Origin of the sequence: Moraxella tarda (genome assembly GCF_035181405.1) — a bacterium.
GTDB lineage: Bacteria > Pseudomonadota > Gammaproteobacteria > Pseudomonadales > Moraxellaceae > Moraxella.
Genome location: NZ_JAYGGV010000004.1, coordinates 1 through 57,671, shown reverse-complemented (window position 1 = coordinate 57,671; position 57,671 = coordinate 1). Strand labels below are relative to the sequence as shown.

At 40.8% G+C, this 57,671-nt stretch carries 45 protein-coding genes; 23 read left to right on the top strand and 22 right to left on the bottom strand.

The window, feature by feature from the left end; genetic code table 11:
• Positions 1–122 precede the first annotated feature (122 nt).
• Positions 123–2,156 carry a TonB-dependent receptor domain-containing protein gene (locus U9670_RS06335; protein WP_323841996.1) on the top strand — a complete coding sequence of 678 codons (2,034 nt, stop codon included), beginning with the start codon at positions 123–125 and terminating at the stop codon, positions 2,154–2,156.
• Between the two features lie 510 nt (positions 2,157–2,666).
• Here U9670_RS06335 and U9670_RS06330 read toward each other — a convergent pair.
• From U9670_RS06330 to lptM, 4 genes are all read right to left on the bottom strand, one after another.
• Positions 2,667–3,686: a tyrosine recombinase XerC gene (locus U9670_RS06330; protein ID WP_323841997.1), complete on the bottom strand. Its 1,020-nt coding sequence runs from the start codon at positions 3,684–3,686 to the stop codon at positions 2,667–2,669.
• A gap of 73 nt (positions 3,687–3,759) precedes the next feature.
• Positions 3,760–4,662 (bottom strand): diaminopimelate epimerase, encoded by a 903-nt coding sequence (gene dapF, locus U9670_RS06325; RefSeq protein ID WP_323841998.1) that lies wholly within the window; start codon positions 4,660–4,662, stop codon positions 3,760–3,762.
• A gap of 250 nt (positions 4,663–4,912) precedes the next feature.
• A complete protein-coding gene (gene lysA, locus U9670_RS06320; protein ID WP_323842114.1) occupies positions 4,913–6,253 on the bottom strand; it encodes a diaminopimelate decarboxylase in 1,341 nt (446 codons plus the stop codon).
• 169 nt (positions 6,254–6,422) lie between these two features.
• Positions 6,423–6,587, bottom strand: a complete 165-nt coding sequence (gene lptM / locus U9670_RS06315; protein WP_323841999.1) for an LPS translocon maturation chaperone LptM — start codon at positions 6,585–6,587, stop codon at positions 6,423–6,425.
• 241 nt (positions 6,588–6,828) lie between these two features.
• Between lptM and U9670_RS06310 the strand changes: the two genes are divergently transcribed.
• Both U9670_RS06310 and pta read left to right on the top strand, forming a co-directional pair.
• Positions 6,829–8,016 carry an acetate/propionate family kinase gene (locus tag U9670_RS06310; RefSeq protein ID WP_323842000.1) on the top strand — a complete coding sequence of 396 codons (1,188 nt, stop codon included), beginning with the start codon at positions 6,829–6,831 and terminating at the stop codon, positions 8,014–8,016.
• Between the two features lie 214 nt (positions 8,017–8,230).
• Complete coding sequence (gene pta / locus U9670_RS06305; protein WP_416381508.1) at positions 8,231–9,700, top strand: phosphate acetyltransferase; 1,470 nt, start codon at positions 8,231–8,233, stop codon at positions 9,698–9,700.
• Positions 9,701–9,810: 110 nt separating this feature from the next.
• Here the strand turns inward: pta and U9670_RS06300 are convergent, their stop codons facing one another.
• The 8 genes from U9670_RS06300 to U9670_RS06265 all read right to left on the bottom strand — a co-directional run bounded on the left by U9670_RS06300 (position 9,811) and on the right by U9670_RS06265 (position 22,031).
• Complete coding sequence (locus tag U9670_RS06300) at positions 9,811–12,228, bottom strand: penicillin-binding protein 1A (RefSeq protein WP_323842001.1); 2,418 nt, start codon at positions 12,226–12,228, stop codon at positions 9,811–9,813.
• A gap of 217 nt (positions 12,229–12,445) precedes the next feature.
• Positions 12,446–13,612 (bottom strand): 2-methylaconitate cis-trans isomerase PrpF, encoded by a 1,167-nt coding sequence (gene prpF, locus U9670_RS06295; RefSeq protein WP_323842002.1) that lies wholly within the window; start codon positions 13,610–13,612, stop codon positions 12,446–12,448.
• A gap of 51 nt (positions 13,613–13,663) precedes the next feature.
• Positions 13,664–14,980 (bottom strand): PIN-like domain-containing protein, encoded by a 1,317-nt coding sequence (locus U9670_RS06290; RefSeq protein WP_323842003.1) that lies wholly within the window; start codon positions 14,978–14,980, stop codon positions 13,664–13,666.
• Between the two features lie 83 nt (positions 14,981–15,063).
• Positions 15,064–17,643, bottom strand: a complete 2,580-nt coding sequence (acnD, locus tag U9670_RS06285; protein WP_323842004.1) for a Fe/S-dependent 2-methylisocitrate dehydratase AcnD — start codon at positions 17,641–17,643, stop codon at positions 15,064–15,066.
• A 127-nt stretch (positions 17,644–17,770) separates the two neighbouring features.
• Positions 17,771–18,505, bottom strand: a complete 735-nt coding sequence (locus U9670_RS06280) for a YidX family protein (protein ID WP_323842005.1) — start codon at positions 18,503–18,505, stop codon at positions 17,771–17,773.
• A gap of 76 nt (positions 18,506–18,581) precedes the next feature.
• Positions 18,582–19,742, bottom strand: a complete 1,161-nt coding sequence (prpC, locus tag U9670_RS06275) for a bifunctional 2-methylcitrate synthase/citrate synthase (RefSeq protein WP_323842006.1) — start codon at positions 19,740–19,742, stop codon at positions 18,582–18,584.
• Between the two features lie 210 nt (positions 19,743–19,952).
• Positions 19,953–20,831, bottom strand: a complete 879-nt coding sequence (gene prpB, locus U9670_RS06270) for a methylisocitrate lyase (protein ID WP_323842007.1) — start codon at positions 20,829–20,831, stop codon at positions 19,953–19,955.
• Positions 20,832–21,095: 264 nt separating this feature from the next.
• Complete coding sequence (locus U9670_RS06265) at positions 21,096–22,031, bottom strand: LysR family transcriptional regulator (protein WP_323842008.1); 936 nt, start codon at positions 22,029–22,031, stop codon at positions 21,096–21,098.
• Between the two features lie 353 nt (positions 22,032–22,384).
• Here U9670_RS06265 and U9670_RS06260 point away from each other — a divergent pair, with 353 nt between their 5' ends.
• The 7 genes from U9670_RS06260 (at position 22,385) to U9670_RS06230 (ending at position 31,377) form a co-directional block, all read left to right on the top strand.
• Entirely contained in the window at positions 22,385–22,651 is a 267-nt protein-coding gene (locus tag U9670_RS06260) for a DUF4212 domain-containing protein (protein WP_323842009.1), read from the top strand.
• Positions 22,652–22,654: 3 nt separating this feature from the next.
• The gene (locus tag U9670_RS06255) at positions 22,655–24,430 is read left to right on the top strand and encodes a sodium:solute symporter family protein (RefSeq protein ID WP_323842010.1); all 1,776 of its coding nucleotides are present in this window, start codon (positions 22,655–22,657) and stop codon (positions 24,428–24,430) included.
• A 239-nt stretch (positions 24,431–24,669) separates the two neighbouring features.
• On the top strand, positions 24,670–25,140 hold the full coding sequence (locus tag U9670_RS06250) for a hypothetical protein (RefSeq protein ID WP_323842011.1): 471 nt from the start codon (positions 24,670–24,672) through the stop codon (positions 25,138–25,140).
• A 146-nt stretch (positions 25,141–25,286) separates the two neighbouring features.
• The gene (tsaD, locus tag U9670_RS06245; protein WP_323842012.1) at positions 25,287–26,336 is read left to right on the top strand and encodes a tRNA (adenosine(37)-N6)-threonylcarbamoyltransferase complex transferase subunit TsaD; all 1,050 of its coding nucleotides are present in this window, start codon (positions 25,287–25,289) and stop codon (positions 26,334–26,336) included.
• A gap of 300 nt (positions 26,337–26,636) precedes the next feature.
• Positions 26,637–28,082: a C13 family peptidase gene (locus U9670_RS06240; RefSeq protein ID WP_416381509.1), complete on the top strand. Its 1,446-nt coding sequence runs from the start codon at positions 26,637–26,639 to the stop codon at positions 28,080–28,082.
• Between the two features lie 282 nt (positions 28,083–28,364).
• Complete coding sequence (gdhA, locus tag U9670_RS06235; protein ID WP_323842013.1) at positions 28,365–29,705, top strand: NADP-specific glutamate dehydrogenase; 1,341 nt, start codon at positions 28,365–28,367, stop codon at positions 29,703–29,705.
• 277 nt (positions 29,706–29,982) lie between these two features.
• Complete coding sequence (locus tag U9670_RS06230; protein WP_323842014.1) at positions 29,983–31,377, top strand: D-2-hydroxyglutarate dehydrogenase; 1,395 nt, start codon at positions 29,983–29,985, stop codon at positions 31,375–31,377.
• A 61-nt stretch (positions 31,378–31,438) separates the two neighbouring features.
• Here the strand turns inward: U9670_RS06230 and U9670_RS06225 are convergent, their stop codons facing one another.
• Positions 31,439–32,254, bottom strand: a complete 816-nt coding sequence (locus tag U9670_RS06225; protein WP_323842015.1) for a sulfite exporter TauE/SafE family protein — start codon at positions 32,252–32,254, stop codon at positions 31,439–31,441.
• 43 nt (positions 32,255–32,297) lie between these two features.
• Complete coding sequence (gene ccoS, locus U9670_RS06220; RefSeq protein ID WP_323842016.1) at positions 32,298–32,471, bottom strand: cbb3-type cytochrome oxidase assembly protein CcoS; 174 nt, start codon at positions 32,469–32,471, stop codon at positions 32,298–32,300.
• A gap of 305 nt (positions 32,472–32,776) precedes the next feature.
• Between ccoS and U9670_RS06215 the strand changes: the two genes are divergently transcribed.
• A complete protein-coding gene (locus U9670_RS06215) occupies positions 32,777–33,292 on the top strand; it encodes an META domain-containing protein (protein WP_323842017.1) in 516 nt (171 codons plus the stop codon).
• Between the two features lie 137 nt (positions 33,293–33,429).
• Here U9670_RS06215 and U9670_RS06210 read toward each other — a convergent pair whose 3' ends face one another.
• On the bottom strand, positions 33,430–34,896 hold the full coding sequence (locus U9670_RS06210) for a protein adenylyltransferase SelO family protein (RefSeq protein ID WP_323842018.1): 1,467 nt from the start codon (positions 34,894–34,896) through the stop codon (positions 33,430–33,432).
• A 141-nt stretch (positions 34,897–35,037) separates the two neighbouring features.
• On the bottom strand, positions 35,038–36,219 hold the full coding sequence (locus U9670_RS06205; protein ID WP_323842019.1) for an acyl-CoA desaturase: 1,182 nt from the start codon (positions 36,217–36,219) through the stop codon (positions 35,038–35,040).
• Between the two features lie 360 nt (positions 36,220–36,579).
• Here U9670_RS06205 and U9670_RS06200 point away from each other — a divergent pair, with 360 nt between their 5' ends.
• A complete protein-coding gene (locus U9670_RS06200; protein ID WP_323842020.1) occupies positions 36,580–37,179 on the top strand; it encodes a TetR/AcrR family transcriptional regulator in 600 nt (199 codons plus the stop codon).
• Positions 37,180–37,255: 76 nt separating this feature from the next.
• On the opposite strand, the gene nhaA is transcribed toward U9670_RS06200, so the two are convergent.
• Entirely contained in the window at positions 37,256–38,485 is a 1,230-nt protein-coding gene (nhaA, locus tag U9670_RS06195; RefSeq protein ID WP_323842021.1) for a Na+/H+ antiporter NhaA, read from the bottom strand.
• Between the two features lie 549 nt (positions 38,486–39,034).
• On the opposite strand from nhaA, the gene U9670_RS06190 reads away from it, so the two are divergent.
• From U9670_RS06190 to U9670_RS06170, 5 genes are all read left to right on the top strand, one after another.
• Positions 39,035–39,784 (top strand): TSUP family transporter, encoded by a 750-nt coding sequence (locus U9670_RS06190; protein WP_323842022.1) that lies wholly within the window; start codon positions 39,035–39,037, stop codon positions 39,782–39,784.
• A 215-nt stretch (positions 39,785–39,999) separates the two neighbouring features.
• Positions 40,000–41,256, top strand: a complete 1,257-nt coding sequence (coaBC, locus tag U9670_RS06185; RefSeq protein WP_323842023.1) for a bifunctional phosphopantothenoylcysteine decarboxylase/phosphopantothenate--cysteine ligase CoaBC — start codon at positions 40,000–40,002, stop codon at positions 41,254–41,256.
• Between the two features lie 275 nt (positions 41,257–41,531).
• Positions 41,532–43,241: an AMP-binding protein gene (locus U9670_RS06180; protein WP_323842024.1), complete on the top strand. Its 1,710-nt coding sequence runs from the start codon at positions 41,532–41,534 to the stop codon at positions 43,239–43,241.
• A 186-nt stretch (positions 43,242–43,427) separates the two neighbouring features.
• A complete protein-coding gene (gene rph, locus U9670_RS06175; protein WP_323842025.1) occupies positions 43,428–44,144 on the top strand; it encodes a ribonuclease PH in 717 nt (238 codons plus the stop codon).
• Positions 44,144–44,599, top strand: coding sequence for a hypothetical protein (locus U9670_RS06170; protein ID WP_323842026.1), 456 nt, complete (start codon positions 44,144–44,146; stop codon positions 44,597–44,599). The genes rph and U9670_RS06170 overlap by 1 nt, the downstream gene beginning before the upstream one ends.
• A gap of 241 nt (positions 44,600–44,840) precedes the next feature.
• Here the strand turns inward: U9670_RS06170 and U9670_RS06165 are convergent, their stop codons facing one another.
• From U9670_RS06165 to serB, 4 genes are all read right to left on the bottom strand, one after another.
• Complete coding sequence (locus tag U9670_RS06165; protein WP_416381513.1) at positions 44,841–45,230, bottom strand: CopD family protein; 390 nt, start codon at positions 45,228–45,230, stop codon at positions 44,841–44,843.
• A gap of 129 nt (positions 45,231–45,359) precedes the next feature.
• Positions 45,360–46,415, bottom strand: a complete 1,056-nt coding sequence (gene bioB, locus U9670_RS06160; RefSeq protein ID WP_323842028.1) for a biotin synthase BioB — start codon at positions 46,413–46,415, stop codon at positions 45,360–45,362.
• Between the two features lie 199 nt (positions 46,416–46,614).
• Positions 46,615–47,094 (bottom strand): hypothetical protein, encoded by a 480-nt coding sequence (locus U9670_RS06155; protein ID WP_323842029.1) that lies wholly within the window; start codon positions 47,092–47,094, stop codon positions 46,615–46,617.
• A gap of 105 nt (positions 47,095–47,199) precedes the next feature.
• Positions 47,200–48,315 carry a phosphoserine phosphatase SerB gene (serB, locus tag U9670_RS06150; protein ID WP_323842030.1) on the bottom strand — a complete coding sequence of 372 codons (1,116 nt, stop codon included), beginning with the start codon at positions 48,313–48,315 and terminating at the stop codon, positions 47,200–47,202.
• Positions 48,316–48,676: 361 nt separating this feature from the next.
• Here serB and U9670_RS06145 point away from each other — a divergent pair, with 361 nt between their 5' ends.
• From U9670_RS06145 to U9670_RS06120, 6 genes are all read left to right on the top strand, one after another.
• Complete coding sequence (locus U9670_RS06145; protein WP_323842031.1) at positions 48,677–49,981, top strand: hypothetical protein; 1,305 nt, start codon at positions 48,677–48,679, stop codon at positions 49,979–49,981.
• Positions 49,982–50,133: 152 nt separating this feature from the next.
• Positions 50,134–50,352 (top strand): hypothetical protein, encoded by a 219-nt coding sequence (locus tag U9670_RS06140; protein WP_323842032.1) that lies wholly within the window; start codon positions 50,134–50,136, stop codon positions 50,350–50,352.
• Between the two features lie 179 nt (positions 50,353–50,531).
• Complete coding sequence (locus U9670_RS06135; protein WP_323842033.1) at positions 50,532–51,053, top strand: YecA/YgfB family protein; 522 nt, start codon at positions 50,532–50,534, stop codon at positions 51,051–51,053.
• Between the two features lie 158 nt (positions 51,054–51,211).
• Positions 51,212–54,109 (top strand): valine--tRNA ligase, encoded by a 2,898-nt coding sequence (locus U9670_RS06130; protein WP_323842034.1) that lies wholly within the window; start codon positions 51,212–51,214, stop codon positions 54,107–54,109.
• A gap of 72 nt (positions 54,110–54,181) precedes the next feature.
• Positions 54,182–55,909, top strand: coding sequence for an AAA family ATPase (locus tag U9670_RS06125; protein ID WP_323842035.1), 1,728 nt, complete (start codon positions 54,182–54,184; stop codon positions 55,907–55,909).
• 120 nt (positions 55,910–56,029) lie between these two features.
• Positions 56,030–56,941 carry a DUF5655 domain-containing protein gene (locus U9670_RS06120; protein ID WP_323842036.1) on the top strand — a complete coding sequence of 304 codons (912 nt, stop codon included), beginning with the start codon at positions 56,030–56,032 and terminating at the stop codon, positions 56,939–56,941.
• Here the strand turns inward: U9670_RS06120 and U9670_RS06115 are convergent.
• Positions 56,925–57,554 carry a histone deacetylase family protein gene (locus U9670_RS06115; protein ID WP_323843768.1) on the bottom strand — a complete coding sequence of 210 codons (630 nt, stop codon included), beginning with the start codon at positions 57,552–57,554 and terminating at the stop codon, positions 56,925–56,927. The genes U9670_RS06120 and U9670_RS06115 overlap by 17 nt on opposite strands.
• Positions 57,555–57,671 lie beyond the last annotated feature (117 nt).

Genomic DNA, 57,671 nt, shown 5'->3' with positions numbered 1-57,671 from the left:
TTGTTTGCAAAATATTTTATATTTGATATAATTGTTGATAGTTTCTTACTTAATGCTAAGATTATGGCAAAATTGTCAAGAGTTTTAGCATATCATTAATCATAGACATCATGGGGTAACACATGAAAAAAATATTAAGACATTTGCCATTGACTGTGGCGGTACTTAGTGCATTAGCAACAAATGCAAGTATGGCCCAAGAACTGCCGACCATTCAATTGGATAAGATTAAAGTAACTGTTGACCGTCAGGGTTCTAAAGTTAAAACAAATGTGGTCAATCTAAAACAAAAAGATGAAAGCACCGCTACCGAGCTTAGAGATTTGCTTAAAGGTGAGCCTTCTATTGATTTTAGTGGTGGTAATGGTACTTCTCAATACATTGCTATTCGTGGCATGGGTCAAAACTCGGTAGATGTTAAGATTGATGATGCTTATACTGACAGCCAAATTCTTTACCACCAAGGTCGCCATATGTTAGACCCATCTTTGGTAAAAATTGTTTCTGTTCAAAAAGGTGCTGGTTCAGCATCGTCTGGTATCGGCGGTACAAACGGAGCAATCGTTGCCAAGACCTTGGGAGCAAATGATTTATTAAAAGACGCTCAGAATCTTGGCTTTAAAGCAGGGGCGGGTTATAGCTCTAATAATGAGCGTTCCTATAATGCCGCCGCCTATGGCAAAGTAGGTGATTTTGATTTTCTGTTAAGTGCTAATAAGGTTGATCAAGGTGATTATAAAGCGGGTAAAAAAGTAGGCAAAGATGAGAAAATTGCTTTTACTGCTCTAGATAAGGTCAACTATTTGGCAAAGGTGGGGGCAAATTTTGGTGATCATCGCTTTGAGCTTAGCCACTTACGCCAAGAAAATAAAGGCACTCGCCCAATTCGTGAAGAGTTCATTAATTTTGATACCAATAGCCAAGATCCACAATATCGTGAAGTTAAGACTGAAAATACCAACCTTAGCTGGAATGCTAAGAATCTGGGCATGGTCAATGAAGCAACTGCTAACGCATATCACATTGTAAATTCTCGTTATACTGCCGATGATAGCAAAGCAGGCTATGCAGGCAAGTTGGCAGGTGCGAGCAAATCTAGCATTGATACCAAGGGTTTTAACGTCAATCTTGATAGTCAAATCAATGATGAAGTGTTGCTTAAATATGGTGCTAACTACCGTCAGCAAGAAATCATCCCAAACAGACGCAAGACTGGCATTGTTAATCAAGAAAAAACAGACGCAGGCGTGTATGTGGAGGCGATTGCTGACATTGGTGATCTGACTGCCACTGCAGGGGTTCGTTATGATCACTTTAACATCAAAGACATGGTAGGTGGTCGAGTTCAGGGCGGTAATTTGAATCCAAGTATTGGTCTTATTTACCAAGTAACCCCAAGCTTGAGTTTGAGTGCTAACCATAGCTATGCCACTCGTAGTCCACGCCTATATGATGCTTTAACAGCCCATGGATACCGTGCCGTTGTTAAAGTGGTAGATGGTCTAAAAGCAGAAAAAGCTCAAAATACTGAGATTGGTTTTAACTTTAATCAAGGTAATGCCTTTGTCAATGGTAGCTATTACTGGCAGAGAATTGATAATCTGTTAAAAAGTGCAAAAAATGGTACAAAGCACGCCAATGGCACAGATATTGATGAAATGAAAAATGTTGGCTATGCTAAAAACAGAGGGTATGAGCTCAATGCTGGCTATACATGGCAAGGTCTGACTGCTCGTGTAGGTGTGGCAGATGGCAAGCCTGAATTCCACAGCTCAGAGAATTTTAGCAACCGTGAGTATGCTTCTCGTTTGGGTCGTACTTGGACGGCAGCTCTATCTTACCGATTCGCTCAGCCAAACCTAGAAGTTGGTGTGCGTCATCGCCGTGCTGATGATGTAAAAGGTGATTCGGCTTGGTTAGGTAAGGTTGTTAATACTGACCCAAGAAAGAATCATGATCCTGAAAAATTGCGTGCTGGCTATAATACTACTGATGTTTTTGCCAACTGGAAGCCTTTGGGCGATGACAAAGTGAATGTCAATATGTCAGTTAATAATATCGCTGACGCATACTACACTCCGCATCTTTCTAGTTCTGGCGTAGCAGTTCCTGCGGCAGGTCGTGAATATCGTGTTGGCGTGAACTTCACTTACTAATTGTTGATTCACAAATTTTTATTGTTGGATTAAATTTTTCTCCACCCACCTTGTCTCATGGCAAGGTGGTTTTTTATGGCTAAATTGATGAATTCTTACAAGTTATCCACAATTGTATAATGAAATTCTAGAAGATTTTGTGAAACATTTAATGGCATTTCCGCAATCGGCAAAAAAGTCAATATATAAAATAAGATATTTTTATAAGTCATTGATTTTATTATAAAATTAAAATAATTGCATAATTATACTTAACAATTAACAGCACGGTCAATACACCATGAAATAAAGGATTGGAGGGTAAAATCATCTCTTTTCCACAAAGTTATCCACAGATTTTGTGGATAATGAATTAAACCGAATGGTAGTAAGGCTTTTGATGGTGTTTTTGTAAATTTTGATAAAAAAGAAGTTGGTGAGGCGTGTCTATTGTTGAGGTGTTTTTTGATTGGTTTCACAGCGATCTAAATTTGGCATTTTGACCAAAATATCACTCATTTCAAAAATGGCTTAAGGATTACTTATTTTTTTAGATTTATTGATGAGATGGGTTACTGCTCTGGGGTGGGCTTTATCATAGACACGAGTTAGGGCATTAAAATCAACCTGAGTATAAATTTGGGTGGTGCTGATGTCGGCATGACCGAGCATCTCTTGGATTGCACGCAGATCACCACTTGATGAGAGCATATGAGAAGCAAAGCAATGTCTTAGTAGGTGAGGGTGTAGGTTTTGGGCAATGCCTGCATTGGTGGCACAGGCATTTAGGCGTAGTTGCACGGCTCTGGTGGAGAGCCGTGTGCCGTACCGCTCACTGATGAATAGTGCTTTGGTGTCTTCTTGCCATAGCTCGCGATGTGGCAGATAGATATTGATGGCACTGATGGCTTTTTTGCCAATGGGGACAACACGCATCTTGTTGCCTTTACCAAGTACTCTTGCCATACCAGAGGATAAATCAATATCGTCAATATTTAGCCCCACCAGCTCAGACAGTCTTAGGCCACTACTGTACATCAGCTCAAACATTGCACGGTCTCGTATCCATAGGCGTGCTTTAGTAGCATCTTGTGGCATGGGCTGGTCAAGAAGCTGTGCCATCATGTCCACATCAGCAATTTTAGGTAGTGGGCGTGGCTCGGCTTTTAGGCGGTAGCCTGAGGTGGGATTGTGTGTGGCTCTTCCTGATTTGATGAGATGAGCATAAAACTTGCGAATGGCAGAAAGTTCTTGTTTAGCACTGACCGCCTTAATGTTGTCTTTTTCTAGGCGAATGCCGATAAACCTTGTCAAATCTTTTTTATCCAATGCTAAATAATCGCCTTGTAATCGCACATCTTTTTCTGTGAATAGCATCAGTCGCATGAGTGTGGCGGCATAGGCACTGATGGTGTTGTGCGAGTAGTTTTGTAAGCAAAGTTCGTCTAGCCAAGATTGTGCATCTGACCAATGTTTGGGTAGTTCTGTTTGAGGCTGTGAGTCGTTGGCAACGCTTGGGTTGATTTTTGCTAATAAATTGGATAGTCGCATGGCTGTAGTTTGGCTGTAATGACCAAATAAGGCGTGAAATTACGCCTTATTGAATGTAAAAAATGCCAAATGGCTATTGGTGGTTTTCTGATTCATTGGGGGTTAGGTTGATGCCTGCTTGGGCGGCAAGACCATCTGGGCTAAATACACCCTCAAAAACGAATGCTGTCGGACCTGTCATGATGACAGAATAACCATCTTGCCAGCGAATTGCAAGACTGCCACCATAAAGTTGTGCACGAATATCCACGCCCTCATCAAGCCAGCCTTCTCGAATGCCAATAGCCACAGCTGCACACGCGCCTGTGCCACACGCTTGGGTTTCGCCCACACCTCGTTCGTAGACTCTTAGGCGAATGTGACGCTGATTGATGACTTGCATGAAGCCAACATTGACACGCTCAGGAAAAGCGGGGTGGTTTTCAATGGCTTTGCCCAGTCGTTCGACATCAGCAGTCAACACATCATCAACTTTGATGACGGCGTGCGGGTTGCCCATGTTGGCAAGATATAGTTGAATGGGCGTACCTTCCACATTCAGTCTGTAAGAATTGCCCACTTTGGTGATGGACTGTGGGGCAAATGGAATCTCATTTGGGGAGAATTTTGGTTTGCCCATGTCTACTTGTACCCAACCATAGCGGTCGATGGTCAATGTGATGATGCCACTGGCTGTTTCGACACGCAGACGCTGTTTAAAAGACAATTTGCGAGCCTGTACAAATGATGCAAAACAGCGAGCACCATTGCCACATTGGCTGACTTCCTGCCCATCGGCATTAAAGATACGATATTTAAAATCAACATCGGGACGGCTTGGCGGTTCAACGATGAGCAACTGGTCAAAGCCTACCCCAAGATGGCGGTTGGCAAGTAAACGCACAAGATCGGTGGTTAGGTTCATACGCTGGGTAACTAGGTCAATAACCATAAAATCGTTGCCCAGTCCGTGCATTTTGGTAAATTCGATGAGCATTGTTGTTCCTTTTTCTAAGTTGAGACAAACATCCTTGTGGTTACATTTTGGTCATCACATCCGTGTGGGTTCATGACTATCTTATCATGATGTAGGGTGATTTGCCTAATAAATTTGCCCAAAGCTTAAGTGATGGAATCAATTTTACTAAAAATTTTGTTAATGCTTTTTAAGCCATCATCGGTCAAGCTGACATTAACAAAGCCACACCCAATTGTGGGTGTGGCTTAAAATTGATTGGTTGCTAGAATCAAATACTTTCACCACGCCATAAATCGTCTAAGGTTTCACGCATACGCACCAAGCGGTGTGTACCATTGTCCGTCATGACTTCTGCTGGGCGTGGGCGAGTGTTATAGTTGTTTGCCATGGTAAAGCCATATGCCCCAGCTCCTGTAACCGTGAGCAAATCGCCAACAGTTAATGACAAATATCTGTCTTTGCCAATAAAATCACTGGACTCGCATACCGCACCAACAATATCCCAAGTTTGAGCGGTTGGGACTGTCTCATTTTCACATGGCAAATTGGCAGGAATGATCGCCATTACCGATTCATACAAAGCAGGGCGAATCAGCTCACTCATAGACGCATCAACGATGGCAAAGTTTTTATGTTCGGTAGGTTTCAGCACATCAACTTTGGTCAAAAGCACACCAGCGTTAGCGGCAATATTACGCCCTGGTTCTAGATGCAAACCTATGTTGTATTTGGCTTGCAGGGTAAGTAATTTTGGTAGCAGTGCTTCGGCAAATTCATGCACACTGACAGGATTTTCATCAATATAACGCACACCCAAGCCACCACCTAGATCAAGATGTTGCAAGTTGATGCCATGAGTGTGCAACTCATCAATCAGCTCAATCATTTTATCAAGTGCATCAATAAACGGCTTCACTTCGGTGAGCTGTGAACCGATATGGCAGTCAATGCCGATAATATTAAGATTTGGTAGGCTTTTGGCGTATTTATAAGCTGTTATTGCCATATCGTGAGAGATGCCAAATTTGTTGTCTTTCATGCCTGTTGAGATGTATGGGTGTGTTTTGGCATCAACATCTGGGTTGATACGCAAGGCAATCGGAGCAATTTTTCCTAGATTTTGAGCAACTTGATTGATGGTATCAAGCTCGCTGAGAGCTTCAACATTAAAACACCCAATGCCTGCTTCTAGTGCCTTTTGTATGTCTGCTGGGCTTTTGCCCACACCAGAATACACCACGCGTGAGACATCACCACCTGCTTTCATCACTCGTGCCAACTCTCCTGATGATACGATATCAAAGCCTGCACCTGCTTGGGCGAGCGTAGCCAGTACAGCAAGGTTGGCATTGGCTTTAACTGCATAGCAGATTTGCACATCGTTTAAGGCACTAAAACTCTCCACATAGGCGGTGTAATTGGCAAGTAGGGCATTCTTAGAGTAGGCATAAAGTGGCGTGCCATATACTTGGGCGAGTGTGTTTGCATTCACACCGTCAATGTGAAGTTTGCCGTTTTGATAATCAATAAAAGGCAGGGTGTCGGTTAATTTTTGTGCGTTAATGGTCAGTGCACCATCGTGATTTTGGCTGGCTGTACTAAAAGTCATCATCTTATCTCGTTGTTTTTATCTCATTGTTTGGCCAGTTAAAAGCTTTGGCAATTTAGGGTCTAAATGATTAAATTAAAAGGCTGGGCGGTGATTAAAGCAAAGTTAAAGTTAAAAAAAGTGTGATTGTGTTGCTGTTGTACTTATTTCTTTTTTGATTTAAAAAATATCAACCATTGCTTGGGCTATTGATGACTGCATCTAAGGTGGATTCATCAATAATATTTGAATTTAACTTTGTGGGGGTGGGCGTATTTGGTAAATATAACGCACCTTTTTGACCACAGGCGGATAACAAGGCACAAAGCATAGCTAAAATAAGGGTGTTTTCCATGGTGATTTTTTGTTAAAAATTGCAAAAACATTTTACCTAAATTTTATTAAAATACCAATAAATTTTCGTTAATTACAGCTAAGTTTATGATTATCAAAGAAAAACACATGACAAAAATTGATAATTTCTTAAAGGTTAAAGACTTTTGATGATTTTATTGCTATAATGCTAAAGAAAAAGACTGATTTATTTTTATTAGCAGTCAATCCAATTTAGACAAGTAATGCAATAGGAAACGACAATGGCATTAATCAACCCAACACTGGTATTAAACTGTGGTTCTTCATCATTAAAATACGCCTTGATCAGTGAAGATGGTGAAACTCGTATTGAGGGCTTGGCAGAAGCACTTGGAAATAGTGATGCACGCATTAAACACAAGGGTCTTGATGGCTCTAAGGTTGAGATTAATATTCCAAACTCAGGTGCTCATACAGAAGCACTTCAAATCATTTTAGGTGAGCTTATCGCCGAGCATAAGCCTGTGGCAGTAGGCCATCGTGTGGTTCATGGTGGTGATAAATTCACCAAAGCAACCATCATTAATGATGAGGTGTTAAGTCATATTGAAGAGCTTGCCAGCCTTGCACCATTGCATAACCCTGCTAATGCCGCAGGAATCAAGGCGATTAATGAACTATTCCCAGGGTTGCCACAGGTTGCTATTTTTGATACAGCGTTTCACCAAACCATGCCCGATGTTGCGTTCCGTTACGCCATTCCAAAAGAGCTTTATGAAAAAGACCGTATTCGTCGCTACGGTTTTCACGGCTCTTCACATGCTTATGTATCAAATCGTGCCAGTGAATTGACCAGCAAAGATGGTCAGCATGGCTGGTTGGTGGCGCATCTTGGCAATGGTTGCTCAGCAACAGCCATCTATAACGGCAAGAGCCTTGACACTTCAATGGGTTTGACGCCACTAGAAGGTCTGATGATGGGTACTCGCTCAGGTGATGTAGACCCAAGCTTGCACATTCATTTGCATCGTACATTAGGTTTGTCCATTGAAGAAATTGACACGCTATTGAATAAAAAAAGCGGTATTTTAGGTGTCTCTGGGCTATCAAATGATATGCGTACCGTTGAGCAGGCTGCCGATGAAGGCAATCAAGATGCAATCCTTGCTCTAGATATTTTTGCTTATCGTGTGGCTAAATATTTGGCAAGTTTAAGCTGTGCTTTGCCTGATTTTACAGGTATTGCCTTTACAGGAGGTGTGGGTGAGAATGCAGCGGTCATGCGTGCTAGCATTGTTGGTCATTTACGCCATTTTGGTATCAAAATCAATGAGGCTAAGAATGCTGAGTTGTCTCGGGGTGCAGAAGGTAGCTTCCACGCTGATGATTCGGCAGTTGAGCTGTGGGTAATCCCAACCGATGAAGAATACCAAATCATGAGCGAATCTCGTGCAGCGTTAGGCTTGTAGACCCTAAATAAAAGCAAAATAAAAGCTTGAGCATTTTTTGGCTTGATATTGGTTGTGTTGTGCAGAGCGACCTTAAAGGCAAACTGTCTGACAAGATGAATTATCCTGTGGTTTGTCATCTTTTAAAGTAAGGCTACTGCGGTTATTGTGATCATAAGAATATGTTTGTCAGTGGTGCATCAAGCTATTGTTTAATCATTTGTTAAGGAAAGTCATGAAAACATTACTACTAATTCCAACAACTCGTCAAGTGAACATTGATAATTTGGCACAAAATGTCGCTCAATTATTGGACGCTTCGGTGCTAAACATTCCAAGTCATCATGAGCTTGGCGATGCCATCAGTCAAGGGGGGCTAGACAGCCTGCTTGAGTCGTTTATTGCCAAGCAAAATGCCCCTGTGAATGTGGTGGCAGGTGTTATGGCTGATGAAAATGCACCATTTGCCAATGAAGTAAACAGTGAGTTGGCAACAGGTCTTGATGCTCAAATCATTCTTGTGGGTGATGATTCTTCTCGTATGCGACTGTTTGCATCTGCCTTTGGTGGCATCAAGGGTGAGCGTATTTGGGGTTTGATTGGCACTTCTGAATTATCTGGTACACTACAAGTGGTAGCACGCACCGATGTAGATGGTCAGCTGTCTGAAATTGATACTAATGCTTTTGAGGCCTACAAGACCGCTGAGCGTACTCAAAAATTATCGCCATATGCGTTTCGCAATCAGGTGGTGCGTTTGGCTCAGTCTGCTAAAAAACGCATTGTTCTGCCAGAAGGCGATGAGCCACGCACCATTGAAGCGGCGACAATTTGCCAAAATCGTGGCATTGCACAATGCGTACTACTTGGTGATGCTGCTAAAATCCGTGCGGTAGCCGAGCAGCGTGGCGTGGTGTTGCCATCAGATATTGAAATCATTGAGCCTAGTACTATTATTGAGAAATATGTTGACCCAATGGTTGAGCGTCGTAAGGGTAAAATTGATCAAGAAGGTGCAAGAGTTGCCCTGCAAGATACGGTGTATCTTGGTACAATGATGTTACAAGTTGGTGATGTTGATGGCTTGGTTTCTGGTGCAGTGCATACCACAGCCGACACCATTCGCCCAGCATTTCAGTTGATTAAGACCGCACCAGAGTACAGTTCGGTGTCTTCTGTCTTCTTTATGTTGTTGCCTGAGCAAGTGGTTGTTTATGGCGACTGTGCAGTCAATCCAAATCCAACGGCCGAACAGCTTGCTGAAATTGCCATGCAATCGGCCGAATCTGCCAAAGCATTTGGTATTGATCCAAAAGTGGCGTTAATCAGCTACTCCACCATGGATTCAGGTTCAGGTCCTGATGTGGATACCGTTAAAGCGGCATTGGAAATCGTGCGTGAAAAAGCACCAACACTTAAAGTTGATGGTCCATTGCAATTTGACGCAGCATCTGTACCGAGTGTTGGTAAGCAAAAAGCACCAAACTCTGCTGTTGCAGGTGAAGCCAATGTGTTTATATTCCCTGATTTGAACACAGGCAATACCACCTATAAGGCGGTACAGCGTACTGCAGGTGTGATTAGCGTAGGCCCTATGTTGCAAGGCTTGAATAAGCCTGTTAATGACCTGTCTCGTGGCTGTTTGGTAGATGATATTGTTTATACCATCGCTTTGACTGCCATTCAGGCGATTGGCAATAAATAAGCATGATTAGGTGCCTAAATCGCACAACAAAACCCTGTCAAACGACAGGGTTTTGTTGTATGAAAAGATTGTATTGGGCATCGGTCGGCTAATGAAGCATGAAAGGCTAATCAAGGGCTTGATTTTTGACCAGCTGGTACATCGTCGGTAAAGTTGATGATGTGCTGAGTTGCTTTCTTGGATTTTGAGCGGTTATCGGCCGAAACCCATTGTACGGGCGTGTCATGCAACTGCTGGCGAGTAAAATTCATCCAAATTGGTAATGCCGCCACACCGCCATATTCACCTGCACCCATAGGGGCGGGGTTATCAAAGCCAACCCATACGACAGTTGAGCTTGTTGGGTGTACGCCAGCAAACCACGCATCTTTAGCTTGGTTGGTTGTACCTGTTTTGCCACCAACATCAGCACGACCCAGCGCTAAGGCCTTTTTGGCCGTGCCACTTGTGATGACTTCACGCAACATTCCTGCCATTTCGTAAGATGTTTTTTGACTGATGACTCGTGGTGCTTGGTTGGCGTTGGCATACAAAGCAGGGGAGATGGGTTTTAGGCGGTCGTGCTTGGGGGTTGCGTTTGGTTGATTGTCTTGTGTGATAGACTTATCTTTTTGATTTTGACCAAAGGATATGGCAAGCGATCTATTTAAATGTTTTAGGTTGTCATTAAAACACAATGCACACGCCTGAACAGGGTTGGCCTGAAAAATGACTGTGTTTTTAAAATCATAAATGCGTTCGATAAAATAGGGCTGTATGCGATGACCGCCATTAATTAAGGTTGCAAAGCCTGTCGCCATTTGTAGTGGCGTAACACTGGCTGCACCAAGTGCAAGTGCCAATGTTGTGGGCAGGCGTTCTTTTTCTAAGCCCATCATATTAAGTGTCTGCCGTGCATTGTCAATGCCTGTTGATTGCAATAAGCGAATTGACGGTGTGTTACGAGACAAAGCAAGTGCACGGCGTATGGGCATGGCACCTGTATAATTACCATCGGCATTTTTGGGCCGCCAGTTACCAATACTAATGGCGGCATCAGATATGAGACTGTCTGGGGTGAATTTGCCTGTTTCAAGGGCAGCGGCATAGATGAGTGGTTTGATGATAGAGCCAGGTTGGCGATAACCTTGGGTAACACGGTTAAATTTACTGTGATTAAAATTAAAGCCACCAACAAGTGCTCTTACTGCACCATTATCAGGGTGAATGGATACTAAGGCACCTTGAATTGATGGTGGCTGTGCCAATCGCCAAGTGTTTTTTTCTTTATTCAGCGGTGTTACACGCACAATATTACCAACCTGAAGCATCTGATGTGGATTGGTAAAATAGCTACCAGCACGACCAGGTCCAAGTGAGCGACGCGCCCAGTTCATGCCACCAGACCAAGCCACATTGATGATGTTGCCTGATTGTAATTTGGCTTGAAATCCGCTGTTTGTTACTTTAATGACCTGAGCGGCATACATGTTATCATAAGTGCTAAAATTATTTAGTTTACCAGACTTGGCTTCTACTCCTTGCCAGCCATTACCATGGCGAGCATCATAGCTTTTTAGACCTGAAATCAGTGCATCTTCGGCAGCAATTTGTTCGTTGCTATTAACGGTCAGTTGTATACGCCAACCGCTGTCCATGACTTGCTTGCCATATTTTTCTACCAAACTGCTACGAGCCATTTCTGCCAAATAGGGCATATTTAGATCAAGTTTTTCACGATACAAATGCAGTCCAATCGGTGCATTGATTGCCTCATCATGCTCGGCTTGGCTGATGTGTCCGTCTTGGAGCATTCTTCCAATAATCCAGTTTCGGCGAGTTAAGGCTCGTTGTGGATTAGCGACAGGATTGTAAGCAGAAGGGGCTTTTGGTAGGCCTGCAATCATTGCCATCTCAGCAATGGTTAATTTGTCTAAAGTTTTGCTAAAATAAACACGAGCAGCAGCGGCCACACCGTAAGAGCCTTCACCCAGATAAATCTTGTTGACATAAAGCGTCAAGATTTCATCTTTGGTCATCTCGTTTTCAATTTTGCGAGCAATGAATAATTCGGTCAGCTTTCTGTTTAAGGTACGCTCGGTGCTTAAAAAATAGTTTTTGGCAACTTGCATGGTGATGGTTGAGCCACCTGTTTGTGTGTCATCATTGGTAATCACTTCGGTAATGGCACGCCCAATACCTTTGACACTGATGCCACTATGTTCAAAGAAACTTGAATCTTCTGCGGACAAAAAGGCATTAATGAGCTGTTTGGGCATTTGCTCATAAGTGACAGGCATTGAAAAACGGTTGCCGTATTGGCCGATGAGCTTGTTGTCTGCTGTGTAGATTTGCAATGGCATCTCAAATTTGCTGGTGTTGATATTTTTGACATCAGGCAGATTTGGTTGTAGATACATTGCCATGCCATAAAAACCAATAGGAAAAGCAAGCACCAAAATCAAGATGAATGCAATGATTGCAACCAAAAACCGAAAAATTATGGAAAGTATTGATGCGTTAAGTGGAGTGTCTGGAGTGTCAGTCATGGCATTGTTTTTTGGATTTGAGTACAAAGATGGGCTTAGGTGGCACGATTTTATTGGACCGAATTCAACTAATTTCCCATTTTACCATGTTGTGATAAAAATATCAGCATTGTGTGATATTTTATATGATTGTGTTTGTCATATCCCTTGGGTGTTTTTGATTGTTTAAAATGGGCAGACTTAAAAAGATTTGTTGTGGCTTTTAATCATATTTTAATCAAAAACTATCCATAGGAACAAATACCTGCCCCACCATAAGTCGTCTTGCCGAACGGCTCATAGATACTTTGCGAGCGAGCCATTTGCCGTTCACGTATTCAGACTGTGCACCAACAGTAAGCACCCCTGATGGATGTCCAAAACAGACTTCTGTCAAATCCCCACCACCTGCCACATCATTGACAATCGTGCCGACTATCGTCCCTGCTGTACCGATTGCCACGCTAGCCGTACCCATCATCGCATGGTGCAACTGCCCCATACTCATCGCACGGGCTAATAGGTTGATGTCGTTTGCTTTGACCATTTTTCCACTTGACGACACATAGTCGCAAGGCTCTGCAACCCAAGCAATTTTGGGCGTGTGTTGGCGAGTTTCGGCTTGCTCTATATCGTCAATCAAGCCCATTTTGACCGCCCCAAAGCTACGGATTTTTTCTAATTTGTCTAAAATTTCGCTGTTTGAATTGATGTCTTTTTGCAATTCTGTCCCTGTAAAACCCAAATCTTTGGCACGCAAAAATATCGTTGGAATGCCAGCATTGATAAGTGTTACTTCAAATTCACCCACATCAGGCACGCTCAAGGTATCTTTTAAATTGCCTGTTGGGAACATTTCGCCTGTATCTTCCACAGGGTCAATAAATTCAATTTTAATCTCGCTAGCTGGGAATGTTACACCGTCTAGTTCAAAATCGCCTGTTTCTACCACTTGTCCGTTTTTGATTGGAACATAGGCGATAATGGTTTTACCGATATTTTGTTGGTAAATCCGTACGGTGCAAATGCCGTTTTCGGGGATTTTTTCCTTAGAAATCAATCCATTAAAAATCGCAAAACTGCCCACCGCACCTGTCAAGTTACCACAGTTGCCCGACCAGTCAATGACGGCTTTATCAATAGCGACTTGTCCAAACAGATAATTGACATCGTGCGTGCCGTCTGTACAAGGCGATATGATGACGACTTTGGAAGTGCTTGATGAGCCGTTGCCCAGTCCGTCAATTTGTTTGCCGTAGGGGTCTGGACTGCCGACCACTCGTAATAAAAATGCGTCTCGTGCCGTCCCTGCCGTTTGGCAAGGCTTTGGCAAATCGGCCAAATTAAAAAATGTGCCTTTTGATGTGCCACCACGCATATAAGTGGCTAGGATTGGGGTTTGCATTGTTAAGTTCCTTTTTGGTGTTAGGGTAAGGTGCGTATTACGCACCATTGTTTAATCATCATTAATATAATCAGGGTGTTTACAACAAATAGGGCATAAATATTCGGCAATTTCATCATTTATTTCAAAATAATGTAAGTCTCCCAAGCTCCATTCAGTTCCACAGGAATCACAAGATTGCAAAATGTCATCGGATTCTTCATTTTCGCAATATAAACATCTATACCCTGTATAGCTATCATTATTTGGAACCAAAGTTTCCAATGAACATTCTGGACAATCTAAAATTTGATGTGGATAATCTAATAGTCCCTTGTTTCTAGTTAATTCCACAGTAATTCTTTCTTTTATTTTTTGAGCTTTCATTAAAGCACGCATTTTCTCTGAACTTAAATGTGTTCTATTTTTAAAATTTTGAACAAAGTTTACATTGCTTTGAGTGTTAGGAGATTTATTTATATTGCCAACTTCTTCAATGACTTTTTGGGAAATATTTAGATTTAAATATTGTCCAGCATATGTGATAAAATCTTCTGTATCATACATTAAAAAGTTATCTAATCCGCCAACATTAAGTGCTTCATCAAGAATCTCGGGTTTCGGCTGAATTGCTTTTTCCCCCTTTGCTTCAATAGTTAAAAACCAATCTCCTTTTTTACTATCGCCAGTTACAAATATTAAATTTTTAGATTCAATGTTTTTTGCTTGCTCTAAAATTTGTTGCCAAATAATATAATCTGAATACCTTTTTTGATATTGTAAACCTTTATCAAAAGATACTTCATCTTTACTGCTGTCCCCAAATCCTGGTGCAATTTTTAATTTAAAGCGTCTTTCGGCTTCTTTCTCAAGCCCATTTATTGCTTCCTGTTTTGTTGGTCTTGAACCAATCTTTCCGTCAAACAATTCAAAAATTTTATCTCTAATGGGGTCTTTTCCCTTTAATTTTATCTCTTTTTCTAATTGAGATTCTAATTCTCCAATAATTTTTTCAGAAAGAATTTTAATTTGTTTGGAAACATTGTCTGTATCAATCTTATGAGTCTTTTTTAAGGACAGCTTATTAATTTCACTTGTAAAATTTCTTGGTAACTCAGAGATAATTTTGATTGTTTTGGAAAAATTATCAATCTCTCTAGAAATAACCGTAAGTCTATTTTTATTAAATTCCAAAGCAATATGATGCGGAATCCACAATCTGTCCTTAATTTTCTCTAAGGCTTTAAAAAATTCATTTCTAGTTTCTTCTTTGTATTTGTATAGGTTCAGTAAGGCACTTGTGTCAAATACAAATGTCGCTGTCTCCCAAATTTCTTGATACTCTTCTTGGGTGTAATCAAAATAACGATATTGTCTAAAATTTTTCATCACTAAATCCTTAAAAAATTAAACCAAACAAGACAATTCTATCATAAAATTGCCTTGTCTTTACACCAATCAAAAACTATCATCTACCCAAGAAACTTACTCGCAAACTCCCTAAGCACGCCCCCCGCCTTATAAGTTTTGACATCACTATCGCTATCTAAGCGACACAAAACCGCCACTTCATCAACATCACCATTTAGCCGTTCAATGACAAGGGTAAGCTCACAACGAGCCGAAATATCGCCTTTGACACTATAAATTTCCGTACCGTTCAATTTAAGCGTTTTGCGATTTTGACCGTTTATAAATTGCAATGGCAACACACCCATTCCCACAAGATTGGTGCGGTGAATGCGTTCAAAGCCCTCTGCGACAATCACTTCCACGCCCGCCAGTCGCACGCCTTTTGCCGCCCAATCTCGGCTTGACCCTTGCCCATAGTCCGCCCCTGCAATGATGATAAGTGGTTGATTTCTATCCATATAAGTTTCAATCGCTTCCCACATACGCACCACCGTGCCGTCTGGCTCAATCCTAGCAAGCGAACCTTGACGCACCGTGCCGTCTGGATTTTTCACCATTTCATTAAACAGTTTTGGATTTGCCAAAGTCGCTCGTTGTGCCGTCAAATGGTCGCCCCTGTGCGTGGCATAGCTGTTAAAGTCTTCTTCTGGCACGCCCATTTTGGCAAGATATTCGCCCGCTGCTGAATTTTTGACAATCGCATTGGACGGCGATAGGTGGTCAGTTGTGATATTATCAGGCAAAATGGCAAGCGGTCGCAAATTGGTTAATTGACATTTTTTTGCCAACGCCCCTTCCCAATAGGGCGGACGGCGGATATAAGTGGACTTTTCACGCCAGTCATATAGCGGATTTGCCGATTTTTGTGATTTATCCAAATCAAACATTGGGATATAGATTTCACGAAATTGTTCAGGGCTGACGCTTTCTGCGACAATGCGGTCAATCTCGTCATCGCTTGGATAGATGTCTTTTAGATAAATGGGCTGGTCATTATGATAACCCAAAATATCATTTTCAATGTCAAAGCGAATCGTCCCTGCAATCGCATAGGCGACCACCAAGGGCGGGCTTGCCAAAAAGGCTTGTTTTGCTTGTGGGTGAATGCGTCCGTCAAAATTGCGGTTGCCTGAGAGTACCGCTGTGGCGTATAAATCTCGCTCTACGATTTCTTGCTCAATTTCAGGTCGTAATGCACCGCTCATGCCATTACAAGTAGTGCAAGCATAAGCGACAATGCCAAAGCCCAATTTTTCAAGTTCTGTTAATAATCCTGCTTTTTCAAGATACAATTTGGCAACTTTTGAACCCGGTGCAAATGATGTTTTGACCCACGGCTTGTTGCTTAAGCCCAATTCATTCGCCTTTTTCGCCAAAAGTCCTGCTGCTACGGTATTTCTAGGATTTGATGTATTGGTACAAGATGTAATCGCTGCGATAATCACCGCTCCGTCAGGCATTAGACCATCTGTGCGATTTTCCACCACGCCTGCAATGCCTTTGGCTTTTAATTCACTGGTCGCCACTTTGGCGTGTGGGTTAGATGGACCTGCGATATTGCGTGTAACTTTGGATAAATTAAAGGTCAATACTCGTGGATAAACGGCATTTGTCATTTTATCTGCCCACAGCCCCACAGTTTTGGCATAATTTTCCACAAGTTTTACTTGCTCGCTCTCTCGCCCTGTCAAGGTCAAATAATCTAAAGTATTTTGGTCAATATAAAACAGCCCTGCGGTTGCGCCATATTCAGGGGTCATATTGGCAATGGTCGCTCTATCGCCCACCGATAATGAGTTTGCCCCTTCACCAAAAAATTCAAGATAGGCCCCAACCACTCGCTCGGCTCGCAAAAATTCGGTTAAAGCCAGTACGATATCAGTCGCTGTTATCCCTGCTTGACGTTTTCCAGTCAAATGTACACCGACAATCTCAGGCGTACGCATCATAGACGGTTGTCCTAGCATGACACATTCGGCTTCAAGACCACCCACGCCCACCGAAATCACGCCCAACGCGTCCGTATGGGGCGTATGGCTGTCCGTCCCCACGCAGGTGTCAGGGAATGCCACACTGTCTTTAACCTGCACCACAGGCGACATTTTTTCAAGGTTAATCTGGTGCATAATGCCATTACCAGCAGGAATGACATCAACATTTTCAAAGGCGGTTTTTGTCCAGTTGATAAAATGAAAACGGTCGTCATTTCGGCGGTCTTCAATGGCACGGTTTTTGGCAAAAGCGTCAGGGTCATCGCCACCGTGTTCCACCGCAAGCGAATGGTCCACAATCAGCTGAGTTTGCACCACAGGATTGACACGGCTTGGGTCGCCCCCTTGTTCGGCAATGGCATCACGAAGCCCTGCCAAATCCACAAGGGCAGTCTGTCCCAAAATGTCATGACACACCACACGGGCAGGATACCAAGGGAAGTCCAATTCTTGTTTATTATCAATCAGTTGTTCTAAATACTCGCCTAATTGTGGGTCATCAGGCTTATTGCGAACCAGTTGTTCAGCAAGCACTTTTGCGGTATAGGGCAATTTATCGTAAGCGTTGGGCTCGATATCGTTAATCGCCTGTTCTACATCGTAATAATGTAGCTCGGTATTTGGTAGGGGTTTTTGGTAGCTTTTCATTGCTGTTTCCTTTTGGCTGTGAAAAATTTTGGGGTTTTGAATATGGATTTATTTAAAAATAGGGCGTATATACAAGGTTGGGTTGTGTTTTGTCATCGTTCAAATCAACCCATTTATTAAAAATAACTTAATGCCAATTTTTCCCAATCTTATACAATCCATATGATATTGGGAGTGTCAATAGGTCGCCTGCCACCGCAAAGGGTAGTAATAATAGCATTCCAGCTGATTTTGAGTTTAGGGTTCTTTTTGGTTTTGAATTTAATAGGGCAAATGTATAAGGCTTACTTAAAGGTTTGGCGTTGTTTATTAGGGCTTGTGTTGATGTGTTATGTTGGTAAACTTTTCCAGATAAACCAATATAATGTTTGAAAGACTTTATTTCTCCATACCCATTATATAATTTTTCGTTCCAAGATGTTGATTTTGTATCAATGTTATGAAAACCAAGTTCATTCAAAAACACAAACTCTCTCTCGTTTTTATACATAAAATCAAACTCTGCATCAAACTCAAAACTTTGATTTTTTACATAATATGAAATTTGTTGTGCCTGACCATTACTAACAGTTGTCCAGCTCATTTGTTTTAAGGTTAAAAATTCAGGCGTTATTAAAATTTCTTTTAGTTTCTTTGTATTTTCATTGTCATCAAAAACATACACATAATTTTTTCCGAGCATGATTAATTTTCCATCTTGATTGATAACAAAACCAATCAAACTATCTGAGCTATGAATATTGAATTCGTAACCTTGTTTGGATTCTGCTGATGAAATAATTGTATGTGTCATACAGCCACTTAAATTAGCTGACAACAAAACCGCCAAGCTACCCATTGTTAAAAGTTTTTTAATATTCATAAAATTGTTCCAAAAAAACAATTAAACCCATTTAAATATAAGGCACATTCAAAAATGCACCTTATATTTTTATCCCTTATCTGTCATTTATTGGCACAAATTTTAAATTTTCAGGACCAGTATAATTGGCACTTGGGCGAATGATTTTACCGTCCGCTCGTTGCTCCAAAATATGAGCTGACCAACCTGCACATCTCGCCATGACAAAAAGTGGGGTAAACATTGCCGTTGGCACGCCCATTTTTTGATAAGACACGGCAGAAAACCAGTCTAGGTTTGGGAACATTTTTTTATCGTCCCACATGACAGATTCTAAGCGTTCAGCAATATCAAACAGTCGCATATCGCCTGTTTCTTCCGATAAATCTTTGGCGACTTGTTTAATCACTTCATTTCTTGGGTCGCCTGTGGTATAAACAGGGTGTCCAAAACCGATGATAATTTCTTTTTTGGCGATGCGTTCTTTAATATCGGCTTCGGCTTCATCAGGCGTACGATAGCGTTTTTGAATGTCATAAGCGACTTCATTGGCTCCGCCGTGTTTTGGACCTTTTAACGCCCCAATCGCACCACAAATGCACGAATACATATCCGAGCCTGTGCCTGCAATCACTCGGCTTGTGAAGGTGGACGCATTAAATTCATGCTCGGCATATAATATTAGGCTAATGTGCATTGCCTTTCTGTGGTATTCATCAGGACGCACACCGTGCAATAAATGCAAGAAATGCCCGCCAATAGAATCTTCTTCACTTTCCACGCTAATGCGTTTGCCATTATGCGAATATTGATACCAATACAACAAAATAGAGCCAAGACTTGCAAGAAGTTTATCGGCAATATCACGGGCTTCACTGGTAGGCATACTTTCTCGCTCTGGAAAAACACAGCCCAACATTGACACGCCCGTCCGCAAAACATCCATGGGGTGCGTATGAGCAGGCAAACTTTCCAATACTTCAATGACACGAATTGGCAAGCCTCGCATTGATTTTAATTTTTGTTTATAAGCAATGAGTTCATAGCGATTTGGCAAATGTCCGTGAATGAGCAAATGAGCGACTTCTTCATATTCGCAATTATTTGCCAAATCCAAAATATCATAACCACGATAATGCAAATCATTGCCAGATTTACCAACGGTACAAAGGGCGGTATTGCCTGCAATTTGTCCGCTTAGTGCCACGCTTTTTTTGGGCTTAAAGCCGTCAATTTTGGGTAGATTTTGTTCACTCATAATATAGTTCCTTTTGTCCTTAATGGGAAATGATAATTTATTTTCACTTTTTAACAACGGTTAAATAAATTATCGGCTTTGGGATAATTATTTTAAACTGATTAAATAATTATCCAATTCTAAATATCTGTTTATAAGATATTTAAAAAGGTTAAAATTTGGTTTTAAACGGTGAATAATACACATCTTACGCACAATATTATCACAGTATTATTTAGCAAAAGATTTATCCAAATAATTCTCAAATTCGTGATAGTTAATGCGTTCGTACAATTCGGCACGAGTTTGCATGGTATCCACAACATTTTTTTGCGTACCGTCCGCTTTAATCGCCTGATAAACATTCTCGGCAGCCTTATTCATCGCACGAAACGCCGACAGCGGATACAGCACCAAACTCACATCAACCCCAGCTAACTCATCGGTGGTATAAAGGGGCGTTGAACCAAATTCGGTGATATTAGCAAGGATTGGCACGCCTGTTTTTTGGGCAAATTCACGATACATGGATAATTCGGTAATCGCCTCTGGAAACAGCATATCAGCACCCGCCTCAATGTATGCACCTGCACGGTCTATTGCCCCTTGCAGACCCTCTACAGCCAGTGCATCGGTACGAGCCATAATCACAAAATTCTCGTCCGTGCGAGCATCTACACACGCTTTAATTCTATCTACCATTTCTTGCGTACTGACAATCGCTTTGTTGGGGCGGTGTCCACAGCGTTTTGCCCCCACTTGGTCTTCGATGTGCATTGCCCCTGCCCCAAATTTAATCAGCGATTTGGTCGTGCGTGCGACATTAAACGCACTTGCCCCAAAACCTGTGTCAGCATCTACAAGCAGTGGCAAATCGCACACATCAGTGATACGGCGTACATCGGTCAGCACATCGTCAAGATTGCTAATGCCCAAATCAGGCAAACCGAGCGACCCTGCCGCCACACCGCCACCTGATAAATAAATCGCACCAAAACCTGCTCGTTTGGCAAGTAAGGCGTGGTTGGCGTTAATTGTGCCAACGACTTGTAGTGGTTTTTGATTGGCGACAGCTTGACGGAATTTTAGACCTGCAGATGTGATATTCATGATGATTGTCCTTTGTCCTTAAAAGCAGCAAAAAAGCTGGCTGTGAGTGAATATGAGTGATTTAAAGCAAAATTGAAAATGATGCAATTTAGTATAGCCATAAGTTTGAAAGATTGCCATAGATGAATGGCAACAGGCTATTGCTGTACAAAAGAGTTTTACGATATTATGCAAAAATTAAATAATATACCCCATTTATTGGATATTATTAGGACTAGATTTATGCATATTTTGGATATTTCTAAGAATATTTGAATTATTTTGTTACAAATTTTGCAACAAAGGATTAGTTTGGGTGATATTTTTTTGCTCATAAATGGTGTGAATTGATTTTAGTAGAGCAAGAATGTTTGGGTTTTGGTCGCCTGACAGCGTATTTAAATAGATAGACGAGGTGATATCGTTGGGGCTAAATGGCAGATAGGTGATTTTGTCTTGATGAATTCCCTTTAAGCTCATGGGTACGATGGTAATGCCTTCACCTGCCGATACCAACCCTAAGGCAACTTGTATGTCCCTGACTTTTTGTGTGTGTTTTGGGGTGAGGTGCCGTTCATAGAATAAGTGCAAAAGCGGATCAAATGTCTGACCTGTACTAAGAAGCATGGGCGTACGATGATATAAAATCAGCATTTCATTGCTTAGTGCTTCAAAGGTCATGCTGTGATTTTTGGCAAGTTGATGTTGTGTAGGAAGTGCAACAACAAGCTGTTCGTGTCTTAAAAACAGTTGTTGTATGAAAGCTTGGGAAGATAAAAAGCGACCAAATCCAACATCAATCTCGCCTGTCTTTAACGCATGAGTTTGCTCGTCAGAACTGACCTCTATGAGCCGTATGTCAAGATGTGGCAGGCGTGTTCTTAGCTCACTGATCACATCAGGCAGTAGCCCATATAAAATAGATGCGACAAAACCAATATTAAGAGTATTTGGTGTGGATTTACCAAAATTTTTGGTCAAAGTGATGAGTTCGGTCAATTCGTGTAGATTTTTCTTGGCGTGTTGATAAAAAAAGTTGCCTGCTGGCGTCAGTTTTATCGGTCGGTGCTGGCGGTCAATGAGCTTTTGTCCAAGAGTGTGTTCTAGCTGAGTGATGTGTCGTGAGAGTGTGGGTTGTGGAACGCCAAGCATCTTAGCAGACTGGCTGATGTTGCCTGTCCTTGCTACATGAATGAAAGTGTTAAGATGAGATAAATCCATGATACGCACCAAGCTACGCCATAAACTGGTGTCATTAGAGTAGCACAAAATGATGGCTTTGTGGAGAGTTGTTTAATTGGGTTGCTATATTGTTGCAATAAGGTTAAAAAAATTCTCATATTTTGTACAAAAGTGCTTGAAATGCTAAAAAATTGTGATATTATGCGGTTACTGGTGTATTTATGGGTTTTATACTATCAATGTGTAATCAACATGATACATTGGCTTGTTTATGGTCTGCTTTCTTAACAGGATTTAAGTGGTAGATTTTTTTAAGGTAACTTGCCTTAAAAACGATTTTGTTAGGAAAGCGTATTATTAAAATTGCTATCGCAATTTACAAGGAGGTTACCATGTTACATGGTACAGACAAAGACATTTCTGGCTATTGGAAAGCCAATGTCCGTATTATTATTGGTTGTTTGATCGTTTGGGCAGTTTGCTCACTTGGTTTTGCCGTTCTATTACGCCCAGCATTAATGGGCATCAATTTCATGGGCACGGACTTGGGGCTGTGGTTTGGTCAGCAAGGTGCTATTCTTACCTTTGTTGCTTTGATTTTTTTCTATGCTTGGAGAATGAACAAGCTGGACAAAGAATATGGCGTAGAGGAGAATTAAGCCATGAGTCAATTTGTTATTAACCTTATTTTTGTTGGTCTGTCCTTTGTGCTTTATTTTGGTATCGCACTATGGGCTCGTGCTGGCTCAACCGAAGAATTTTATGTTGCAGGGGGTGGTGTTCACCCTGTAGTTAATGGTATGGCAACAGGTGCTGACTGGATGAGTGCTGCGTCATTCATCTCTATGGCAGGTATGCTTGCCATGGGTGGTTATGCGGCCTCTGCCTATCTGATGGGTTGGACAGGTGGTTTTGTATTGCTTGCTTTGCTACTTGCTCCTTATCTAAGAAAATTCGGTAAATTTACCGTGCCTGACTTTATTGGCGACCGTTTTTATTCTAAGCCAGCTCGTCTGATTGCAGTTGTTTGTTTGATCCTTGCTTGTACCACTTATGTTATCGGTCAGATGACAGGTGCAGGGGTTGCTTTTTCTCGTTTCTTGGAAGTTGATAAAAATACAGGGCTTATCATCGCTGCGGTCGTTGTGTTATTTTACGCAGTCCTTGGTGGCATGAAGGGCATTACCTATACTCAGGTTGCTCAATATGTGGTATTGATGATTGCTTATATCGTTCCTGCCATATTCATCTCACTAAACATTACTGGCAACCCAATCCCAGCTTTGGGTATGTTTGGCAATGATGTGGAAAGTGGTATGACCATGCTATCAAAACTTGATGCATTGGTTACCGATCTAGGTTTTGCTGCTTATACTGCTGATGTGCCAGATAAGCTAAATATGTTTTTGCTAACCCTATCGCTCATGATTGGTACAGCTGGTTTGCCTCATGTTATCATTCGTTTCTTCACAGTAAATAAAGTCTCTGATGCTCGTTCATCAGCAGGTTGGACATTGGTTTTTATTGCTTTGCTATACACAACCGCTCCTGCGGTAGGTTCAATGGCTCGTATGAACTTGGTTGAGACAGTTTATCCAAATGGCACGACTTCTGCACCTATTGACTATGAAGCGCGTCCAGAGTGGATGAAAAATTGGGAAGCCACAGGCTTGCTAAAATTTGAGGATAAAAACGCTGACGGTAAGATTGACTACTATAATGACAAATCGAAAGATGAAGCATTTGTAGCTGCCGCTGAAACTAAGGGTCTAAAAGGTAATGAGCTTGATGTCAATAACGACATTATGGTATTGGCCAACCCTGAAATTGCCAATCTGCCAGGTTGGGTTATTGGTCTGATTGCAGCAGGTGGTATTGCAGCAGCACTCTCAACAGCAGCAGGTTTATTACTTGCCATTTCATCAGCCATTTCGCATGATTTGATTAAAATGGTTATTAAGCCAGATATTTCAGATAAGGGAGAACTGAATGCTGCTCGTATTGCGATGGTGGTATCTATTGCGGTGGCGACTTGGCTTGGTATGAATCCACCGGGCTTTGCAGCACAGACGGTTGCTCTAGCGTTCGGTATTGCTGGTTCATCGCTATTCCCTGTGTTGATGATGGGTATTTTCTCAAAACGCATCAATGACAAGGGTGCGGTTGCAGGTATGCTATCAGGTTTGATTGTTACTTGTGTGTACATATTCTTGTTTAAAGGCTGGTTCTTTATTCCAGGCACAAACTCTCTACCTGATGATGCATCAGGCTGGATTATGGGCATTAACCCACTGGGCTTTGGACCAATTGGTGCTTTGATTAACTTTGTGGTTGCATTTGCAGTATCTTATATGACTGCACCACCACCAAAAGAAATCCAAGACCTTGTGGAAAGTGTCCGCTATCCAAAAGGTGCAGGCGCAGCGATTGACCATTGATTGGCTCGCAAAACCTAATAAAAAATGCAGGTCTTAAAAGACTTGCATTTTTTATTTAATATTAATAAAACCATGATAATAAAAGAAATTTTTATTAAAAATAAGTTGAATGACATCAAATTTTGCTACTCAATTAATCATCTTTGTGCTATAGTGAAAGTGGTTTTTGAGTTGTCTGCTTGATTGAGCAACACCAAATTATGATATCTGTTAGTTGCATTTTACTTTAAGGAAAAAAGATGTTTTGGGAATTGATTGCAACCATTTTATCAGGGTTTATGGCGGCGGGTGTTGCATTGTCATTAAGACTTGTGATAAAAAAACTGCCTCGCTGGATAGTACCTGCGGCAGCAGGACTTGGTATGTTGGGGTTTCAGATTTTTAGTGAATATATCTGGTTTGATCACACCAAATCACGCCTGCCAAAGAATGCATTTGTCGTAGCAACGCACAGTGAGCCTGCATTTTATAAGCCGTGGTCATATCTAAAAGCACCAACTTTTAAATTTGTGGTGGCTGAGAAGCCATCTCATGAAATGAATCAAAGCATCAAAAAGGTTAATTTGTACTTTTTTGAAAGACGCATGGCCACGCAACATACTCAGATTTTGGTGGATTGTGAAAATGGCGTGCAGTCAGACTTTTCCCAAAACCCAAATTGGGGCAAGGTGGTGATGACTGATGATATTGTCAAAGTGGCGTGCGATTGATTTTAATTGATAATGATTCACTTGTGGTCATTTAAAAAGTTAAAGAAAAAAGTGAAAAGCTGTCCTAGTTGGCTTTTTCTCGTCTAAGCGATGTGCCAAAATGTGCTATAATGGTTAAATTTTAGAATTGTTATCAAGTGGAAATCATGAAAGTTTTAGGTTTGGAAACTTCTTGCGATGAGACGGGTCTTGCTATTTATGACAGTAAGATGAATGATGGTCAAGGTGGTGTGCTTGCCCAAGTGTTGTATAGTCAAATTGAGTTGCACGCTGTTTATGGTGGTGTTGTACCTGAGTTGGCAAGCCGAGACCATATTCGTAAGCTTGTGCCATTGTTAAATGAATTGCTAGATAAGGCGAATCTGAATAAAACAAGCATTGATGCTGTTGCCTATACTAAAGGGCCTGGGCTGATTGGGGCATTAATGACGGGGGCGTTGTTTGGTCGAACACTTGCTTATGCTCTTGATATACCAGCTGTTGGCGTGCATCATATGGAGGGGCATCTGCTGGCTCCGATGATTGAGAATAAGGACATTAAATTCCCTTTTGTCTGTTTGCTTGTGTCTGGTGGTCATACCATGCTTGTACGAGCAGATGGTGTGGGGCAATACACGATACTTGGTGAAAGTATTGATGATGCGGTGGGTGAGTGCTTTGACAAAACTGCCAAAATGCTAAACCTTCCTTATCCAGGTGGGCCAAATGTGGAACGCTTGGCCAAAGGGGGCAATCCTAAGGCCTATGAGTTGCCACGCCCTATGATTGGCAAAGGGTTGGATTTTAGTTTTAGTGGCATGAAAACAGCAGTGCACAATCTCATCAAAGATACTAAGGGTTCGGACGATGATGCTGGCATACGCTCTGACATTGCCAGTAGCTTTCAGTATGCGGTGGTGGATACATTGGTTAAAAAATGCACAAAAGCACTTAAAGAGACTGGACTAAAAACGCTCATCATTGCTGGTGGAGTTTCTGCCAACCAAACCTTACGCACTGAGTTGGAAAAATCTCTTGCCAAAATAGGAGCTGTTGTTCATTATGCCCCCTTGCACTTATGCACTGATAATGGAGCAATGATAGCCTATGCTGGCTACCGTCGTCTAAGTATGGGGCAGACAGATGGTTTGTCTGTGGCTTGTGTGCCAAGATGGAATATGCAAACGCTTGATGTTCACGCATCAATCAGCCGATGATAAGACTAAGGGGTATGGGTGCAAGCTTATACCAATACCATCTTGCGATGACCTGCGATACATTTTATTTGTCGTATATTAAATTTTGACCAAAAAAGTTAATGCCATCTATCTTTATCCGCCATAAACAGTTTTGGGTAATCGATAGGCTTTAAGCAATAGGCTTTAAAGCATACTGACCGTCCTATCATTTGTGTGAATCATCTTAATCATACAGAATCCTTGTGGGCAAATACATCTTGCATGACGAGGTGTATTTTGAGAAAATAAAACGATTTTAACTTAAAAAAGAGCTTTGTCTTGTCGTTATCATCTCTAAAAATTGAATCCTTACCCAAATTTTCTGCAAATTTACTTTCTAATATCCATGCTGCTTTGCATATGTTGGTTGGCAGTGTTCGTGCGTTTGCATTGGTGCGGCCAACTTTTGCACAGTTTGCGGTGTTGCTGTTGGCGGCGTTAGGAGCTAATATTTTATTTGGCTTTTTGGCGGTCAGTGACAGAAGTTATTTTAATGAACAGGGTTTGATTAGCTATTTGGTCTGGCCAGTGATTATTTTGGTTGTGGGCATCATTTTGGCCAGACGCACAATGAATTATTCGCTAATTTTTGTGCCTGTGGTGTTGTGGCTGACAGCTGATACCATGCTGGTATTATTACAAAGTGGCATTCAGTTTTTAGACATCAAAGGCTGGTTGCCATCAATTTTGTACGGTTTTTTACCTAATCTGTTTACTTTTTTATTTGTGTGGCAGACGGCATCTTTGTTGTGGATTTTTGCCAAAAAGTTACGCTGGGTGTGGTGGGAGCGTCTATTGATGCTAGCTGGTGCGGTGGCACTGCTTGTTGTATGGCAAAAAAATGTTGTTAATCAGCCGATTTTTAAGGTAGAAAATGTTGCACCAACCTTAAATGAGCGTCAGTTTCATGAGCAACACACCCTGCTTAATAAAGGCTTATCCGATATTGCTAAGGGTGTCAAGGGTAAAAATGAATGGTATTTTGTTGGCGTGGCAGGTTATGCTGAGCAAGATGTATTTGCCAGTGAAATTGAGCAGGCAAATCAGCTGTTTGATGTGCGATTTGGTATGAAAAATCGCTCAATAGCCCTTATTAATAATCACCATACTTGGGAAGAATATCCAATTGCATCTCGTACAAGTCTTGCTCAGACACTAAAAGAAATTGGCACCAAAATGAATGCAGATGAAGATGTGCTGTTCTTGACGCTCAGCTCGCATGGAGCAGTTGATGAATCTGGCAGTATTTTGGGCGATTTGGTGATGACCAATCCGCCTTTGACACTAGATGTGATTGACCCTGTATGGTTGCGTGGTGCACTTGATGCATCGGGGATTCGCTGGCGTGTGATTGTGATTTCATCATGCTATTCAGGGTCGTTTATTCCAGCTTTGTCAAGTCCGACAACCGTCATCATTACTGCCAGTCGTGCCGATCGTGCGTCCTTTGGGTGTAGCAATGATACGGACATGACTTATTTTGGGCGTGCATTTTTTGCTGAGAGTCTGCGTGAACAAAATACGCTGATTGATGCATTTAAACAAACGCGTCGTCGTGTCAGTGAGCGTGAGGCACTGATGGGTTTTGAGCCCTCTGAGCCACAGATGGTGGTAGGTGCAATGATGCAAATGGTACTGCCTGAGTTTGAAAAAGTACTTTTTGATCATACCAATAACCCTAGTATCCAACTGCCTAAATTTACCGAAAGTGAAGGGCTAAGATGATTTTTTGGCTTAAAGTCAAAAGTTCATTACTGGCTATTTTTTAATCTATCACAAGACAAAAAGCCCTTCAAAGCCTGTGGATATATCTGTAAAAACTGATTGATGAGCATTGATATATTATAATTTTTAATATATATATTAAAATTTTTGAATAATATTTGCAATTTGTCATGGTTTTTATTATATTATGTTTGGCGATAGACATATCAGTCAAAATAATCAATCAAAGTAGCTGACTGCATTTTGCAGTCAACCCAACTACTCTTAATAAGGAAACTCGTCATGACCATCAAAACAGCCATTGAAAAAGTTGAAAAAAATTATGCTCACCAACCAGAATTCATTCAAGCAGTGAAAGAGGTTGCCATGACCATCGAGCAGGTCTATGCTGATAATCCAAAGTTTGAAGCACTTCAAGTCTTTGAGCGTCTGTGTGAGCCTGACCGCATCATTTCTTTTCGAGTAAATTGGGAAAACGACAAAGGTGAGGTGCAGGTGAATCGTGGCTGGCGTGTACAGTTTAGCAATGCCATTGGTCCATATAAAGGCGGTATCCGCTTTCATCCGACTGTTACTGAAGGCACTTTGAAGTTTTTGGGTTTTGAGCAGATTTTCAAAAATGCTTTAACAGGTTTGCCGATGGGCGGTGCTAAGGGTGGATCGGATTTTGATCCTAAGGGTAAATCAGAAGCTGAAATCCGTCGTTTTTGCTACGCCTTCATGCGTGAATTGCACAAAAATATCGGCAAGGATATGGATGTGCCAGCGGGTGATATCGGTGTGGGCGGTCGTGAAGTGAACTATATGTTTGCGATGTACAAAAACCTAACTCGTGAGTTTGAGGGTGTGTTGACTGGCAAGGGTGTAGGTCATGGCGGTTCTTTGATTCGTACCGAAGCAACAGGCTATGGCTTGGTATACTTCCTTGACAATATGCTAAAAGTCAACAATGAAACCTTAGAAGGCAAAACAGTGCTAATCTCAGGTGCAGGTAATGTGGCACAGTACGCTGCTGAAAAATGCCTACATTTGGGTGGCAAGGTCATTACTTTTTCTGATTCAAAAGGTACTTTGGTGGACAAAGATGGCTTTACCCAAGAAAAGATTGACTGGGTGAAATCAGCCAAGCAAGATGGTAAGGCATTGGCCGACTATGTGGCGGAGTTTGGTGGAGAGTGGTTGGCAGACCAAAAACCATGGCAGTTTGATGCTGATGTGGCATTGCCTTGTGCTACCCAAAACGAAGTGGACGCAGACAATGCTAAGGCTTTGGTTAAACATGGCATCAAGTATATTGGCGAGGGTGCTAATATGCCATTGACAGCTGAGGCCATTGATGTGGTGCGTGATAATGGCATCGCCTATGCACCGGGTAAAGCTGCTAACGCTGGCGGTGTGGCAGTTTCAGGCTTGGAGATGAGTCAAAACAGCGTGCGTCAATATAAGAGCTTTGAAGAGCTTGATGAAAAACTACAAAGTATCATGAAAAACATTCATGATAATTCACTAGAGGCTGCCAAAAAATATGGCACAACCAAAGGTGCGGTAGATTATATGACTGGTGCGAATGTCGCAGGCTTTACTCAGGTGGCGAATGCACTTGTGGCATATGGCTACTTGTAATGAAAATTGCTTAACTCTTAAATATGGCATTTAAGTGTCTTATTTGATAACAATCCGTCCTTATGGGCGGATTTTTTTTGGTAGATGCTTGGCAATTTTATCGTGCTAAGATTAGATTTGGACTGATTTGCCTTGCTGTCTGTATCATGTTAAGGTGGTTTTTGGGTGGTGTGCGTTTACACCATCTATTGGAAAGGTTATAATGTACACTGCCGTTAAGCATTGTCATAAAATTCACAAAGTTTGGTATCCACATACTTATTCATAGAGAACCACCATGAGCCACAGCAATTTTTTGGTAGATGTCGCCAAGATACTCACCGACAACCAAATCAAAACCGATGCAGATAGCCTGATGAATTGGGGAAAAGATTGGACAAAGCACTTTACGCCCAATGCTACTGCCATATTATTTCCAAAAACGACCGAAGAAGTCGCCCAAATTGTCAAACTTGCCAATACTCATCATGTCTGTTTGGTGCCAAGTGGTGGGCGTACTGGTTTGTCAGCTGGGGCGGTAGCAAGCAATGGTGAGGTGGTCATTAGTCTGGATAAAATGAATGCGATTGGGGTGTTTTATGAAGCTGACCGTATGGTGGAAGTAGAAGCTGGCGTGGTTACCAAAGCATTGCAAGATTTTGCTGAGAGTAAAAACTTATACTATGCGGTAGATTTTGCATCAAGTGGTTCTAGCCAAATTGGTGGCAATATTGGTACAAATGCAGGCGGTATCAAAGTGATTCGCTACGGCATGACAAGAAACCAAATTTTGGGTCTTACGGTAGTTACTGGCAAGGGCGATATTTTGGAGCTTAATGGCGGTATGCTAAAAAATGCTACTGGCTATGACTTTCGTCATCTATTTATTGCTGCAGAAGGTACGCTTGGTATTGTTACTAAGGCGTTGATTAGGCTGGAAAAGCAACCTGTAAACTTGACGGCCATGGTGTTGGGTGTGCCTGATTTTGATTCGGTGGTAAGATTGCTTGATAGGTTTGGTAGGGCGTTAAGCCTAACTGCTTTTGAGTTTTTTGACAGTGTGGCGATTGATAAGGTGTTGTCGGCAGGTCATGCCAAAGAGCCGTTTGAAAGTCGCACACCTTTTTATGTTTTGCTTGAATTTGAGGCAATCAGCGATGGCGTACTAGATACCGCCATGAGTGTTTTTGAGGCGTGTATGCAAGATGGCTTGATTGAAGATGGTGTGATGAGTCAAAGTGTCTCGCAGTTGCAAGAGCTTTGGAAGCTTCGTGAAAGTATTTCAGAGACAATCTCGGCATTTACGCCATACAAAAACGATGTTTCGGTGTTGATTACACATTTGGGTGATTTTATTCACGACATTCAGGCAGTTGTTAAGGACAGCTATCCAGATTTTGAGATTTGCTGGTTTGGGCATATTGGTGATGGCAATCTGCATCTCAATATCTTAAAGCCTGACGATTTAAGCAAAGAAGACTTTTTTGCTAAATGCCAAACAGTCAATCAGTATGTTTTTGAGACAGTGAAAAAATACAAAGGATCAATCTCTGCTGAACATGGCGTTGGTATGACCAAAAAGCCCTATTTAGATTATACTCGCTCGTCTGTTGAAATAGAATATATGAAAGCTATTAAGGCGGTATTTGACCCTAATGCAATCATGAATAGAGGCAAGATTTTTGATGTGTGATGATTGATTGCTAAAAAAATAAAGCACTCTTTTGAGTGCTTTATTCTATTGATGCTGTTAATCAATGATGGCTGTGTGAACTGTGGTCATCATGACTGTGATTTTCATGATTGTGTGTATCATGTCCATGCCCATGTCCATGTTCATGTCCGCTGTGATGAGCATGTCCAGCATGATGATGGTCATGTCCGTGCATCATATGCATGATGGTTGGTGATAGGGCGATTGCAAGCCCTGAAACCAACATCAACACGCCACTGAATTTTCTTAAATTAAATTTAGCAACGATTTTTTGTAAAAAACCAATCATCGTATCGGTGGCGACAAGCATTGGTAGGGTTCCGAGCCCAAAAAATAACATGAATAACGCACCAGACAGTATGTCAATCTGTGCGACTGAAATACTGACCGCCATCACAAGTGCACCATAAACCAGGCCACAAGGCAGGAATCCCCAAAGTATGCCTGCACCCAATGCCTTTGGAATATTGTCAATGGGCAATACTTTTTGGCGAATGGGTGCAAGTCGGTTCCAAAGCCCTAAGCCAAGTTTTTCAAGCCGATTTAATAATGGCAATCCCAACATGAGTAGTGCGGCAAAAATCATCGCACCACCTAACAAAATTCTTGGTAGGGCGTTATCGGTCAAAAATGGAGCAATCACTTGGCTGCCCAAAATGCTGGCAATAATGCCAAGTGTCATGTAGCTGATAAGTCTGCCTATGTGGTAGGTCGTGATGAGTATTTTGCGTCTGGCAGGGCTGAGATTTTTCATAGAAATGCCAAAAGCGGCAACGATACCGCCACACATACCTAAACAGTGAGGTGAACCAAAAAAGCCCATGGCAAGTGCAGCTGGCAAAAGAGTTGATATCATAAATCACCCATAAATTGTAATAAATTAAAAAATGTCTGTTGTGTTATTTTGCTTGTTTTAAGGCTTTGCGACGCTCTTGGCGATCGTCTAGAATGATCTGCTCTGGTGCGTTGTCTAGGTCTTCAAATTGGTTAGACTTTACAGCATACCAAATCGCCCAAATTGCCACCACAAATAACATGAGGCTGAGCGGAATGAGCAAATAAATGCTTAGCATCGTTATTCCTTATTAAAATCAGTATGGAGGGAAAGTGCTTAATAATGACTGTAAACTGTCAATTGCATTATAACATACTATTATTGTGGATATGAAATAAAAGTGTGATGTATTACGCCATAAGCTATAAGTCATCTGACCACTTATGGCTACAAAAGTATAACGAATAGATGGGGTGAAAATCTTGTATTTTTATCAAAAATGCGTAATACTCAACATATTCACGGCTTTCATGGTATTTTGTCTAATGCGGTTTTTATTTGTTTGATATGTTATTATTGGTTATTAAGATTAAGTTGGCAGTTATGATGATCATTAAAAAGTGGCAGGCCATGACTGTGCTTGTTGCCTTCGCATCACTACTTGTGGGCTGTGACAATCTCATGTCGTCAAATCCTCATACCAAGATGGATACAACAGCAGCCATGTCTATTGACAGTATGCCCAGTGCTGCTGTCGTAATGGGAAAAACTAAGGCCACAGAGCAATTTATTGCCAGACAATGGCAAGTGGTTAGTATGAATAATAGGCCTGTTGGTGGTGATCTGGTGCTGGATCTAACAGATTTTCGCTCTGGTAAAGGTGAGTTTCGTGATGGCTGTGAGCGGATTTTGGTAACTTTTAATACAAATGATTTGTCTGATGAACGCCTGCTTATTGACCGCTCTGCCAGAAAGAGTCGTGGTTGTCATAGCGAGCTGATTGATGAAGTGATGTGGACGCTTAGTGATGTTTATGCTTTTAAGAGAAATGGTAATGAGCTAAACATTATTGCTGTCCAAAATATGATCCGTCTGGTGCCAGTCAAACAGCCTTCATGAGACAACCTTTCATTCTTGGTTTCTTTTTAAATTTTCAACGATATTGTTCTTAAACTCACTCAGAGCAATCATTTGCCCCAAGTGAAGTTAGACCTATTTGCAAATTTTTTTAACCGATAAAGCCAATGTTGGTCAAGCTAGGACATACAACTTATGGGCATCATGTCGTATGGGTGTATTGGTGTGATATCGTCTGCTTTGGCAATGTCTTGCACAACAAAAGGGTTGGTCAGTAGTTTAAACAATCTTGCCACCTCATTAAAATCATGATGAATGGTATGCTCAATCGCACGCTGTGCCATATCGTTTCTAAGTATATAAACAGGATTAACTTGCCTCATGGCATCAATTGCTGTCTTTATTGTGGTACTTTTGTTGATTTTGGTGTGATAACGCACCACCCAGTTTTGCCAACTTTGCAATCCATTTTCTTGTGCATTAAGCTCTTTTGTCATGATGTGTAAGAGCGTTTTTTCATGTTTATTATCATTGGTATTGTCCAATACACCAATCAATGCACGAAAACTGTTGGTATAGTCAAGCTGATAGGTTTTTAATAAGCTAACAAATTCATACGCCAAAGCCAAACTGTCATCATCAAGTGGCAGGCCAATTTTTTGGCAAATGCCCGTGTTGTATTCGGTGTAAAAAGTCTGTTCGTATTCATCAAGACAAAGTGCCATCACGCTTTGTTTTATGGACAATAGATCAAAGCAAGCAAGCCATTTTTTTAGATTCCAATGCCCTATAGTGGGCTGATTTTGATAGGTGTAGCGACCAAGATGATCGGATTGATTGTTAATCCAATCTGGGTTAAAACGCTCCATCATGCCAAACGGACCAAAATCCAATGTTGTACCTGTGATGTTGATATTATCTGTATTCATCACGCCATGACTGAACCCAACCAATTGCCACTGGGCGATGAGTTTGGCGGTATTTTGGCAAACTTGTTTCAAAAAGCCACTGATGTCATGTCTGTCAAGTTGTGGATAATAGGTATCTATCATTTGGTGAGTAAATTCACCAAGCAGTTTAGGGTGATATACAGCAAGCCATTCAAAGTGTCCAAGCCGTACATGACAGTCGCTTACTCGTAACAAGGCAGCAGCACATACCATTTGATGGCGAGCAATGATGGTATCTGATACGACAAAGCCAAGTGCGTTTGAGCTGAGAACGCCAAGGCAGGATAAAGCATGACCACATAAATATTCACGAACGGTGCTGTCTATCATCGCACGCCCATCACCAAAACGAGAAAAGGGCGTTTTACCTGCACCTTTTAGATGTAGGTCTTGTATTTTTCCTTGATGATTGATGACTTGGGTGAGTAATAAGCCACGCCCATCACCAAGTTGCCCTGCCCACTGACCAAACTGATGTCCTGCATAGACCATGGCAAGTGGCCTAAACTCACTGGGAAAAGTATCGTTGTCTGTACCGATGATACCACACCAATCAAAATGATCAAATGGCAAGTTGCTCAGAGTTTTATATAACGCATGATTAAAATGAACCAGCCTTGGATTGTCAAGTGGGCTGGCGTGTTGCTTGTGATATAAAATGGGATTTAATGTCAGATAATGTTGATGATGTTTCATGATGGATTGGTTTGTCAAGATGAATTTGATTGTACCATAAAAAAAGACCCTTTATCATAAAGATAAAGGGCGAGGAGAAAATTTTGTATGTTTTTAAGACTTACCTTTTTGCTTTAGAAAAAAAATAAGAGCAGATTTTAATCATTGGGCTGATTTACCTTTAAGATGCAAATAGGCGTTTTCAATATGCTCACTGTGTGCCAAAATTTTAGCCTCAATTTGTGCAAATTGTTCTTTGAGTTTTTCATCAGCTTCATGCAAGCGATTGGCAAATTCGGTGCGTTTTAGTTCAACTGATTTGGCTTTTAGGGCGTGCCATTCTTCGACTGTCTGTGTGAATGCTTCGTATTCTGCACTGATGCGTTCTTTAAATAGTGCCAGTCTGCCATCAAGGTTAGTCTCACTACCTTGTGCAATGCGTTTTTGTGCTTTTTTAAATTTCATGGTAACTTCGGCGTGTTTGATGGTTACATCATCAACGCGTTTTAAATCTTGGGCAAGTCCAACTTTTTGTAGTGCTTTAATGAGCCACTTGGTTGGGTCATATTGCCACCACTTGACACCATTGCGATAGTCGTATTGAAAGTAGTGATGGTAGTTATGATAACCTTCACCCCAAGTAAAAATTGCTAAAATTGGATTATCGCGGGCTGTATTCTCGTCAGTATAAGGGCGGGTGCCAAACATATGACACAGTGAATTGATAAAAAAAGTAAAATGATGTGTCAATACCATGCGTAAAAGACCTGCGATGAGAAATGTGCCCAGCATATCGCCTGTCAAAAGACCTGCAAAACCGACAACCACAACATTTGTCAAAATCACCCAAATGCCATAATATTTGTGTTGTAATTGTAATATCTTGTCTTTTTTTAGGTCTGGAATATTTTTGTAATCATATTGACCGCTTGGGTATTTGTGGAGCATCCAATCTATGTGGCTAAACCAAAAGCCTCGTTTAGAAGAATATGGGTCGTCGTATATATCATCAACATGGCGATGATGTGTGCGATGCCCAGAGCACCAATCAAAAGCTGAACTTTGTACCGCCAAAGTAGCACCCAGTAGTAAAAAATACTTTACGACTGGGTGTGCGTCATAAGATTTGTGTGCCCACAAGCGATGATAGCCTGCGGTGATGGACAGCCCTGTCCATGCCATAAAAAAGGCAAATGCTGTCCAAACAGCAGGATTGACACCATGCACCCATAAATACCAAGGCACAAGCACGATGGCCAGCAACGGGGTGGATAACAAGACAATGGCAGGCGTCCAATTGATTGGTGCCTTTTCAAAGGCTTGTGGATTTCTTTCGACGCTCATAGCATTTCCTATTGGTCAAAAAATTAAAGAAAAAAAGATGAGATTTTATTGATGTTTTTAGCCATATTATAGCTGAAAAATCCAAAAAAGTGAACAAATATTCACATTAAATCGTGAATATTTGTAACTGATCTCATCTACAGCTGATGACCGATGAAACAAAGGCTTGAGGGTGTTGTCATTTGTGTTGGATTTTTATGAAAATGGCTATTATTCGTCAGATGAGTTTGTTATAATTTTTGGCTTATGTATCATGATTATTGTACCATTAGGATCGAACCCACTCATCAGTAAATTTAATATCGGTATATTGAATACTGGCAATGATAATACAATCAAAAAGAAGCGATAAGGAAAGTTATGTCAAATCGTAAGGAATTATTTGAAATGCGGGAATCAAAAATCCTTGAAACTGCTGAGCAATTGCTTTTGGAGTCTGATGAGGGGGATTTGACACTTGACAGTTTGGCACAACATTTAGATGTGGCAAAAGGCACGCTGTATAAGCATTTTTCTAGCAAAGATGAGCTATTACTTCGTATTTTGATCAATCATGAGCAAAGATTGCTTTGCATGAACATGACGCAAGATGGTGCAGGAGCAGGTGTGGCACGCATGGCATTACTACAATTACGATTGCCACAACGAGCGATGTTGTTTAATCACATTGAAGAGCGGCTGGCTGGTACATCGGTGGGGCTAAATAAGGTTTTTGGTGAGCTGTACCAAGTACGCCGTCAGCGTATGAAGCGACTGATGGAGATTGCTGAGCAATATCTGAATGAGCAAAACAGTGCCATGGCGGTGCGTGACTATGTGGCATTCATTTGGGCAGTGGGGCAAGGGGGTGCTGGGTTGCTCAATTCTAGCTTTTACCAGCGATATTTGGGCAGTCGTGAATCTTTAAAGCTCGCTTTTGTTCAACAGCTACTTGATTTACCAAAAATGTATCCAAAATAACGCCCTTAAAACCCAAACAAGGTGGAAACTTAATCTCCACCTTGTTTGTTTTTGTATTGATGTATGATATATGGTTTTAATGTTTTGGCAGTTCGCCAGTCCCAAGATACATCTCATCATTTTTGGTCAGTGTGGGGTGGTCGGCATTTTTGATGTTGCGGCGTAGTATGACATAACCTGCAATGCCAGCAATGAGCGAGCCTAAGATGATACCAAGTCGTGGGTCGTATTCTTTGGGAATGCCAGCATATGCCAAACCAGAGATGAATAAAGACATGGTAAAGCCAATGCCACACAATAAGGATACGCCATAGATTTGCTTCATATTGGTGTTGGTGGGTAGCTTGACCAGTCCGAATTTGACGGTCAAAATGACAGGCAACATGACGCCGACTTGTTTGCCGATAAATAGACCCAATGCAATGCCCAAAGGCACGCCATGCATGAGGCTATCAATGCTTGTGCCAGCTAATGAAATGCCTGCATTGGCAAAAGCAAATAATGGCAAAATGCCAAAAGCCACCGTATTGTGCAAGTCGTGCTCCAACTCTTCTAGGGGTGAGTGTTCTGGGTCTTTATGATTGCGTAGAGGAATGAAAAACGCCAATAATACCCCTGCTAATGTTGCGTGTACACCTGATTTTAACATTGCTGCCCAAAGAATCAGACCGATGAGTAAATAGGGGGTGAGGCGTACAATATTTAGACGGTTGAGAAAGAATAGAAATGGCAAGCACACCGCTGCCACACCAAGTGAAACAAGTGACAATTCGGAAGTGTAAAACAGGGCAATGATGACAATTGCTCCTAAGTCATCAAAAATGGCGATGGATACCAAAAATACTTTGAGTGCATTGGGTACTTTATCACCCAGTAGGCTTAGTACACCAATGGCAAAGGCGATGTCAGTTGCGGTTGGGATTGCCCAACCCTTCATGGCACTTGCATCACCATGATTGAGTGCGGCAAAAACAAGGGCGGGTGCTGCCATGCCTCCGACAGCACACAAAGCAGGCAGGACGATTTGCTTGATGTCAGACAGCTCGCCAATTAAGGCTTCTCGCTTTAATTCCAAACCTACCAAAAAAAAGAATATTGCCATCAGGCCGTCATTAATCCAATGATGAGCATCTTTGGCAATTTCAAATGTTCCGATTTTTACCAAAACAGGGGCGTGAATGAAAGCGTGGTACAGGTCGTGCAAAGGTGAGTTGGCAATGATCATTGCCAGCATTGCAGCAATTGCAAGTATGATGCCACCTGCGGCTTCTAGTTCAAAAAATTTTTTGATGCGGTTCATCGGCATGGCTGATTCTCTTATGGCTTTTGTCGGTGAATGGTGAATATTGATAAAAAATGATTAAAAAAACGATGAAATAAAATATGATTAGAATATTTAGAAATATATCATAAAAACTAATGGGGCTAAATGGTTTTTATGATATTGAGGCCAAAAAATTACAAAAAACCTATTAAACCTATTAAACCTATTAAGAGGATAAGATATTGCCATCTATCATTTAAGATACAATCAAAATTAAGATATGATCAAAATCAATTTAAAAAAACAGGCAAACTGATAACCAAAAAAATCTGGATTTTAAGCGGACCAATGTCGTGATGAGTCTTTGGTGGTGTCATTTGTTGTCTGATGGCTATTTTTTTAGGGCTAAATTTGATATCAAATTTTAGTCGTATTTTATGTCGTAAGAAGCCACACTCTAAAATTTGCTTGAAAGTCTGTGAGTTAGTTTGTATGATGAATGCCTTTATCTATATCTATATCCAATCTATATCTATCAATCTTGTTGATTGATGACGCCAGTCCACCGAGAGGTAAAAAGAAGGAATCTTTATGGTGCTTACCATTCAAATGCTTGTGGTTTTATTTTTTGTTGCGATGGTGGCAGGATTTGTTGATGCAATGGCGGGCGGTGGCGGACTTCTGACCATTCCTGCCTTGCTTTTAACAGGTATGAATCCTGTGGCAGTGTTGGCAACCAACAAGCTCCAAGCCTGTGCAGGCTCATTCTCAGCAAGTTTGATGATGATAAAAAAAGGCCTAATTCACCCAAAGATGATGAAAACAGCACTCATCATGGCGTTGCTTGGCTCTGCCATCGGCACAATTTTGGTGCAGATGTCCCCACCTGATTTTTTACGAAAAATATTACCCTTTGTGATTGGTGCGGTGGGTCTATATACACTATTTTCCCCCAATCTTGGCAAGCTACAAACCACGCCAAAAATCAGCCAGACCGTCTATGATAGGACTTTTGCTCCTTTGATTGGTTTTTATGATGGTTATTTTGGGCCGGGCGTGGGGACATTTTTTAGCTTATCTCAGGTTGTATTGCGTGGGCGTGATTTGGTGCAAGCAACAGCAAGGGCAAAATTACTAAACTTCGCCACCAATATGGCATCTTTGATATTCTTTATTGTGGGTGGGCAAGTGGTGTGGCTTGTTGGTTTTGTGATGATGATTGGGCAAGTATTTGGTGCGTATTTAGGTTCGCAGATGGTCGTAAAAAACGGCACAACACTCATTCGCCCTGTGATTGTCATCGTTTGTTTTATGATGGTGGCAAAATTGGTATTTTTCTAGGCTTATTTTTGCCTACTTTGATGGCAGGTCAAATCAATGGTGCTTATAATGCTCTTTGTGGTGCTAAGATGATGGGGTGTTTGTCATCGGTGATTTTGTATTTTTGGCTTTTTTTTTGTAAGACGCTCATCATCTTTGGTAATGAATCAAGTTTTTTGGTATAAAGTTTAGTATAATAATCAGCCATTGTATTTTAGCAATCCTACCAAGACATCATGAATATATCTACATCCGCTATTTTGCCCAAAAAAATATTGCTTGCATTAACAGGTGGTATTGCTTGCTATAAGGTTGCCATTTTAGCACGCCTTTTGATGAAAGCTGGGTACACTGTCCGTGTGATGATGACGCATGGAGCGTGTGAGTTTATCACGCCCATGACTTTGCAAGCTTTGACAGGGCATGAAGTTCATACTGAATTATTAGACGCCCAAGCTGAAAAAGGCATGGGGCATATTGAGCTTGCTAAGTGGGCGGACTTAGTGGTTGTTGTACCAGCTTCGGCAAATACAATTGGCAAGCTGGCAAACGGATTAGCAGATAATCTGGTTACTACTGTATGCCTTGCTACCACAGCCCCCATTTGGCTTTATCCAGCGATGAATCAGGCAATGTGGGGTAATGCGATGGTACAAGCTAACTTAGCCAAACTTCATGATTTTGGTTTTAAAATCGGTTCTCCTGATAGCGGTGAGCAGGCTTGTGGAGATGTTGGAGTGGGCAGACTGCCTGAACCTGAGATGATTTTTAATGAAATCTCCACTCATTTTCATCGGCAGGCCACCCCCCAAATCTTACTTGATAAAACCGTCGTTATTACCGCAGGAGCAACCCTTGAACCTATCGATCCTGTCCGCTATTTGTCCAATCACTCCACAGGCAAAATGGGCCATGCTCTTGCCACTGCTTGCATCAATGCAGGGGCGAGGGTAATTCTTATTGCAGGGCAAAAAGTCAGCTTGGCCACACCTATGGGCGTCAAAAAAATCACGATAGGTACGGCTGATGAGTTATTGCAGGCGAGTTTGGAGAGTTGCAAAATGGCAGATATTTTCATCGCCACCGCTGCTGTTGCAGATTTTAAAGTCAAACAAGTGGCAAACCAAAAACTTAAAAAAACAAGCGATGATGTTTTGACCTTGGAGCTTGTCAAAAACCCTGATGTGCTAGCGACAATTTCAAATGCCTATCCACACCTTTTGACCGTTGGTTTTGCTGCCGAAACCAACGATGTAGAAGATTATGCTCGTGGAAAACTCATCGCCAAAAATTTAGACATGATAGCGTGCAATGATGTTTCGGACAAAACCATCGGGTTTGGTAGCGATGATAATGCCATGACGGTGTTTTTTGCCCAAAAATACAATAAAGATAAAGCTGTGCTAAATAAGGCGAGTAAAGATGACATCGCCAGACAACTTGTGATGGCAATCGGCGAAGTTTTATCCCAAAAATCAACAGGTCAGCTTTGATTGTTGCATTGTTCATGAAAACTGGCCATATTTTCATAAAAATAATCAAAAAGTGTGAAAAAATGGCATTTAAATGCAAATTTGATTGGTAAATTATAAAAAAATGGTGTATTTTGTTAAATATAAGAAAGGACACTTTTTTGTCAAAAGATGACCGCAGTATTATGATGATATGGCTTTAAGATGCTGTTTTGATATTGATTGACCAATTTGACAAGATTTGTTCATAAGATTTACAAGGTTAAAATTGACAAGGCTAAAAGGAGATTGTTACTATGAGCACCGCCGAATTTAACATAACAAGTGATGATCTTTGGTATGGTACCTACCAAAAATACGGCATCAGTACAGATTTTAATATTCCTGAACATATACAGTCGCTGGCTGATGTTTTTGAAGATAATATTACCAACCATAGAGGGGCCATCGCCAGTACCTTTATGGATAAGTCAATGACTTATGGCGAGCTTGATGAGGCGAGTTTGAAGATTGCGGCTTATTTGCAGTCGCTTGGTCTTGAAAAGGGCGATAAAGTTGCCTTGATGATGCCAAATGTCCCGCAATATTTGGTTACGATGTTTGGCGTGATTCGTGCAGGCTACACACTTGTGAATGTCAACCCATTGTACACCAGCCCTGAGCTTGAACATCAACTCAATGATAGCGAAGCTAAGGTTTTGTTTATTATTGAAAATTTTGCCAAAACTTTTGAGCAAGTGAAAAATAAGGGTAAGGTTGAGCATGTGGTTGTTGCCAGTATTGGCGACATGCTTGGATTAAAAGGCCACATTGTTAATTTGGTTGTGCGTCATATCAAAAAAATGGTACCAAGTTATCACATTAATGGTACAACCAGCTTTAAAGATGCTCTAAATTCTGTGCCAGCCAATAAGTTTAAGCGTCCAATGCTTACCCTTGATGATGTGGCGGTATTACAATATACAGGTGGTACAACTGGTGTGGCAAAAGGTGCAATGTTAACTCACCGCAATATCATCGCCAATATAGAGCAGGCGAGCAACTTTGTCAGCACTGCTTTTCCTGATGGCAATATGAATGGCAAATATATAACCGTGGCACTGCCTTTGTATCATATTTTTTGTTTTATGGTCAGTCAGCTGGCGATGAAATACGGTTTTGCACTTTTGCTCATTCCAAATGCGCGTGATTTTGCCGACTTGACCAAACAGCACGCCAAATATCGCCCTGTATTCTTTATGGGTGTTAATACTTTGTTCAATGCTTTGACCAATCATGAAGGATTTAAGAGTATTGACCATGGCAATATGAAGTTTAGTTTGGCAGGTGGTATGTCTGTATTGCCTAGCACTGCTAAGGCATGGGAGGCGTTGACAGGCACTCATATCACCGAGGGCTACGGTTTATCAGAGACCTCTCCTGTGCTGACGGTTACACCACCACCAGCAGGCTACTCTGGTAAAATCGGTATCCCTTTGCCAGCGACAGACATCGTCATTCTTGATGATGATGGCAATCGGGTGCCATTGGGTGAAGCGGGTGAGATTTGTGCTAAGGGTCCTCAGGTGATGAAGGGCTATTGGGGACGCCCTGATGAGACCGAGAAGGTGATCACAACAGATGGATATTTTCGCACAGGCGACATAGGCATTATGGACGAGCAAGGCTATATCAAAATTGTTGATAGAAAAAAAGACATGGTATTAGTCTCTGGTTTTAATGTTTATCCAAACGAAGTTGAAGAAGTTGTTGCGGCACATCCAAAAGTGCTAGAATGCGGTGTCATTGGTGTGCCAGATGAGCATAGTGGCGAGGTGGTGAAAGTCTTTGTTGTCAAAAAAGATGAAAGCCTGACTGAAAAAGAGATTGCAAGTTGGGTGAAGGAGCGACTAACTGGCTATAAGCGTCCAAAGATTGTTGAATTTGTCAGTGAGCTACCAAAATCCAATGTTGGTAAAATCTTACGCAAAGAGCTTCGCAATCTAGAAAAACAAAAATCATCTTAGTAAAGATGGTTTGATGTATGGTGGAATACAACAAAAAAGACTTGCTACTGCAGGTCTTTTTTTGGATAAAAGTTTTTTTACAAATGAGTGAGTAAAAAAACTAACAAGGCAATCGTTTTTGTGTTATTGTCAAGAAATTGGTACAATACGATTTTAATTATTTTCAATAGTCAAAAGTGGGCAATCATGCGTCATAATAATCGTGCTTTAAATGAGCTTCGCTCTATTTCATTTACTCGCCACTACACCAAGCATGCCGAGGGTTCGGTTCTGGTTTGTTTTGGAGATACCAAAGTGTTGTGTACTGCAAGTATTGAGCAGGGTGTGCCACGCTGGTTAAAAGGTCAGGGAAAGGGTTGGCTAACAGCTGAATATGGTATGTTGCCAAGAGCCACAGGTACACGCACCGACAGAGAGGCTGTGCGTGGCAAACAATCTGGACGCACTCAGGAAATTCAGCGTTTGATTGGGCGTTCGTTGCGTGCAATGCTGGACTTGACCAAACTTGGTGAAAATACCATATATATTGACTGTGATGTCATTCAAGCAGATGGAGGTACTCGTACTGCCAGCATTACAGGGGCGGCTGTGGCACTGATGGACGCACTTGAAAAATGGCAAAGAAAAGGCAATTTAAAAAGCGACCCCTTTGTTGGTTTGGTGGCGGCAGTATCTGTGGGCATTAAAAATGGCAAGGTATATTTGGATTTGGATTATAGCGAAGATTCAACCTGTGATACCGATTTGAATGTGGTGATGATGCAAGGCGGTGGCTTTATTGAGATTCAAGGTACAGCAGAAGAAGCACCATTTAGCCGAGCTGAGGCTGATGCCATGCTGGATTTGGCAGAATCAGGCATTCTTACGCTGATTGGCGAACAACAAAAGGCACTTGGCTGGTGATGAAAGTTATTGATGATGGAGTGGAAATTGTTTTGGCGGGTAAAAATACCGATGGTATGTTCGTTTGGTCGGTAGCCATGCTTGTCTGTGCTTTGGTGGTGGCTATTATTTGTTTTACCCTGCCTGTGCCATATGCCATCAGTGCGGTAGGGGTTTGGGCGGTATTGATGTATTTTTTTAATCAAAAAAAACATATTGCCAAAACTCAAAAGCATCATGCACAAGGTGTACTCATCATTAAAAACCATCATTTTTCTATTAATGGTATGTCAACAAGCCTCAGCAAAGCGGCCCAAATTTCTAGTGAAGGCAAGCATCTGATTATCAATGATGATGGGGCGTCTTATTATTTTGGGGGTTTTGCTGGTGAGCATGAGATTGATGTTGCTAAAGCGGTATTAAATGGTCAAAGTATTGTCAAACGCACAAAAACCATCAAAATGAGTGCTGGTTAGTTGATGGGATAAATAATTAAGATGGGATGGATAATTAAAAAGTGCCGTTAAGCCTACATATTTTGTATTTCTGGTTTGGCTATGGTAAAACTTGCCATAGCCAAACCCTGTTGTCTTTTGATCATTTGATCAGCTCATGATTGGGGCGAGTGTTTTACCCCAAATATGCCCTCAAATAATGATGCAAAAATTCAATATTGGTATTGGGTTTTTAGTTTTTTTTATCAGTTTGTTGGGTTTATTAAAATGGCTTAACCACCACCAAAATGACCACTGTAATCAAGATGAATACAGGGATTTCATTAAACCATCGCCAAAAAATATGTGTTTTTAGTTTTGGGTTGTCAGCAAGTTTTAGGCGATATCTTCCGCACATGATGTGATAGGCTGTCAGCAAAATGACAAGCGTGATTTTGGCGTGTAGCCAGCCTTGGTTTTTATAGATGTCCCAATTCATCACAACCATCGTCATGCCAAAAAGCCAAGTTGCCATCATCGCAGGATTCATAATCCCTCTGTACAATTTGCGTTCCATGATGGCAAACCGATTTTGACTGACGATGTCGTCGCTCATGGCATGATACACAAATAATCGTGGCAAATAAAAAATCCCTGCAAACCAGCAGATCATCGCAATGATGTGAAAGGCTTTGATGTATAAAAACAACGCTATCACCCCTAAAAAAAGATGGTGTATTATACCATAGGTTGTAAAACTGGGCTGGTATTTGATGTCAATGAGAAAAGCAAAAAGGTGCCATCAAGCAGACATTGGGCAACCTTCTGGCAACTCGCTAAAAGTGCTTTCGCTTTTACCTGTCATGGCGTTGATGATTTTTGGTTTTGGCTTGGGTTTTTCGGCACTCAGACCAAGCATAGCCATCAGTCGGTCGTCATTGGCCTGTGATTGATTATTTGTGGTGAGTAGTTTGTCGCCATAGAAAAATGAGTTTGCCCCTGCCATAAAAGCCAATGCCTGTTCGCCATCAGTAAGGCTTTCACGGCCTGCTGATAGACGCACATAACTGGTTGGACAACAAATGCGAACAACGGCGATTGTGCGGATCCACTCTATCACAGACAAACGACCATCTGCCAGCACCTTATCGCCAAGAGGTGTGCCTGCAATTGGTACAAGCAAATTAACAGGAATGGACTGTGGTGGCATGGGCATTTGGACAAGCTCATGTACCCAATCAATACGATCTGAACGACTTTCACCCATACCAACAATGCTACCACTGCACACATTGATGCCTGCTTGACGGACATGATCTAGGGTTTGTAAACGCTCATCATAGGTGCGGGTGGTGGTAACTTGGTCGTAGTAGTTGCGTGAGGTGTCAAGATTATGATTGTAGTAATCAAGGCCAGCGTCAGCAAGAGTTTTTGCTTGTTCGGGTTTAAGCATTCCTAAGGTCATGCAAGTTTCCAGCCCAAGCGACTTAACTTCGCTGATCAGCTCTACCAAATAAGGCATGTCTTTGGCGGAAGGGTGTTTCCATGCTGCACCCATGCAAAATCTTGATGAACCAGATGACTTAGCAAGTTTGGCGGCATTGATGACTTTTTGAATTTCAAGGCGTTTTTCAGCTTCAAGCCCCGTTTTGTCTCGATGGTGTCCTGATTGACTACAATAACCACAGTCCTCTGGGCAATTGCCTGTTTTGATAGAAAGTAAGGTGGAGATTTGTACTTCGTTGGCATTAAAATGGTTGCGATGCACTGCCTGAGCCTGCATGAGTAGGTCTAAAAGTGGTAAATCAAAAAGAGTGGCAATGTCTTCCTTGGTATATTGTTTTGACAAGTAATTCATGATAAGTCTCTGGTTAAAACAGATAAGTTTGCCATTTATAAAATTTATAAAAAAGCATCAATTTGTTAAAATAGTAAACAACTGTTCCTATTTTAACAAATTTTGGCAAGATGATTCAACTTATCTTTTTTTGTTTAATGATTGAAATATTTTATGTCTTTTAAGTGTTGAATTATTGTTTTGTCAAATCTTGATTGGTTCATTTGTTCAGTTTTGATTTGATGATGCTTAGTGCTTGTTCAGCAAAAGGTTTGGCAGTATCAATGTAGTTTTTGTATTTGTCTGGGACTTTGGTAGCGTGTTTGGCAATGCCAGAGAGCCATAGCACAAGTTTATAGTCGCCTGTGATTTTGACATCACCGTCTTGGACGGCGGTCATAAAGGTGGCGACATCGCCTTTGGTAAGTAGTTTTGCACCTGTAACTGAGTCTTTAAAATCAATCGTTAAATCAGCATCGGTCAGGTTGCCAAGAGCGTGGCTAAATATGCCGTCACGAAATTCATAATAGCGATTGGTGGTTGGGCTTTTAAATTGAATGGTGATATTTTTGCCATCAATCAAGCCATTTAGTGCATCGTTGCTACGGCTTGTGATGAGCGATTGTAAGCGAAAACCAAGTGCGGCAAGTAGTGCATCAAGTGCATCGGCTTTGACATCTAAGATGGGCAATGTAAACATATGTCTTTTTCCTGCTGGTTAATCATTTGATGGTATTTTAACAAAAATACCATCAGTGAGTGCGATATTTTTTGTATCTTTGTTTTTTTATCCGTGCAAGTGTGGTTAAGACTTGATGGTTTGGTTGCACGCATCAAGACGATGACCAAGTGCATACAACACACCTTCAAGCCCTGTGATATTTATGGCGGCGTCGGCTTTTGCTCTGACAATGGGCTTGGCGTGATAGGCGATGCCAACATCAGCTGTTGCCATCATCGCCAAATCGTTTGCACCATCACCAACACAGACGACTTGATGCATATCAAGTTTTAATTTGGTGGCGGTATCAATGGTGATGGTGGCTTTTTTGTTGCCATCAATCAGATTGTTGTCAACCTGTCCTGTCATTTGGTTATCTAGTATGGATAGGGCATTGGCATGGTAAGCATCCATACCCAATGAACAAGCCACATATTCGGCAAAAGGAGTAAAACCACCTGAAATAAGCACTGTGTGATAGCCGATGGCTTTTAAGGCAGCGATTGTGGCGTGTGCACCTGCACTGAATGTAAGATGTTTGGCGATAATTTCACTAACCACAGAGGCGTCCACACCTTCAAGCAAGGCCACACGACGAGCAAAACTGGTTGCAAAATCAATCTCACCACGCATTGCCTGTTCGGTAATTTCAAGCACTTTATCCTCAATGCCACAGTATCGAGCAAGCTCAACGATGACCTCTTGTTCAATTAAAGTTGAGTCCATATCAAAACACGCCAAACGGTGTTTGTGTAGCATTTGTGAGATGGACATAATGTGTACATCGGCGTCATTGCCTAATTTGTTGGCAAAATAACTGGTGATTTGCTCATCAATAATGTGTGCCTCAGCCTCTTTTTTGGCATCGCTCATCTGGGTGTGTTTGGTGGGTGCAAGTAAATAACGGTGGATTGACACATCAGCCAGTGGGGTGGGTGATGTGATGATGTGGGCTTTTTGCTTAGCAATCTCATCATCATGGACGGCAACAGATTGCCAATTGGCTTGACTGTTTATCCATGTTTGCATGAGTACATCAACATCGTTGTGTGGTCGCTTGGCGATGATGATGACGGCAAAGATGGGTAATGCTGTCATTGGAGTGCTGTCAATTTTCATGCCATCTGGCAAAACATGGGCAACCGATGCTAAGGCATTTTGCCATGCTTGTGAATCTTTGGGTAGAGCGTAAGTAATCATAACAAATTCCAGTCGGGTTCTAGTAAATTGGCTAGAATGTTGAAATTAAAATTAAGTCAAGGCAGTGTTTATTAAATAAATATTCATGCAATCTATCATGCCCAAAACTTCATAAAAATACAAGTCTAATTGTCAAAATTGTCTAAATTATCAAAAATTCAAAAGCGACATAAAAAACAATCATAAAAACCGATCAAGACATACCAAGGCATGGTTAAAAAACACTTGAATGGCAATGTTGAATAACACCAAGAAAATTTCAATAAAAACGATTAAATTTAAGCATAAGCATGGTAAAATAGGCACTTTAAATATTTTTTTGTAGAGACATTCTGCAACACTTTCTCTTTTGGTTTGACTTATGACTTTTTTAGCACCACGACAAGGACTGTTTGCCATCATTATTTTGGTCAGTTTATGCCTGCATACGCTGTTTTTTGTGCTTTCAGAAAAGCATGAAAGCACGGAGCGTCAGCGTGTGATGGCAACGCAATCAACAAGTGAGCTTGTTCGGCAATTAAAAGTACCGATGGCAACAGGCGACCGCATTAGCATGAGCGTCATTGCTGATAAATATACCAAAGAAGAGGAAATTGCTTTTGTTGGTGTGTATGATGCTAAAGATGTGCTCCTTGTGCCTGTGGGAGTGGGAAGTGCTGATGGTTTGTCTTTAAAAGAATCGGTGGTCTCAGGAACGACTGTACTAGGTAGCGTGGTGGTGAAGACGCCTGCTGTGGGTTATGTTCAGGTGATTTCTAAGCACTGGCTATTCTTGCTTGGTGTGGTAGGGCTACACACGATATTGTGGTTGCTGTATGGCTACTTGGCACGCCCAACTCGCCAGATGTGCGAGGTTATTGGTCAAAAGGTACGCATGGAGCTGCTTGATAAGGGCATCTTACAGCAACAGTTTGGGCAAACGGTAGGTCAAAGCGATGCAACCAATACTTCTGATGACGACCCTAATTTACAAGCAAATATCTCATCAGTAACCTCCATTTTGCATAAAACCAAACCTGCCGACAGCACCACTGCTAACAATGATGTCTTAGCTGACGATAAAAATAGTACATCAGATTGCAACGATGGTTGTAGCGATGGTTATGTCGTGCAGATATTGTTTGAGGATCCAAATCATTTGTTGTCAGCCATCAGTCATGACAGTAAAATGGCATATTTTGCGTTATGCGACCAGCTACTTGATCAGGCGGTTTTGCATTTGCTTGAGTTGCCACTTTTGGCGGGTGTGACTGCTAAGGTGGTCAAATATTATGATGATAAAGGTGCAAAAGTTATCTTGTATGGGATCGCACCTGCCAAAGTCGCCACTGCTGCGGTATTCTTGTCTAAGCTGATGCTGATGCTAAACCAAGTCGTCTATGACAAGCATCGTGAAATTAAGCGTTTTACTTGGCAGATTCGTACGACTGTCAGCGATGGTAGTAATGCTGATGCGGTATTGGACTTGACCAAACGCCGTCGTGAATCACCAATGATTTTACTTGATGAATCTGCTCAAAATGAAGTGAAAATCTATGCCGAACTCATGCGTCTTAATGCTCCAATGTCGGTTTATGAGCGTGAAAGTTGCAGTTTGGCAAGCGTGACTCGTGCCACTGCTGAGCGATTGCGTAGCGTGAGAGATAAAGTTTTATTAGGCGATTGATTGGCTGGCTGTTATTGTGCTGACTTAATTTAACTGAATTTAAAAAAATACTTGACAATTAATAAAAATACCGATATAAGGCATGGAATGTTGGTGTGAATAACTAGCACCAATCTGCTTGCAACTTATAGATATAGATATTAGGAGTCATGATGAGTGAAATTGATGATTTTGATGATGACAGCTTTGAAGAAGATGCAGACGCACAACTGGCAGACGAGACAAAGGCTAAGCCTTTGGAAAAGCGTTTAAAGATTGATGCACTACTAGAGCGACAGCGTCTAAAAAAATTAGAGCAAGCCCTTGAGCAAGAAGATGAGTTTGCGGAGTTTGATTTTGACGACGACTTTGACGACGATTTTGATGACTGAAATAAACACCTTGTCATCATAGTTTGAACCACACTTAAAATACCATAGATAATGGGTTTGTATGGCATGAAGATAAATGCAGACCTTTTTATAGAGTAAATTAGAATAAAGCCAAACTAGCGATCACTTGTTATAAAGTAGGTTGGCGATACATTAACATAAAAGAGTATGATATTATGATGAATAAGCAAGAATTGTTTGATTATTTGGCATCTGATGCCAACCAATTGGGTCTTGACCCAATCGCTGCCCATGGATTTTTAACCGCAACTGTTGTGGGTAAGCCTTTGCCAAATTGGTTGTCAGCTTTTTTTGAAGGTGGCGAAGCTCAAGTATCAGATGAAGTTAAAGATGCCCTAAAAGCATGGCAACAAGAACTGTATCATACGCTAAAAGCCGAAGAGCCTATTGAACTACCCTTTGATGCCAGCGAAGAGGCGGAAGATTTTAGCGAAGAGGGAGATTTGGCAGCATGGGCAATTGGTTTTGTTGATGCGATGCACTCTGATGAGAATGTTGATTGGTTTGATGATGAAAGCACCGAAGAAGATGTGGCGGAACTGACCTTACCAATGGTGCTGTTGTCTGGTATTGATCCTGAGATGGATGATCTGCGTGATGAAGAAATGTTGGCACAGATGGCAAATGCCTTAGAGGACAACATTACTGAACTATTTTTGTTATTTCATACCGACGATTGATTTTTTATTTAAAAAAATATGATGTATTTTTAAATAAGGGCCATTTTAATTTAAGCTGTTTAATAAAAAAGCCATTCAAAATCATTAAAAACTGTTTTTACCCCCTTATTTTTGCTAAAATAAGGGCTATTTTTTTACCCAAAAATTAAGAGAGCATTATGAGCATTTTGGACAACCTACCCACCGCCTACAACCCTGCCGACTTGGAACAAAAATGGTACAAGCATTGGGAAGCACAAGGTTTTTTTAACGCCACAACCGACAAAGACGATGCTTTTTGTATCGTGCTACCACCGCCCAATGTAACAGGCTCGCTTCATATGGGGCACGGCTTTAACAACGCCATTATGGACGCACTCACTCGCCACCAAAGAATGCTTGGCAAAAATGTCTTGTGGCAAGGTGGCACTGACCACGCAGGCATCGCCACGCAAATGGTGGTGGAACGCCAGCTTGGCTTACAGGGCATTAGCCGACACGATTTGGGGCGGGAAAAGTTTTTGGACAAGGTGTGGGAATGGAAAAATGAATCAGGCGGTACAATTACCCGTCAAATTCGCCGTTTGGGGTCAAGCGTGGATTGGCATCGCGAACGCTTTACCATGGACGATGACTTATCCGATGTGGTCAAAGAAGTATTTGTCCGTCTATATGACGAAGGGCTGATTTATCGCAAAAAACGCCTTGTCAATTGGGATTGTAAACTGCACACCGCTTTATCGGATTTGGAGGTAGAAAATCACGATGAACAAGGCAATTTATGGCATTTTAATTATTATTTTGCGGACAAAAATTTAACCACAAAAGACGGTAAAAATTATCTCACCGTTGCCACCACTCGCCCAGAAACCTTGCTTGGTGATACTGCCGTTGCGGTCAATCCTAATGACGAACGCTATGCCCATGTAATTGGTAAAACGGTTATTTTGCCGATTACAAACCGTGAAGTGCCAATTATCAGCGACGATTATGTGGAAAAAGAATTTGGCACAGGCTGTGTGAAAATTACCCCTGCCCACGATTTTAATGATTATGAAGTGGGGCAACGCCATCATTTACCGCTTATCAATATTTTTGATATCAATGCCAATATTTTAAATGAATTTGAAGTTTTTGAAACAGCAGAACAAAAAACGCCCACTTTAATTAGTACGCCAACTGATTATCAAGGGCTTGACCGCTATATTGCTCGCCAAAAAGTCATTGAACAAGCGACCAATGAAAACTGGCTAGAAAAAATAGAACCGCACGCCCTAAAAACGCCAAAGGGCGATAGAAGTGGCGTGGTCATTGAGCCATTATTGACCGACCAATGGTATGTCAAAATTGACACACTTGCCAAACCTGCGATTAAAGCGGTAGAAAATGGCGATATTCAATTTGTGCCAGAACAATATACCAATATGTATATGGCGTGGATGCGTGATATTAAAGATTGGTGTATTTCTCGCCAATTATGGTGGGGTCATCGCATTCCTGCGTGGTATGACGACAATGGCAATTTTTATGTGGGGCGAGATGAATGTGAAGTTCGCCAAAAATATAATTTAGGCGATATAGCTTTACGCCAAGATGATGATGTTTTGGATACTTGGTTTTCATCGGCGCTTTGGACTTTTTCAACGCTTGGTTGGAAAGGCGATGAAAGCGATTTTGACAATCAAATTTTGCAAACTTTTCACCCCACTTCGGTACTCGTTACAGGCTTTGACATTATCTTTTTTTGGGTTGCCCGAATGATTATGATGACTTTGCATTTTGTCAAAGACAAAAACGGCAAACCGCAAGTACCCTTTAAAACTGTCTATGTGCACGGGCTTGTGCGAGACGGACAAGGGGCAAAAATGAGCAAATCAAAAGGCAATGTCTTAGACCCCATTGATTTGATTGACGGCATTGATTTGGAAAGTTTGATTGGCAAACGCACGACAGGCTTAATGAATCCCAAAGACGCCGACAAAATCAAAAAAGCCACACAAAAAGAATTCCCAGACGGTATCAATAGCTATGGCACAGATGCACTAAGATTTACTTTTTGTGCTTTGGCAAATACAGGGCGAGATATTAAATTTGACCTAAAACGCATTGAAGGTTATCGCAATTTTTGTAATAAAATTTATAATGCCACACGCTTTGTTTTGATGAATGTGGACGCTAAACAAATCCACCAAACGGCAAAACCCAATCTTTGGGAATTGCCAGAACAATGGATAATGAGCCGATTACAAAAATGTGAGCAAGCGGTTAAATTAGCCTTTGAAACCTATCGTTTGGATTTGGCAAGCAATGCCATTTATGAGTTTATTTGGAATGAATATTGCGATTGGTATGTGGAGCTTGCCAAGCCTGTATTAAACGACCCTGATGTGTCCGATGAGCGACACGCCCAAGTGCGATTTGTGTTATTGTCGGTATTGGAGACGGCATTAAGGCTGGTTCACCCCATTATGCCATTTATCAGCGAAGAGCTTTGGCAAACCATTGCCCCAATGATAAATCGTGCCAAAGAAAATAGCGAAGATAGTATTATGCTTGCCCCCTATCCAATCGCTGATGAAAGTTATATAAATGAGACCGCCGAAAACGATATGAATTGGCTACAAAGTTTGATTGGGGCGGTGCGAAATATTCGTGGCGAGATGAATTTGGGCAATAGCGTCAAATTGCCTGTGTTACTACAAAATCTACACGAAGATGAAAAAGCACAAATCCAAAGAATTGAGCCATTATTTAAAGCCCTTGCCAAAGTGCAAAGTGTGGCGTTTTTGGGCGATAATGACAAAGCCCCTTTGTCGTCATCAAGCGTGATTGGGCAGACGGTGGTGTATGTGCCAATGAAAGGGCTAATTGACCCCAAAGTGGAGCTTAATCGCCTAAATAAAGAGCTGGACAAACTCACCAAGCAATACGAGCAAATCAACAGCAAACTTGCCAATGAAGCCTTTGTCGCCAAAGCCCCTGCCAATGTGGTAGAAGCCGAAAAAGCAAAACGCTTGGAATTAGAAGGGCAGATTGGGAAGGTGAGGCAGAGTGTGGGGGAGATTGAAGGTATGTAATTTATAATCCATTAAAAAAACCAAACACAATCAAGGGAGTGGTTGTGTTGGGTTTATGTTGGAGTTTTAAAAATGAGTGAAAATAAAATGAAGATTAATCAAAATATTGAAAAATATTTGGATAGTTATCTGGCAAAAGATGATACCCAATACGCAACCCTTTTGACTGGAAAATGGGGGTGTGGTAAGACTTATTTTATTAAAGCATATATGAAGAAACATCAAGATAGACTTATTTATGTAAGTTTATTTGGTTTAAAAAATATTGACGATGTTAATGATGCTATTTTTGGTGCAATGTATCCGAAATTAACATCAGATACAACAAAAATAGCAACTGGATTGCTTAAATCTGTGGCAAAAATAGGATTACAATTTGATTTAGAAGAGTTAAACCTTAAAGATAAAGTAATGGACTTTTTAACAAAAAATAAAGATAGGCACATTTTTGTTTTTGATGATTTAGAAAGAAGTTTTATTTCATATGATGAGATATTAGGATTTATCAATGATTTAACTGAAAATAATTCAATTAAAGTAATTTTAGTCGCAAATGTTGATGAAATACAAGATAATAATAAAGAAATTTTTGATAAATTTAAGGAAAAAGTTATTAGTAGAACCTTTATTGTACAAAATGATGATGAGGGTTTTTGGGGTTTTTATTATAAAAAATACCCTAACTTAGTAGAGTTTTCAAATGAAATTCCAAAAATTTTTCGGAAGCATGCTGATAATAATTTTAGGTTGCTAATGCAAGCTAGTGATGATTATATTGATTTTTTAACCTCCCTAAAAAGTAGCGATTTTTTAAAAAATGAAGATTTTAATAAAAAACTTTTGGAACATTTTTTATCTTATAGTATTTTATACAAAAAAAATAATAATTTTAAAAAAATTTCTGAAAAAGACTTTGTTAAAAATTCAATATTGCCAATTAATAACTGGGAAGATATAATTGTCAAAAATTTTATTGAAGTTGAAAGTATAGAAAAGTATTTTAGCCAATTAGTAATATTCCAACCAAAACAAGAACCACCAAGTTGGACAAAATTATGGAATTACCGTGATTTGACAAAAGATGAATTCTATGAAGTTCTAAATGATGTTAAATCAAAATTTCAGAATTTTGAATATGAAAAAATATCCGAAATTAAGCATGTGTATAGTTTTCTTATTGAATTTATTAATGATAAAATTATTACTAATTTAACAGTGAATGATATTATTGATACTGTTGAAAAGTATCTAGAAAATCATAAAGATGATTCTGATTGGTTAAACTATAGGGATAATGATTTTTTTAATGGTACTGGTCTTGGGTATCAACACCAAGATAATCCTAGAATTATTGATTTAAATAATAAGGTTGGAGAGATTATTCAAACAAATAAAGATAATCATAACAAACTGGTTCGGAATAATTATTTTGAAGAAATATTAAGATCTATAAAAAACAATACTATGTTAGAATTAAATGGTTTATTAATAAAAAATGGATGGTTTCCTGTTCTAAATAGCATGGAATATCAAAAAATATTTGATATTCTGAAGGAAGATCCTGATAGAGTTCGTCCATTTTGTTATGTTTTAGATAATAGATACGCAGAAAATCACTTTAACAATGGAAAAAATCGTGCACAATCCTTATTGGATGAAAAAGTTTTTGTTGAAAATCTGATTGAGTTTCTAGATAATCAAATGCTAACTAATGATGATCTGGATAAATTCCACTCTAAGAAAATTAAGGAATGCTCAGATATTTTACGGAGCAATATTTTACCTAGATTTAGTCGGTAATGTCTTTTTAACCACCCCAAACACCACACTATACCCCTGCACTATCACATCAATATTGGGAATGTAGCTAAAATCCCTAAAATACTATTTAACGAAAGGTTTTAATCTTAGGAACAAAAAATGAATGTATTTAATCTTAGCAATAATAAGTTAATCGCTTTATCCGAAACCCCTTTTCTGTTAGAAAAAGACATTCAAATCTTATGCGAGCAAAATTTATCCCAAATTAGCGAGTTAATCTTTGTCAAATCCGAATTTACCATTAAAAATAGACGCATTGACACCTTAGCGTATGACCCAGAAAATAAAAGTTTTGTGATTATTGAATATAAACGAGATAAAAATTATAGTGTGGTAGATCAAGGGGTTTCTTATTTAAATTTAATGCTAGAATATAAAGCTGAGTTTATTATTGAATACAACGAAAGTTTAAGTCAGAATTTAAAAAGAGAGGATGTGGATTGGTCGCAAAGTAAAATTATTTTTGTTGCCCCTAGCTTTACCGATGACCAAAAGCAATCTACCAATTTTAAAGATTTTGCCATTGAACTTTGGGAAATTAAACGCTTTAATGATATTGTCATCATAAATCCAATTGTAAAGAGCAAATCCGCACCAAGCATTAAACAAATAAAACCCAAAGAAATTGATAACAATAATGAGCTTGTTAATATTATTAAAGAAGCAAAAACTTATGATGAAGAATATCATCTGGAAAACAAATCTGATGATATCAAAGAGTTATATCAAGAATTTAAAACTGCTATTTTAAATTTAAGTGATGATATTAATATAAAAGTAACCAAGGTTTATATTGGTTTTAAGACAAAATCTAATGTTTGTTCTGTTTCTATTTTAAAGGACGGTTTAAAACTTTGGATAAATGCCAAAAATGGCACTTTAAAAGATGAAAAGGGTTTATCTCGTGATGTGAGCAATATCGGACATCATGGGCTTGGCGATTATGAATTAAAAATCAAAAATAGCGAGCACAAAGAATATATCATGAGCTTAATTAAACAGGTGGTTTAAAGATGGTCTGAGCGGCTTTAAATACCAAACTGTGTCCTTTTACAATCACATCAACATCAGGGGCATAGCCACCACCCATCACTATCGCTATTGGGATTTGTCTTTGTTGGGCGGTATTTATCACAAATTTTTCCCTTTCATACAATCCATTCATCGTTAAACTGATCCGTCCAAGCCTGTCTTGTGCCAGCACATCTACCCCTGCTTGATAAAAGACAAAGTCAGGGGCGAATTCATCAAGTACCTTGGGTAAATGGTATTTTAAAACAGGTAAATATTCATCATCACCCACACTATCTGCCAAACCAATATCTAAGTCAGATTTGGGTTTGTGATAAGGATAGTTTTTGTCGCCGTGCATACTCATCACAAAGACATCATCGTTGCCTGCCATGATAGATGCATTGCCGTTGCCCTGATGAACATCTAAATCAACAATTAAAATGCGTTTGGCAAGATTCTCTTTTAATAAGACATGGCTTGCCACGCAAACATCATTAAGTACGCAAAATCCCTCACCATGGTCAGCAAAGGCATGGTGCGTACCGCCTGAAGTGGATAGACTAATACCGTCTGCCAAAGCATACTTAGCACATTGTATGGTTGCTCCCACGACATAGCGTTCACGCTATATTAAGTCAGGCGACATGGGCAAGCCAATTTTGCGACATTCTTTGGGAGGTAAAGTACAAGAATCTAACATTTGCCAATATTGTAAGGTGTGTGTTGT

Coding starts and splice junctions, on each gene's coding strand:
- U9670_RS06130 (WP_323842034.1), top strand. CDS start 51,212: ATGAGCATTTTGGACAACCTACCCACCGCCTACAACCCTGCCGACTTG.
- acnD (WP_323842004.1), bottom strand. CDS start 17,643: ATGAAAAGCTACCAAAAACCCCTACCAAATACCGAGCTACATTATTAC.
- U9670_RS06290 (WP_323842003.1), bottom strand. CDS start 14,980: ATGAAAAATTTTAGACAATATCGTTATTTTGATTACACCCAAGAAGAG.
- U9670_RS06310 (WP_323842000.1), top strand. CDS start 6,829: ATGGCATTAATCAACCCAACACTGGTATTAAACTGTGGTTCTTCATCA.
- serB (WP_323842030.1), bottom strand. CDS start 48,315: ATGATTACTTACGCTCTACCCAAAGATTCACAAGCATGGCAAAATGCC.
- U9670_RS06120 (WP_323842036.1), top strand. CDS start 56,030: ATGAATGTATTTAATCTTAGCAATAATAAGTTAATCGCTTTATCCGAA.
- U9670_RS06210 (WP_323842018.1), bottom strand. CDS start 34,896: ATGAAACATCATCAACATTATCTGACATTAAATCCCATTTTATATCAC.
- rph (WP_323842025.1), top strand. CDS start 43,428: ATGCGTCATAATAATCGTGCTTTAAATGAGCTTCGCTCTATTTCATTT.
- U9670_RS06255 (WP_323842010.1), top strand. CDS start 22,655: ATGAGTCAATTTGTTATTAACCTTATTTTTGTTGGTCTGTCCTTTGTG.
- gdhA (WP_323842013.1), top strand. CDS start 28,365: ATGACCATCAAAACAGCCATTGAAAAAGTTGAAAAAAATTATGCTCAC.
- prpF (WP_323842002.1), bottom strand. CDS start 13,612: ATGCAAACCCCAATCCTAGCCACTTATATGCGTGGTGGCACATCAAAA.
- coaBC (WP_323842023.1), top strand. CDS start 40,000: ATGAATATATCTACATCCGCTATTTTGCCCAAAAAAATATTGCTTGCA.
- U9670_RS06230 (WP_323842014.1), top strand. CDS start 29,983: ATGAGCCACAGCAATTTTTTGGTAGATGTCGCCAAGATACTCACCGAC.
- U9670_RS06140 (WP_323842032.1), top strand. CDS start 50,134: ATGAGTGAAATTGATGATTTTGATGATGACAGCTTTGAAGAAGATGCA.
- bioB (WP_323842028.1), bottom strand. CDS start 46,415: ATGAATTACTTGTCAAAACAATATACCAAGGAAGACATTGCCACTCTT.
- U9670_RS06335 (WP_323841996.1), top strand. CDS start 123: ATGAAAAAAATATTAAGACATTTGCCATTGACTGTGGCGGTACTTAGT.
- pta (WP_416381508.1), top strand. CDS start 8,231: ATGAAAACATTACTACTAATTCCAACAACTCGTCAAGTGAACATTGAT.
- U9670_RS06200 (WP_323842020.1), top strand. CDS start 36,580: ATGTCAAATCGTAAGGAATTATTTGAAATGCGGGAATCAAAAATCCTT.
- U9670_RS06145 (WP_323842031.1), top strand. CDS start 48,677: ATGACTTTTTTAGCACCACGACAAGGACTGTTTGCCATCATTATTTTG.
- U9670_RS06215 (WP_323842017.1), top strand. CDS start 32,777: ATGATGATCATTAAAAAGTGGCAGGCCATGACTGTGCTTGTTGCCTTC.
- U9670_RS06265 (WP_323842008.1), bottom strand. CDS start 22,031: ATGGATTTATCTCATCTTAACACTTTCATTCATGTAGCAAGGACAGGC.
- U9670_RS06165 (WP_416381513.1), bottom strand. CDS start 45,230: ATGATCTGCTGGTTTGCAGGGATTTTTTATTTGCCACGATTATTTGTG.
- U9670_RS06170 (WP_323842026.1), top strand. CDS start 44,144: ATGAAAGTTATTGATGATGGAGTGGAAATTGTTTTGGCGGGTAAAAAT.
- U9670_RS06125 (WP_323842035.1), top strand. CDS start 54,182: ATGAGTGAAAATAAAATGAAGATTAATCAAAATATTGAAAAATATTTG.
- U9670_RS06300 (WP_323842001.1), bottom strand. CDS start 12,228: ATGACTGACACTCCAGACACTCCACTTAACGCATCAATACTTTCCATA.
- U9670_RS06250 (WP_323842011.1), top strand. CDS start 24,670: ATGTTTTGGGAATTGATTGCAACCATTTTATCAGGGTTTATGGCGGCG.
- U9670_RS06330 (WP_323841997.1), bottom strand. CDS start 3,686: ATGCGACTATCCAATTTATTAGCAAAAATCAACCCAAGCGTTGCCAAC.
- U9670_RS06190 (WP_323842022.1), top strand. CDS start 39,035: ATGGTGCTTACCATTCAAATGCTTGTGGTTTTATTTTTTGTTGCGATG.
- U9670_RS06225 (WP_323842015.1), bottom strand. CDS start 32,254: ATGATATCAACTCTTTTGCCAGCTGCACTTGCCATGGGCTTTTTTGGT.
- nhaA (WP_323842021.1), bottom strand. CDS start 38,485: ATGCCGATGAACCGCATCAAAAAATTTTTTGAACTAGAAGCCGCAGGT.
- U9670_RS06205 (WP_323842019.1), bottom strand. CDS start 36,219: ATGAGCGTCGAAAGAAATCCACAAGCCTTTGAAAAGGCACCAATCAAT.
- U9670_RS06135 (WP_323842033.1), top strand. CDS start 50,532: ATGAATAAGCAAGAATTGTTTGATTATTTGGCATCTGATGCCAACCAA.
- U9670_RS06280 (WP_323842005.1), bottom strand. CDS start 18,505: ATGAATATTAAAAAACTTTTAACAATGGGTAGCTTGGCGGTTTTGTTG.
- lysA (WP_323842114.1), bottom strand. CDS start 6,253: ATGACTTTTAGTACAGCCAGCCAAAATCACGATGGTGCACTGACCATT.
- dapF (WP_323841998.1), bottom strand. CDS start 4,662: ATGCTCATCGAATTTACCAAAATGCACGGACTGGGCAACGATTTTATG.
- ccoS (WP_323842016.1), bottom strand. CDS start 32,471: ATGCTAAGCATTTATTTGCTCATTCCGCTCAGCCTCATGTTATTTGTG.
- tsaD (WP_323842012.1), top strand. CDS start 25,287: ATGAAAGTTTTAGGTTTGGAAACTTCTTGCGATGAGACGGGTCTTGCT.
- lptM (WP_323841999.1), bottom strand. CDS start 6,587: ATGGAAAACACCCTTATTTTAGCTATGCTTTGTGCCTTGTTATCCGCC.
- prpC (WP_323842006.1), bottom strand. CDS start 19,742: ATGAGTGAACAAAATCTACCCAAAATTGACGGCTTTAAGCCCAAAAAA.
- U9670_RS06155 (WP_323842029.1), bottom strand. CDS start 47,094: ATGTTTACATTGCCCATCTTAGATGTCAAAGCCGATGCACTTGATGCA.
- U9670_RS06180 (WP_323842024.1), top strand. CDS start 41,532: ATGAGCACCGCCGAATTTAACATAACAAGTGATGATCTTTGGTATGGT.
- U9670_RS06260 (WP_323842009.1), top strand. CDS start 22,385: ATGTTACATGGTACAGACAAAGACATTTCTGGCTATTGGAAAGCCAAT.
- prpB (WP_323842007.1), bottom strand. CDS start 20,831: ATGAATATCACATCTGCAGGTCTAAAATTCCGTCAAGCTGTCGCCAAT.